At 57.3% G+C, this 49,013-nt stretch carries 45 protein-coding genes; 26 read left to right on the top strand and 19 right to left on the bottom strand.

Annotated features, from left to right (window positions below; all coding sequences use genetic code 11):
- Positions 1-396: 396 nt before the first annotated feature.
- Both KJ970_19625 and KJ970_19620 read right to left on the bottom strand, forming a co-directional pair.
- Complete coding sequence (locus KJ970_19625) at positions 397-1,053, bottom strand: hypothetical protein (protein MBU2693133.1); 657 nt, start codon at positions 1,051-1,053, stop codon at positions 397-399.
- A 292-nt stretch (positions 1,054-1,345) separates the two neighbouring features.
- A complete protein-coding gene (locus tag KJ970_19620; GenBank protein ID MBU2693132.1) occupies positions 1,346-2,035 on the bottom strand; it encodes a hypothetical protein in 690 nt (229 codons plus the stop codon).
- A 123-nt stretch (positions 2,036-2,158) separates the two neighbouring features.
- Between KJ970_19620 and KJ970_19615 the strand changes: the two genes are divergently transcribed.
- From KJ970_19615 to KJ970_19600, 4 genes are all read left to right on the top strand, one after another.
- Positions 2,159-2,737 carry a transposase zinc-binding domain-containing protein gene (locus KJ970_19615; GenBank protein MBU2693131.1) on the top strand — a complete coding sequence of 193 codons (579 nt, stop codon included), beginning with the start codon at positions 2,159-2,161 and terminating at the stop codon, positions 2,735-2,737.
- 344 nt (positions 2,738-3,081) lie between these two features.
- A complete protein-coding gene (locus tag KJ970_19610; GenBank protein ID MBU2693130.1) occupies positions 3,082-4,245 on the top strand; it encodes an ATP-binding protein in 1,164 nt (387 codons plus the stop codon).
- Positions 4,246-4,366: 121 nt separating this feature from the next.
- Positions 4,367-4,663 (top strand): hypothetical protein, encoded by a 297-nt coding sequence (locus tag KJ970_19605; GenBank protein MBU2693129.1) that lies wholly within the window; start codon positions 4,367-4,369, stop codon positions 4,661-4,663.
- Positions 4,664-4,935: 272 nt separating this feature from the next.
- Positions 4,936-6,711, top strand: a complete 1,776-nt coding sequence (locus KJ970_19600; protein MBU2693128.1) for a T9SS type A sorting domain-containing protein — start codon at positions 4,936-4,938, stop codon at positions 6,709-6,711.
- A gap of 191 nt (positions 6,712-6,902) precedes the next feature.
- On the opposite strand, the gene KJ970_19595 is transcribed toward KJ970_19600, so the two are convergent.
- Complete coding sequence (locus KJ970_19595; GenBank protein ID MBU2693127.1) at positions 6,903-7,097, bottom strand: IS110 family transposase; 195 nt, start codon at positions 7,095-7,097, stop codon at positions 6,903-6,905.
- Positions 7,098-7,256: 159 nt separating this feature from the next.
- Positions 7,257-7,616, bottom strand: coding sequence for a hypothetical protein (locus KJ970_19590; protein MBU2693126.1), 360 nt, complete (start codon positions 7,614-7,616; stop codon positions 7,257-7,259).
- Positions 7,617-7,860: 244 nt separating this feature from the next.
- On the opposite strand from KJ970_19590, the gene KJ970_19585 reads away from it, so the two are divergent.
- The 8 genes from KJ970_19585 to KJ970_19550 all read left to right on the top strand — a co-directional run bounded on the left by KJ970_19585 (position 7,861) and on the right by KJ970_19550 (position 18,785).
- A complete protein-coding gene (locus KJ970_19585) occupies positions 7,861-9,294 on the top strand; it encodes a TldD/PmbA family protein (GenBank protein MBU2693125.1) in 1,434 nt (477 codons plus the stop codon).
- Between the two features lie 14 nt (positions 9,295-9,308).
- Positions 9,309-10,631, top strand: a complete 1,323-nt coding sequence (locus tag KJ970_19580; GenBank protein ID MBU2693124.1) for a TldE/PmbA family protein — start codon at positions 9,309-9,311, stop codon at positions 10,629-10,631.
- 230 nt (positions 10,632-10,861) lie between these two features.
- The gene (locus KJ970_19575) at positions 10,862-11,917 is read left to right on the top strand and encodes an NAD-dependent epimerase/dehydratase family protein (GenBank protein ID MBU2693123.1); all 1,056 of its coding nucleotides are present in this window, start codon (positions 10,862-10,864) and stop codon (positions 11,915-11,917) included.
- Positions 11,918-12,201: 284 nt separating this feature from the next.
- The gene (locus tag KJ970_19570; GenBank protein MBU2693122.1) at positions 12,202-13,254 is read left to right on the top strand and encodes a rhomboid family intramembrane serine protease; all 1,053 of its coding nucleotides are present in this window, start codon (positions 12,202-12,204) and stop codon (positions 13,252-13,254) included.
- Positions 13,255-13,386: 132 nt separating this feature from the next.
- Complete coding sequence (locus KJ970_19565) at positions 13,387-15,975, top strand: M6 family metalloprotease domain-containing protein (GenBank protein ID MBU2693121.1); 2,589 nt, start codon at positions 13,387-13,389, stop codon at positions 15,973-15,975.
- Positions 15,976-16,158: 183 nt separating this feature from the next.
- Positions 16,159-17,109 carry an acetyl-CoA synthase subunit gamma gene (locus KJ970_19560; GenBank protein MBU2693120.1) on the top strand — a complete coding sequence of 317 codons (951 nt, stop codon included), beginning with the start codon at positions 16,159-16,161 and terminating at the stop codon, positions 17,107-17,109.
- A gap of 41 nt (positions 17,110-17,150) precedes the next feature.
- Positions 17,151-17,420: a 4Fe-4S binding protein gene (locus tag KJ970_19555; protein ID MBU2693119.1), complete on the top strand. Its 270-nt coding sequence runs from the start codon at positions 17,151-17,153 to the stop codon at positions 17,418-17,420.
- Positions 17,421-17,639: 219 nt separating this feature from the next.
- Complete coding sequence (locus KJ970_19550; GenBank protein MBU2693118.1) at positions 17,640-18,785, top strand: AAA family ATPase; 1,146 nt, start codon at positions 17,640-17,642, stop codon at positions 18,783-18,785.
- Between the two features lie 17 nt (positions 18,786-18,802).
- Here KJ970_19550 and KJ970_19545 read toward each other — a convergent pair whose 3' ends face one another.
- Genes KJ970_19545 through KJ970_19530 form a run of 4 tightly spaced genes read right to left on the bottom strand, consistent with a single transcriptional unit; the run spans position 18,803 to position 22,744 of the window.
- Entirely contained in the window at positions 18,803-19,384 is a 582-nt protein-coding gene (locus KJ970_19545) for an HD domain-containing protein (GenBank protein ID MBU2693117.1), read from the bottom strand.
- Positions 19,381-20,547, bottom strand: coding sequence for an ABC transporter permease (locus tag KJ970_19540; GenBank protein ID MBU2693116.1), 1,167 nt, complete (start codon positions 20,545-20,547; stop codon positions 19,381-19,383). The genes KJ970_19545 and KJ970_19540 overlap by 4 nt, the downstream gene beginning before the upstream one ends.
- Entirely contained in the window at positions 20,547-21,806 is a 1,260-nt protein-coding gene (locus tag KJ970_19535) for an ABC transporter permease (protein MBU2693115.1), read from the bottom strand. The genes KJ970_19540 and KJ970_19535 overlap by 1 nt, the downstream gene beginning before the upstream one ends.
- Positions 21,807-21,814: 8 nt before the next feature.
- Entirely contained in the window at positions 21,815-22,744 is a 930-nt protein-coding gene (locus tag KJ970_19530) for an ABC transporter ATP-binding protein (GenBank protein ID MBU2693114.1), read from the bottom strand.
- Positions 22,745-22,842: 98 nt separating this feature from the next.
- Here KJ970_19530 and KJ970_19525 point away from each other — a divergent pair, with 98 nt between their 5' ends.
- Entirely contained in the window at positions 22,843-23,358 is a 516-nt protein-coding gene (locus KJ970_19525) for a GNAT family N-acetyltransferase (protein ID MBU2693113.1), read from the top strand.
- Here the strand turns inward: KJ970_19525 and KJ970_19520 are convergent.
- The gene (locus KJ970_19520; protein ID MBU2693112.1) at positions 23,355-24,770 is read right to left on the bottom strand and encodes an HAD-IG family 5'-nucleotidase; all 1,416 of its coding nucleotides are present in this window, start codon (positions 24,768-24,770) and stop codon (positions 23,355-23,357) included. The genes KJ970_19525 and KJ970_19520 overlap by 4 nt on opposite strands.
- A 28-nt stretch (positions 24,771-24,798) precedes the next feature.
- Positions 24,799-26,400 (bottom strand): aldehyde dehydrogenase family protein, encoded by a 1,602-nt coding sequence (locus tag KJ970_19515; protein ID MBU2693111.1) that lies wholly within the window; start codon positions 26,398-26,400, stop codon positions 24,799-24,801.
- Between the two features lie 280 nt (positions 26,401-26,680).
- On the opposite strand from KJ970_19515, the gene KJ970_19510 reads away from it, so the two are divergent.
- The 10 genes from KJ970_19510 to ispF all read left to right on the top strand — a co-directional run bounded on the left by KJ970_19510 (position 26,681) and on the right by ispF (position 36,159).
- Entirely contained in the window at positions 26,681-27,559 is an 879-nt protein-coding gene (locus KJ970_19510; GenBank protein ID MBU2693110.1) for a YicC family protein, read from the top strand.
- Positions 27,560-27,568: 9 nt separating this feature from the next.
- On the top strand, positions 27,569-28,270 hold the full coding sequence (gmk, locus tag KJ970_19505) for a guanylate kinase (protein MBU2693109.1): 702 nt from the start codon (positions 27,569-27,571) through the stop codon (positions 28,268-28,270).
- 4 nt (positions 28,271-28,274) lie between these two features.
- Positions 28,275-29,477, top strand: coding sequence for a hypothetical protein (locus KJ970_19500; GenBank protein MBU2693108.1), 1,203 nt, complete (start codon positions 28,275-28,277; stop codon positions 29,475-29,477).
- Between the two features lie 219 nt (positions 29,478-29,696).
- Complete coding sequence (locus KJ970_19495) at positions 29,697-30,455, top strand: uracil-DNA glycosylase (protein MBU2693107.1); 759 nt, start codon at positions 29,697-29,699, stop codon at positions 30,453-30,455.
- 93 nt (positions 30,456-30,548) lie between these two features.
- Entirely contained in the window at positions 30,549-31,910 is a 1,362-nt protein-coding gene (dnaB, locus tag KJ970_19490) for a replicative DNA helicase (protein MBU2693106.1), read from the top strand.
- Between the two features lie 27 nt (positions 31,911-31,937).
- The gene (locus tag KJ970_19485) at positions 31,938-32,984 is read left to right on the top strand and encodes a hypothetical protein (GenBank protein MBU2693105.1); all 1,047 of its coding nucleotides are present in this window, start codon (positions 31,938-31,940) and stop codon (positions 32,982-32,984) included.
- Between the two features lie 71 nt (positions 32,985-33,055).
- Positions 33,056-33,277, top strand: a complete 222-nt coding sequence (locus tag KJ970_19480) for an RNA-binding S4 domain-containing protein (GenBank protein ID MBU2693104.1) — start codon at positions 33,056-33,058, stop codon at positions 33,275-33,277.
- A 23-nt stretch (positions 33,278-33,300) separates the two neighbouring features.
- The gene (radA, locus tag KJ970_19475; protein MBU2693103.1) at positions 33,301-34,779 is read left to right on the top strand and encodes a DNA repair protein RadA; all 1,479 of its coding nucleotides are present in this window, start codon (positions 33,301-33,303) and stop codon (positions 34,777-34,779) included.
- 103 nt (positions 34,780-34,882) lie between these two features.
- Positions 34,883-35,608 carry a 2-C-methyl-D-erythritol 4-phosphate cytidylyltransferase gene (ispD, locus tag KJ970_19470; protein ID MBU2693102.1) on the top strand — a complete coding sequence of 242 codons (726 nt, stop codon included), beginning with the start codon at positions 34,883-34,885 and terminating at the stop codon, positions 35,606-35,608.
- 56 nt (positions 35,609-35,664) lie between these two features.
- Positions 35,665-36,159 (top strand): 2-C-methyl-D-erythritol 2,4-cyclodiphosphate synthase, encoded by a 495-nt coding sequence (gene ispF, locus KJ970_19465; GenBank protein ID MBU2693101.1) that lies wholly within the window; start codon positions 35,665-35,667, stop codon positions 36,157-36,159.
- Positions 36,160-36,205: 46 nt separating this feature from the next.
- On the opposite strand, the gene KJ970_19460 is transcribed toward ispF, so the two are convergent.
- A complete protein-coding gene (locus tag KJ970_19460; protein MBU2693100.1) occupies positions 36,206-36,916 on the bottom strand; it encodes a hypothetical protein in 711 nt (236 codons plus the stop codon).
- A gap of 196 nt (positions 36,917-37,112) precedes the next feature.
- Between KJ970_19460 and KJ970_19455 the strand changes: the two genes are divergently transcribed.
- Together KJ970_19455 and KJ970_19450 are read left to right on the top strand one after the other, a co-directional pair.
- Positions 37,113-37,787, top strand: a complete 675-nt coding sequence (locus KJ970_19455) for a TIGR00153 family protein (GenBank protein ID MBU2693099.1) — start codon at positions 37,113-37,115, stop codon at positions 37,785-37,787.
- A gap of 67 nt (positions 37,788-37,854) precedes the next feature.
- Complete coding sequence (locus KJ970_19450; protein ID MBU2693098.1) at positions 37,855-39,045, top strand: inorganic phosphate transporter; 1,191 nt, start codon at positions 37,855-37,857, stop codon at positions 39,043-39,045.
- Between the two features lie 26 nt (positions 39,046-39,071).
- On the opposite strand, the gene KJ970_19445 is transcribed toward KJ970_19450, so the two are convergent.
- A complete protein-coding gene (locus KJ970_19445; GenBank protein ID MBU2693097.1) occupies positions 39,072-39,611 on the bottom strand; it encodes a TerB family tellurite resistance protein in 540 nt (179 codons plus the stop codon).
- A 122-nt stretch (positions 39,612-39,733) separates the two neighbouring features.
- Between KJ970_19445 and zupT the strand changes: the two genes are divergently transcribed.
- On the top strand, positions 39,734-40,531 hold the full coding sequence (gene zupT, locus KJ970_19440; GenBank protein ID MBU2693096.1) for a zinc transporter ZupT: 798 nt from the start codon (positions 39,734-39,736) through the stop codon (positions 40,529-40,531).
- 49 nt (positions 40,532-40,580) lie between these two features.
- Here zupT and KJ970_19435 read toward each other — a convergent pair whose 3' ends face one another.
- From KJ970_19435 to KJ970_19405, 7 genes are all read right to left on the bottom strand, one after another.
- A complete protein-coding gene (locus tag KJ970_19435; GenBank protein ID MBU2693095.1) occupies positions 40,581-42,641 on the bottom strand; it encodes a DEAD/DEAH box helicase in 2,061 nt (686 codons plus the stop codon).
- A gap of 3 nt (positions 42,642-42,644) precedes the next feature.
- Positions 42,645-44,171, bottom strand: coding sequence for an ATP-binding protein (locus tag KJ970_19430; protein ID MBU2693094.1), 1,527 nt, complete (start codon positions 44,169-44,171; stop codon positions 42,645-42,647).
- 18 nt (positions 44,172-44,189) lie between these two features.
- Entirely contained in the window at positions 44,190-45,497 is a 1,308-nt protein-coding gene (locus KJ970_19425) for an ATP-binding protein (GenBank protein ID MBU2693093.1), read from the bottom strand.
- 3 nt (positions 45,498-45,500) lie between these two features.
- Positions 45,501-46,436 (bottom strand): hypothetical protein, encoded by a 936-nt coding sequence (locus KJ970_19420; protein ID MBU2693092.1) that lies wholly within the window; start codon positions 46,434-46,436, stop codon positions 45,501-45,503.
- A gap of 95 nt (positions 46,437-46,531) precedes the next feature.
- Complete coding sequence (locus KJ970_19415) at positions 46,532-47,965, bottom strand: hypothetical protein (GenBank protein ID MBU2693091.1); 1,434 nt, start codon at positions 47,963-47,965, stop codon at positions 46,532-46,534.
- A gap of 250 nt (positions 47,966-48,215) precedes the next feature.
- Positions 48,216-48,476: a hypothetical protein gene (locus KJ970_19410; GenBank protein MBU2693090.1), complete on the bottom strand. Its 261-nt coding sequence runs from the start codon at positions 48,474-48,476 to the stop codon at positions 48,216-48,218.
- A 12-nt stretch (positions 48,477-48,488) separates the two neighbouring features.
- A partial coding sequence (locus tag KJ970_19405; GenBank protein MBU2693089.1) for an insulinase family protein occupies positions 48,489-49,013 on the bottom strand: 525 nt, incomplete at its 5' end.

Here is a 49,013-nt window from a genome sequence, read left to right as displayed (position 1 = left end):
TTCTGGGATCGAAACAGTTTGCTCGGAGCCGATGGTCGGCGGACTTCATCACCGGTATTTCCGACGCGCTGCCTAAGCCAGGGGAAGAAGGCTACCGGAAATCACCACCTATCCAGGAATTCGTTTGCCAAGGCCCAGGCCAGATGGCCGATGTCGTTTCTCCCATCATCTGAACCGCACAATCTGTCTATCATATAACCGGTTTCAATGTATGGTCCGATTGGGGCAGAACTAATTTCTAGGCCGGATGAGGTTTATGGAAGGGACAGGCGACGAATTGATGAGCACGTCACCTTCAGAAAACGACAAGTTATTGCTTCCCCGCAAATATAGCTCTGAGATTCTGCGCGTTAGTCGCGTCTCCGCGAAGCGCTGAGGGACCGGGAGACTAGCATGTCAGCGATAAATAGAGCGGATATTTCCCCATGTCGTTCTCTTGATTGGTGTTGGTTCAATATCGGGACATGGCGGATTATAGCCAGGTTCTCCCCCACAACCCATGGCTCCGAATCCTTCAAATGGATCAAAAACGGAGTCCTCCGAGCAATCAGTGACACCTGATGGCTCCGAAGGATGAGGAGTCAAGGGAATTGTCGCCGGCGCATAGACATAGACGCCGAAGTAGAATGCGGGAAACAGATAGTCGGAGCTTGTACAACCTGGATCCCATGTGATTTCAATGCCACTGCCTGGTAGGGGCCAAGCCCCGGTAAATGACCACCCAGCACCGGGGATACAGGTGCCATTATACGAGATATAGGCGTCGCCTGTATTGTAGTCCCCGATGCCAAATGTGATTGAGTCAAAATTCGGTGCATTTGCCGCCGGCGAAACGACCACGACCAGAAACCACTCCACATCATGATCGTCAGGCAACGCACTCGGGTCGAGATTTTCACATGACTCCGGCAGAGTTATCGTTAGACAGGGCTCGGTTATGGGCCCACCAGTTGTGTTACCCTGAATGGACAGAACGACGCCTTCATTTGGCCCGGCTGACGCTCCTGATAATCCAGCAGCGAGGATGAGCATCCCCAGCATTAGTTTCCTCATGGTTGGATTCCCCCCCGGACACAACATCAAGATATGCGAATTCACATCACCGGAACAACGCTATTATACGACAGAAGCTCACACTTTTCGAATTCAATTTGGGCACCTATCTACAGGATAGCGCATCTGCGAACATATTATCACCATTTTCTAATATATAACACCATTTCAGACTTTATCTTGCGTGAAATGGGTCGCAGCTTGGCTCGCTTGAGGCGTGTCTGAAGACGCCGATTCTCCCTCTCCGTCATCTCCCGGTCGACCATGTGCGTATTCCGGTGAAGTCGGCCGCCTAGACCGGCCGAACCAGCCAATGCTCGCCCTCCCAGCTCCCACCGGCCTGCCCCCTTTCAGCGCGGGCTTTACGGCGCACACGCGGTCCTGGCGATTCGGAAGCCGAGTGGGTTGCCAGCGCCGGTCGGACCGACGGTTCGGGAGAGCGGTTGCGCTTCGAGCCACTCCCTCCGCCGCCGACGGTTCCGATATCGGCTCTGAACTCCACCGAAGTCCCACCCAGCACGAAGTTATTGTTAATGTCCAGGACCTCGACCATGAGATCGATCTCCGCCTCGCCATCGGCCATGATATTCACCGGCGGAACCGGGTAAATGAAGGTCACGGATGTCGGCGGACCGATTGTAATAAAGGAGACATTCCCCTCGACCGTCCCGCCGGCGGTGGTGGCCGTGACCGTTACAATCCCGTCATTTCTCGGCTCGCCGCTGAGGAAGGTGGCGCCGCAGACGCCGTCATATGTTTCACCACTTCCCAATTCCCCGCTGACCGCGCCTCGCACAATACCCTCGTCACTGGTGAACCAGACACGCGTGTGATCGGGAACGGGGTTATGATAAAGATCCGACAGGACGACGGTGATATCCGCGGTCTCGGCGACACGGTCCCACGCGCGCATATTGCAGGGGTCGACGGCGATCGCCACCAGGGTCATCTCGCTGGCGCCGCCTTTATCCGCCCCCATCATGCCACGATCCGGGTTAGCCGCACATCCAGAACTGCTGCGGGACTCCCCAGCGGGGCTCCTCGCCGATCGGGGATCGCAGGCGGTCTCTTCGTTGCGGCACCAAACCTGCATTTTCACCAGCCCATGCATGTCGGCACGACGACAGCCGCTGGCGGGCGGACCTTGGGCGAAGCAGCACGATCGTCAGGCGTCTATCGCCGCCGCCAACCGGAGACGACGGTCCTGTACGAGATCGTGCGGGAACACTTGGAGACCTTCCTCGCCCAGGGACGGGGTTCAGACGGAGAGGGTTATCCGCATTTCGTGGAGCGCGAGTTCCGCCGCTATCTGGACTGCGGCCTTCTCTGCCACGGATTCGCCCGCCCCCACTGCCCGCGTTGCGGCTTCGAGCGGCTGGTGGCCTTTTCGTGCAAGGGGAAGCTCTGCCCCAGCTGCCTCGCCCGCCGGACGGCGGATATGTCGGCCTGGCTGGTGGATCACCTTCTCCCGGAAGCGGGCTACCGACAGTGGGTTTTAACATTTCCCTGGACCCTGCGCTTCCGCTTGGCGGCGGATCGGGCGCTCCTGACCGCGTTGTTGCGGATTTTCCTGAAAGTTCTCTTCGCCTGGCAACGCCGCCGCGGCCGCGCCCTCGGCATCCGCGACGGACAGACCGGGGCGATCACATTTGTACAACGGTTCGGGGGAGCGTTAAATCTATAACCGCAAGCCCCCCAATGCGGACGGAATTTGTGGAAGGCACACCTGCTTTTGAATCAGCTCCTGGTCCTTCCCCGAAGTTCCTATGGGACGGATCCACGGGCGAGAAACCAACCGGCCGGGCAGCCCTTCGGAGACCGATCATCCCCGCCGGCGACCGGTGTTCTAGTGCCGATGGAGTTTTTGCGGATCACGGGTTGAAAATGGGTCCAAAGGCTCTCTTTTGAAGGCCCATTTAGATAGCAGCTGGTTTATGAAGTCTGTAACACATTGGAATTCAAATAGATAGGATCATAATCGAAATATTTGTTGCATGTCGCCATTATCCGGCGTATTATGGCGACGTTATGAACAATGCTCCTTTTCCACGAATAGCCAGACCTCCAGAGGGATCATACTTTCTCCTTGGTCCGCGGGGTACGGGCAAGAGCACATGGCTCCGCGCAAGTCACCCGGGTGCACATTATATTGATCTTCTCAATGAGTCGCTTTATCAATCCTATCTCACTGACATCGGTAGATTCGCGGATGAAATTCGAATGGTCGAAAGTGGCGGAAGGGTCGTCATTGATGAAGTTCAACGCCTTCCGATGCTTCTCAACGAAGTCCATCGTTTCATCGAGGAAAAAAATATCCGCTTCGCGCTGTGCGGCTCGAGTGCCCGCAAACTTCGCCGTGGAGGTGTTAACCTCCTTGCCGGTCGTGCGGTCCGACGTTTTATGCATCCATTACTCCCCGAAGAGATGGGGGATGTGTTCAGTCTCGATGAAACCCTTCACTGGGGAGGCTTGCCCATCGTCTGGAATTCTCAGGACCGCAAGGAAACATTGACGTCATATGTGGAACTCTACCTGAAGGAAGAGATACAATCGGAAGCTCTTGTGCGAAACCTGCCCGGATTCGCCCGTTTTCTTCCTGTCGCTGCCCTCTTTCACGGACAGGTCATCAATGTATCCGGAATCGCGCGGGACGCGGGAGTCGCCCGCAAGACTGCTGAAAGTTATTTGGAAATCTTGGTCGACACACTCATTGCATTTCAGCTGCCAGCATTTCAGGGGAAGCTGCGAGTGCGGGAGCGAAAGCACCCTAAATTGTTCTGGGCCGATCCCGGTTTGCCACGAGCTGCAAAACGACAACTGGGCCCACCAACACCGGAGGAAAAGGGACACCTTTTTGAGGGGTGGATCGCCGGCCTTCTACGCGCCTATCGAGATTATCGCGGGATTTTTGATGAATTTTATTACTGGGCTCCGGCGGAAGCCACCCAGACAGAAGTCGATTTTCTACTGCGCAGAGATACCGACTATCTTGCTATTGAAGTGAAATCTGGCAAACACTACGACTCCTCATCGCTCAATGGGCTGCGCGCGATGCGTGATCTGCCGAATCTCCGTCGAAGGTTCCTGGTCTTTCTTGGTGATCGACGAATGGAGACTGAGGATGGAATCGAAGTTCTGCCGGTTGATCATTTTCTTGCATGGTTGGCCCAAGGTGCCCCATTTGACCGTTGAGTGACCTGCGTTCTCCGCGAAAAGGCCGCAACTCCTTGCCATCAGAGAAGTCGTAGTCCACGTAACCCCGTAACTCCCTGGAATTCAACAAGTCCGCCATTGTGATATACTCATGCCTACTATGCGCACATTCATATCAGCCCTATTCGCCTGCCTCCGGACATCCCTCATGGCGCGGACAATCCTGGCGCTGGAAAAGGCTGCCCTGCGCCAGCAACTGGCCATCTTCGCCTCCTTGTTTCCTTGGTTTTACCCCAATTCGGTGTCCAAGAAAACCGGGGACGCCTCACCCGGTCAGTCCGGTTTGGGTATCATGCACGGTCAACATTTCGCCGTTGAGAATATTACCTGGCTGATGCCCTTCATACTGGGCGTCCTGGCCAAGATACGATTGCCCCCCGAGGGGCAGGCGCCCTGATAGAGATCGCCGAAACGCCGTTCCTGTCCGGTACTAACAACCGCATAATCTCCTGCGGAGGAAGGAGTTAGCCAATTCGCACCAATGGCGACGGCGAGCATGACACCGATCACTCCCTTGTTTGCGCTCATACAAGACGTCCCGGTTACGCCTCCATTGCTCCTGCCGTTCGGATACCTAACGGGCGAGAGTCCAACGCCTTTCAGTTTTTCTCATAATGCGGTAGCCTATCTGGGCTTGGGTCCAATTAACTCATTCACCGGAGGTACAACATGCTACGCTACAACATCTCTCTGCTCTTGGTGTTTGCGCTACCCGCAACCGCTTTGGGAACGACCTGGATCGTCCAGCCCAACGGGATGGGAAATTTCCCAACTATTCAAGCGGCGGTCGATGGTTCGATTAACGGTGATATTATCGAACTAACCGACGGATATTTTACCGGACCCGGCAACCGGGACGTTTACATCTATCAAAAGACATTAACAATTCGGTCGCAGACCGGCGATCCCAATACCACGGAAATCCATCCTGAAGGAGACGAATCCAATTATCACAGAGCCTTTTATTTTGAAAATCTTTCCTCCGATTTTTGCCTTGAAGGAATCGGAATAACCAGCGGGTTTCATGACGACGGCGGCGCCATCTATTGCCTCAATGCTAATCCGACAATCACAAATTGCGTCTTTGGCGCCAATTTCGCCTGGGATGATGGAGGAGGAGCATATCTTGCGAATTCAAATCCGAATTTCATAAATTGCAGATTTATTTTCAACGAAGCCGATTATGGCGCCGGGATTTGCTGCTGGGACAGCCACGCAACCTTCACCGATTGCGAATTTTGGCGCAATTCGGCCTTGCTGAGCGGCGGCGGCCTCTGTGGCCGATCTTATTCGAATATCACTCTGGAAAACTGCATCTTTGATGAAAATAAAGTAGTCCAATCCGGCGGCGGCATATATTGTCGTGAAGCCTCCTCAATTAGCGCAACGGCAACGACTTTTGAATACAATGAAGCCGCGGCCGGGGGCGGCGTTTACGGCCACACGGCGCGCTTTAATCTGGGGGAATGCGAGATTCGGCACAATTCCGCAGCGAGCGGCGCGGGCTTGTTTATATCGGATCCTGATTCGTTCGCCGTTTTGGCCTGTACATTCCATGCCAACAGCGGGAATTGGGGCGGAGGCATTTTTCTGACAAATTCCGGCACATCAAACTCCATAGAAGACTGCGAGTTTACTGAAAATCACGCGATCACCGGCGGCGGTCTTTATTTCACCGACTACTCGTCTCCATCGATAACCGGCTGCACTTTTATGCGCAACTGGGCGGGCGATCACGGGGGAGGCGGGTACTTCCAATATGAATCAAATTGCATTATGGGATCTTGTACATTTTTCGAAAACACGGCGTCGGACGGAGCCTGCCTCGCGCTCGCAATGGAATCTTATCCAGTGGTCGTTTCATCCATATTTTCTTTTGGCATTATCGGCGAGGCTGTTTATTGCTTTGCGCAACCCGGCAATCCGGCCTTCTATTGCTGTGATGTCTACGGCAATGAAGGCGGCGACTATGTCGGATGCATTGCCGGCTATAACAATGAACTGGGCAATTTCTCCGCCGATCCGCAATTCTGCGATGCTCCCATTGACGATTTGACATTAAGTATCGATTCCCCGTGCCTGCCGGGCAATCATCCGAATGGAAGCAACTGTGGTCGCATTGGCGCTCATGACCTGGGCTGCGATCCGGCGGCAATCAATTCGGGATTTGTCGCCGGCAAGGGATTCATCCTCTCCGCCCAGCCGAACCCGTTTTCATCGACGACGCATTTGACATGGGCAACTCCTGAAAGTGGAGCGGCGCGCCTCTCGATCTTTGATATCGCCGGACGGCGCATCAATCAATTCGAGTTCCTCGGATCGATAGGGACGATGATTTGGGATGGGACTGATTCGCGCGGCGCGCCGGCCGCCCCAGGAACTTATCTGTTACAATTGGAAGCGGGAACCACTAGGGGCACAAAGAGAATCACAGTTCTGCGTTAGCAGGCTGCGGCCGGGGGGGGGGATGCGATTTGTTGGCGGCATTGTAAGTACACTTCGCTGTAGTATACTCGCCGCCGCCGCCATTCTGCTCACCCTCGGCCGAACCGATCCCGTCGCCGCCCGCGACTACCCATCCGTTCAAAATATACAAGTAAGAAGCCGATGCCGATAGCCGATAAGCCTCGGGTCTGCTATACCGGCAGGCGTACCCAAGATCCGTCTTTCGCTCGCGCCCAGTCCGAGGAACTCCGCATGATGATGCCCAGACCGGCATAGCTCCAGAACGCACGCTTGTTCGAGAATCGATACGGCGTCACCACGACCGGCAGGAGCTGTGCGATGCGAATCGGCCCCAGGCCCGGACACGTCTCCAGGATGCGGGAGATCCCATGCCGGTGCGACTCCTCTCCAGCATCTCCTTCTCTCGGTCCGCCGCTGCAGCTCGCGGACCGCGTCCAGCTCCTCGTAGAGGATCTCGACCAGAGAGTGCATGGCCGCCGGAAGCTTCTTTCTCCATTCCTCGCGCACGGATGTCCGGTAGACCTTCACTCCTCCAGCCGCAATCCCGCGCGAACGAAACAGGCTCTTGATCCGGCATTGCACCCGTACCGGATCGCTTCGGCCAAGCCGAAGGCATCGACCGCATCGCTCTTCGATCCCCGACGCTTGCCCACCCCGACCACCACAATCTTGTCCACATGCGGCGCCAACTCCTCGTAAAGCCAGGCCGAATGCGTCCCCTCTTCGAGACACAGATGCCGGGGTCGGGGAAGGCTCTTCAAGAAGTCGATCAACTCCCGGGCGTTTGTCTCCAGCACCTTCGATTGCAGCCGCCGGCCACTGGGACCGACTACGGCCATGGTACAGCTTGACGAATGGGCATCCAGCCCGATATAACGGTCCATAGGCGTTCTCCTTCTTGCATGCGACTTGGGACTCGAATGGTTTCATCGAGATCCTGCCCTCATCCAATGGAGAACGCCAACTCCACCGTGACCGAGTGGCCGCGGGGCGGGCTGCGCACAGAACCGCGGACGCCACCCCCACTATGCTTATCCGCATCGGTTGCTTGATACGCTACCCTAGGCGATTGACCCTGGATGAACATCCTAGGATCGCGCAGCCGTCTCCGCGACAGAGGAGGATAAAATGTTCGAAGAGCTCAAGGAGAAATTCCGGCAGGTGATGCCGGGGTCCGGCTTCTGCTCTCTGCGGGCAGTTCGGGAAAGCAACGAAATCGTGCAGGTGCGTCAGAGCGTCCTCCAGCCTATCACGCGATACGAGGATCAGGGCGTCATGATCACAGTGGTGGCCGGCGGTGGTTATGGGTATGCGGCCACGTCCGACCTCTCCGTAAACGGTCTACGGGCCGCCGTGGAGCGGGCACAATCATGGGCGGCGCTCTCCGCCGGGAAAAGCGTGGTCGACTATGGCAAGATTGCCTATCCGCACCCCACGGGAGAATACGCTTCGCCGGTGAAGAGCCCGTGGGAATCCGTGCCGCTCAAGGACAAGATCGACATGGTGAGCAAGGAGTGCGCACGCCTGAAGATCGATGACCGGATCGCCGACTCCGCCGCATCCCTCTGGTACATCAAGACGGATATTCTCTACCTCACGAATGGGGGGGGCGAGGTCAGGCAAGCCCTTGAACGCCTGCTTCCCACTCTCCGCGTGACGGCGAGCGAGGGGGCGGAATCGCAGACACGCAATCTCGGCGCGGGGAGCTACGCGCTCCAGGGCGGGATGGAGATCATCGACAAGGTCGGCTTCCTGACCGAGGGGCCCAGGCTGGCGCAGGAGGCGATCGCGCTTCTATCAGCGCCGAATTGCCCGAGCGGGACGATGGACCTCTTGCTCGCGCCCGACCAGATGCACCTTCAGATTCACGAATCGATCGGCCACCCGCTGGAAATCGACCGCATCCTGGGTGACGAGCGCAACTACGCGGGAACAACCTTCGTCAAGCCGGAGTATGTGGGCAGCTTCCGGTACGGCTCCGACCTACTGAACATCACATACGATCCCACGATCCCCGATCAGTGGGCTTCCTTCGGGTTCGATGACGACGGCCTCAAGGCGGAGAAGCTCTTCATCATCGAGAAGGGGATACTGAAGCGGGCGTTGGGCGGTCTCGTCTCCCAGACTCGAAGCGGCCTGCCGGGCGTGGCCACGACCCGTGCCGACGGCTGGCGACGCCCGCCGATCGACCGCATGTCAAACTTGAACCTCGAGCCGGGCACTTCCACCTTCGACGAGATGGTCGCGTCGGTGGAGAAGGGGATCTACATGCAGACCAATACCTCGTGGTCGATCGACGATTCCCGCAACAAGTTCCAGTTCGGCTGTGAGTGGGGCAGGCTCATCGAGAATGGGAAACTCACTGATCTAGTCCGCAAGCCGAACTACCGCGGGATCTCGGGGACGTTCTGGAACAACCTGAAGATGGTCGGCGATCAGTCGACCTTCCGCGTGCTGGGCGTGCCCAATTGCGGAAAAGGTGAACCGAATCAAATCATGAAAGTCGGACACGCTTCGCCGGCCGCGCTGTTTGCCGACGTCGAAGTTTTTGGTGGCGAGTAAGAAGGGGGCGAGAGATGCAGAATCTGTTCATCAGTATAGCTGACCACGCCGTCTCGCTCTTGAAGGGCGATGAGGTCATCAACCTCAGTTTCGAGGGAGAAGACTCGGACTTCGTTCGATTCAACCACAACGGCATTCGCCAGCCGGGATCGGTGCGATCGTGCGACGTGGGGATTGATCTGATCCGCGGGCAAACCCACGCGCAGATACAGGTCGCGCTAACCGGGATCGCGGAAGCAGACCAGGCGCGCGTCAAGGCCTCGATCGAGGAGTTGCGCGCCAGGCTCGACCACATCCCCGAGGATCCCCACCTGCTCTATGCCACAAACGTCAACTCCACCGAGCGGAAGGGGGAGGATCAACTCCCCGATCGCGACCAGGCCATCGGCGCGATCCTGAGGGGCGGCGCGGGCAAGGATCTGGTGGGAATCTATGCGCAGGGCCCCATCTACCGCGGGTTCGCCAACAACCTCGGGCAGCGCAATTGGTTCGAGTCGAGAAGCTTCAACTTCGACTACTCGCTCTACCTGCGCGATGACAAGGCGGTTAAGTCGGCCTACGCGGGCTTTAAGTGGGATGATGCCGAGTTCAACCGCAAGCTGGCCGAGGCGGGCGACCAGCTCGAGCTGCTCAACCAGGAGGCCAAGACCATCCCCCGGGGCAAATACCGGGCCTACTTCTCGCCGGCTGCGATCAATGAGATTGCCGGGACATTGTCCTGGATGGGCTTTGGGCTCAAGAATCACCGGTCAAAGATCTCCAGCCTGATCAAGATGACGGAGGGGGACGAAACAGTGAACCCGGCGGTGACCATGAGCGAGAACACAGCCGAGGGGATCGCCCCCAACTTTGATGGAAAGGGATTCATCAAGCCGGACAAGGTGGTCATGATCGACGGTGGGAAATTCAGGGATGCCCTCGTCTCGCCGCGCACCGCCAAGGAATATGGCGAGGAGACCAATGCGGCCGAAGGGGAAGAGTGGCCGCTGTCGTTTGACATGGCCGGCGGCGACCTCAGGCAGGACGAGATTCTGCAGAAGCTCGGCACCGGTGCGTACATCAACAACCTTCACTACCTCAACTACTCGGACCGCGCGGCGTGCCGGATTACCGGCATGACCCGTTTCGCGACCTTCTGGGTGGAGAACGGGAGGATCGTTGCGCCGCTCAATGTGATGCGCTTCGATGAATCGTTCTACCGCATGTTCGGTGAGAACCTGATCGCTCTCACCAAGGATCGTGAGATGATTCTCAGCAACATGACCTACGGCGGGCGACAGGTGAGCAGCGCCCGACTGCCGGGGGCACTGGTGGAGGCCTTCGCCTTTACGCTTTAACAGCCGGCGGCCGTCGATTTTGGATGAAATCCAGAACACGCCGGAGCTTTTGAATTATATCAGAGCGAATTGTATAAGGGAGCCCGCCTTGGTGGAGCGGTTGAGAGCGGGGACAGACCAGATCTACGCGAATTTTCTCATCCACAACGTCCGGCCGACGATTGACTATCATTTGACTTGAGCCGTAAGCAGATTAAAACAAACGGGCAATTATACAGAGGAGCGAGAGTATGAGCGGAACGATTTCGGGCCGGGTGCTGGTGACGGGCGGCAGCGGATTTTTGGGGATCAACTTGATCCGCCATTTACTGGCGAAGGGAATGACCGACATCCGCTCCCTGGACTTGGTGGAGTTCGATTATCCCGAGAAGGACCGGGTGGAAGCGCTGAAGGGGGACATCCGCGATACAGCGATGGTGGCCAAGGCGACGGAAGGGGTCCAGTGGGTGGTGCATACGGCGGCGGCCTTGCCGCTCTATTCGGAGCAGGACATCTTCACTACGGACGTGGACGGCACCCGCAACCTGCTGGCAGCGGCCGAGAAGAACGGGGTGACGCGGTTTGTCATGATTTCCAGCACGGCCGTCTATGGAATTCCAGACCACCATCCGCTGGTGGAAAACGACCAAATGATCGGGGTGGGCCCCTATGGACGCGCGAAGATCGCGGCGGAAGGGGAATGCATGAAGGCCCGGACCCGCGGTTTGTGCGTGCCTATCATCCGGCCCAAGTCTTTCATCGGCCCGGAACGGCTGGGCGTGTTTGCGCTGTTCTACGACTGGGCCTTCACGGGCCATGGATTCCCGATGATCGGCAACGGCAAGAACCGGTACCAGTTGCTGGATGTGGAAGACTTGTGCGATGCAATCTGGCTGACGATGAAGCTGGATGCAACCGCCGTGAACGACACATTTAATATCGGTGCGAAGATCTTCACGACGATGCGCGAGGATTACCAGGCGGTGCTGGACGCCGCCGGCCATGGGAAGAAGATCCGAGGGTTCCCGGCGGGACCGATGATCTGGACGTTGCGCTTCTTGGAACTGCTGAGGCTGTCGCCGCTGTACAAGTGGGTCTATGAAACGGCCAGCAAGGATTCATTTGTCAGTATCGAAAAGGCGGAGAAGATCCTGGGATACCAGCCCCGGTACTCGAACAAGGACGCGCTGGTGCGCAACTACCGCTGGTACGTGGAGCATGTGGACCAGTTCCGGAACGCCAGCGGCGTGTCGCATCGCGTGCCGTGGAGCCAGGGCATCCTGAGGCTCGCAAAGGGCTTCTTCTGAGGCGCCTCTCGGTTAGCCGCCCATCCCGAACTGCTGTGCGGAATAGATCCCGGAGGTCGCTGCTCGACCGGATGACGGTCTCCGGTCTGACGAGTACGAGCGGTTTTTCCAATCGGTCCAGACGCGGAGCAAAAGAGCCCAGAGGAGCCGATCACGGGCCTTCAGATAGGGAAAGCATGTCGCCGACGCTACGATAGCGCTCTGATTAACCGCAAGGGGGGCAGGGCGGACGGAAAAACAGAAGGCACAGGTTCTCGAGCCCCTCGATCATGCCATGATCCGGCTTGGCCGCGCATCCAGAACTGCACTACGATGGAGAGATGATTGGGGTTCGCACACCGAAAGGGGACATTTGGATCCAGGAAGCCGAGTGGCCCCAGTGGGTCCGTTCCGGCCGGATCTCGCCTGAAACGTGGGTTCATGCCGGCGAGGCCTCGGGCCATCGCTGGCGCCGCGCTGCCGACCTGGAGCTTTTCTGGAGTGAGATGGATTCGAAGCGGGATTCAACCGGCGACGAGATTATTTATCCGAGTGATATTTTGGATGAGGGCGAGGAAACACGCTTTGCGAACGACGATGCGGAGAATCGTAAAGCGGCGTCCGGCTCACGGAAACGCAAAGACGGATTGGATTCACAGAGCGGCGGCGCGGTCATCGAACCGCTTCCCCTTCCCGCGCCCCCCTTGCCCGAATTCCTCCGCACCATCTTTCCCAAATCGGGTTTTTCCGCGACGGAAGGATTGGTTCTGCTCAATCTCCTTGTCGCCGGTCTGCTGATATTCCTCTGGAAGGGGGATTATATCGCCGAGCTGATGAACCTCTCCCAGCGGTGGCGGATCGGGGTAGCTGAAGGGAAGTATTATTATCTCGTCGCGACGATCTTCATGCACGCCGGAGCGAATCATCTCTTATACAATATGGCCTCGCTGCTGGCGGCTTCGGCGGCGGTGGAATATACCTTCGGACGCTTGAATACAGTGCCCGCGTATCTGGTGACGGGACTGGGCGGGGCGGTCTTTTCACTTGTACAAAAACAAAGCGTTTTCCTCTCGGTCGGGGCGTCGGGCGCGATTTTCGGATTGGCCGGGATGATGATTATCTTTCTGGTCCGTTTCTATCGCCGCCTCAGCGCGCGGCAGAAATGGAAGACACGGCGGATCTATATCCCGCTGATGGTGCTCTTTATTCTGCCCTCATTGTTCAACGGCGATGCCTGGGGGCATCTTGGGGGTCTCGGCGCGGGACTCATTCTCGGGTGGTTTCTACCGGGGGCGGGTTATATCCGCCGCCATCTGCAGTGGGTGGCCCTCGAACGGGAGAAGCATCCCGAATTATAGCGCGGCCGCTGTTTACGGCTGCTCCGACCGGACCTGTTCAAAACGCCCATCATGTGTCAAAATAGAAGCAGTTTTTGAGCTGTTTGACATGATGGCTGCCGTCGCAAAGATTTCTTTGAGGAGGAACCCGGTATGCGTCCCCGTATCACAGCTGAAGCACGCCATGGAATAGCCGCCGCCCTTGCCTTCGCCGCCCTGCTCCTGTTGGGGTTCTTGACGCAAAGCGCACAGGCGGTGTCCCTGCATCCCGATATTGTACAACAGCTGCGGGAAGAGGGGCGTTTGGCGGAACACGTCGAGAGCATGATCCTGGCCCGGGCGCGTGGCGTGAATCAACCTCTCGGTTCGGCGGCCGGATGGCTGCGGAGCGGCGACGCGATGGCGGCGACGGAACGCCAAGCCCTCGTCATCCTCGTCGATTTTGATGACAATGTCGCCGACCAGGGCGATTACCCGCAGCAGCATTACTGGGATCTGCTCTTCTCCGAGGAGACCTATCCGGCCGGATCGATGCGGGACTATTACATTGAAAACTCCTACGGCGCGTTCGGTGTGACCGGCGTCGTCACCGTCTGGATCCGGATGCCGGAATCATATGACTACTATGTCGACGGGCAGGCGGGCTTCGGCAGTTATCCGCACAACGCTCAAAAGCTCGCCGAGGATGCGGTCGTCGCGGCCGATCCCGATGTCGATTTCTCGCAGTTTGACAATGATGGACCCGATGGGATTCCCAATTCGGGCGATGATGACGGGATCGTCGACGCTCTCTTTGTCGTGCACGCCGGTCCGGGACGCGAGACAACGGGCAGCGACAATGATATTCACTCCCATGCCTGGTCGATGCCGCCCCAGAGCGTTGACGGCGTGACCACATCGAGTTATTCAATGGAACCTGAAGATGGGGAGCGCGGCGTCTTCGGCCACGAATTCGGCCATGTCCTCGGGCTGCCCGATCTCTATGACACCGATTACTCTTCGAGCGGCATCGGTTCGTGGGGGATGATGTCCGGCGGCAGCTGGGGGAACGGCGGCCGGACCCCGGTGCACTTCTGCGCCTGGTCGAAGATGAAACTCGGCTTCCTGGATCCGGTCATACCCGAAACAAATCTGACGGATGTCGAATTTCCGCGCGTCGAAGACCATGCCGTCGCTTATATTGTTTGGACCAACGGGCTGCCTGATAATGAGTATTTTATGATCGAGAATCGGCAGCAGGTTCTGGATGATGCGTATATCGACGGCGCAGGTCTTGTGATCTATCACGTCGACGAAAACGTCAGCGGCAACCAGAACGAATGGCATCCGCTGGTGATGGTTGAACAGGCCGACGGCTTATACAATTTGCAGGCGGGCGAGGGGGCGGATGACGGCGACCCCTATCCCGGCAGCAGCGGCAACTATGAATTCAGCGCGACGAGCGATCCCAGCTCAAATGATTACAATAATGCGCCCACGCAAATCACGGTTTTGATCAACACCCCTTCCGGCGACCTGATGGAAGCCGATATCACCGTTGAGACACTGCCGAATCTCCTCCTCACCGCGTGGCAGCTGGATGACGCCGCCGGCGGCAACGGCAACGGCTGTCTCGATCCAGGCGAAAGCATTTTGATCCCGACGGCGATTTCAAATGTGGGGACGGATATCCTAGGCGTTACCGGGACCCTAACCGAACCCGGCGGCCAAGGCGTAACGATCGATCAGGCCTTGTCAGCATACGGCGATCTGCCCGCCGATGCTTCCGCTGAAGGGACTCCCGATTACGCTTTAACATTAAATGCGGGCGCTGTAATTGAGGCGGTGACCCTCAATCTCAATCTCACCGGCAGCGAACGGCATGATCAGGACCTCGGATTTCTCATCGGCGTATCGGACACCCTGGGATTTTTCAGTTGGGGTCACGAAATCGTTTCGGCCAATTATTCGGATCAATGGCACATCTCTACACAGAGAAATCACACGCCCGGCGGTCAGTACTGCTGGAAATTCGGCGGGGCGGGATCCGGCAATTATAATGATCTCGCCGACGGCGCCCTTGAGACGCAGTTGATCAATGTCGGCGAGAACACGACGTTGCGTTTTTGGCACTGGATCGAAGCGGAGGATCAAGGCGCCACCGAAGCCTGGGACGGCGGTGTTCTCGAGGTATCGATCGAGGGCGGCGCTTATACGGAGATAACGCCGGTCGGCGGTTATACACACACCATCATTTCCAATCCGGCGAGCCCCTTCGCGCCGGGCCGGCCCTGTTTCTCGGGCCACAGTGCCGAGTGGGTTGAAATCGAGGTCGATCTTTCCAATCTCGGCGCCTGGGTGCAGCTGCGCTGGCGCTTCGGCTCCGACGGGGCCGCGACCGACGGCGGATGGTTTATCGATGACGTGGCGGTGGAAGGTGCGACAACCGCTGTTCCCGGCATCATGGCCGGCGCCAGGCTTTGGCTGTCAAAACCAATGCCCAATCCCGCATCGGGAGCCGCTTCTTTCGCATTTAACATTCCAGCAGCGGGGGTATCATATCGGTTGGATCTCTATGATCTTTCCGGCCGTCTTGTCAGGAGTCTCGCGCGGGGAACAACGCCGGCCGATGGCGCACAACGCTCGGTTTTATGGAACGGCCTCACCGACGGCGGCCATCCGGCTTCGGCCGGACTCTATTTCGCGCGGCTTTCGGTTGAGGGCGCGGGCGTCTGGACACGGAAGCTGATGGTTGTGCATTAGGGTATCCATTTGAAAGAACCGGATAAGAAAAGCGCAGGCTGCTGCGGGATAACGCCGGCCGCCTTAAAGGAAGAGGGTGCTCTGCCGGCCGATACAGCGTGGACCGCAGGGACGATTGAGACGCCGGCTGGGCACATACCCATTGTTAAAACGATACTTTCGCGGGCCGACCGAATCGGCGGCATGAAGGTGCGCTGGAATATCGGCCGGATGAATTACGCCGTTCCCCCGGGCCTCTACGCCGCCGGTCATCCCACAACCGAGTCCCCGGTTCTCGTCACCGCCAATTATAAATTGACTTTTGACTCGCTCCGAAAGGACCTGGGCCGGTTGGATGCCTGGATCTTGGTCCTCGACACAAAAGGCATCAATGTCTGGTGCGCCGCCGGCAAAGGGACTTTCGGCACCGGTGAGTTGATCCATCGCGTGCAGCAGACCCGTCTAGCTGAGATCGTCTCCCATCGCGAACTGATCCTCCCGCAGCTGGGGGCGCCCGGCGTCGCCGCCCATGAGATCAAGAAAGGGTCCGGGTTTCGCGTCATCTATGGCCCGGTATTGGCGGGCGACATCCGCCGTTTTCTTGAGAATGGCAAGAAAGCCACACCCGGGATGCGCCGTGTCCGCTTCGACCTTCCCGCCCGCCTGGCCGTCGTGCCGGTAGAGCTTGTCCAATGGTGTGGTTATACAATGATGGCCATGGTTCTCTTTCTGCTGTTGGCGGGAATTCACCGGAGTGGATACGATCCGGCCCTCTTGCCGGGGCGCGGATTGAGAGCGGCGCTTCTAATCTTTATTGCCTATCTTGCCGGGGGCGTGGTGACGCCAATGCTGTTGCCGTGGATTCCCGGCCGCGCGTTCTTCATCAAGGGCGCCCTTATCGGCCTGGCCCTCGTTGCCATCTTCTGGGGCACGGGTCTGCTTTCCCTGAGGAGTCCCGGCGACCGGCTTGAGGCGGTTGCCTGGCTGATGTTGACGCCGGCGATCACGGCCTTCATGGCGATGAACTATACCGGGGCGTCAACCTATACATCACTGTCCGGGGTGAAGAGGGAGATGCATTTCGCGGTTCCCGCCCAAATCGCCGGTGCTGTTATAGGGCTGGTGTTTTGGATCGCGCGCCTGTTTTTTGTTTAGGCGCCGGCAGTATCGAAACCCATTAGTATGGAGCCGATACCATGATGAAATATCTTGCGGATGTCGTGACCTTGAACCTTATCGAAGAGAAATGTAATGGCTGCGGGATGTGCGTCATCGTCTGCCCGCATGGGGTCCTCGAAATCGTTGGCCGCAAAGTGAGAACGACCGACCGGGATCTTTGTATGGAATGCGGCGCCTGCGCCCGGAATTGCCCCACGGAAGCGATCCAGGTCAGGGCCGGTGTCGGTTGCGCCACCGGGGCGATCATGGCGGCCTTCGGCAAGAAGGGGGATTGCTGCTGCGCTTAACGGATCCCTCGGTTTCGCATCCCTCTGATAAATAATAAGCTGTGCTGATTTTTGCCCCCGGGGCAAAAGATCCCCTCTCTTCGGAAGCCCCGACTATTATTAGGGCCATCGTAAAATGGTCTTGACTATTCTACGATGCTACCGATAATAGTCAGTATGAAAACCAGGGAACGCCTCTACGACGCGATCATCGCGGAGCATTTGGAACACCACCGACAGATGATCTTTGTCAGTGGCCCGCGGCAGGTGGGCAAGACGACCACATGCCGGAATCACGCCGGCGCCTATGCCAACTGGGACAATGTCGATGACCGGGAACAAATTCTTGCCGGGCCGGACGGGCTCATCAAATCTCTCAAACTCGATCGGCTCTCAGAAACGAAGCCGACGACTCTTTTTGACGAGTTGCACAAATATCCTCAGTGGAAATCGTTTCTTAAGGGTTTCTTTGACACCTGTGCCGACCAAGTTCACATCATCGTTACGGGCAGCAGCCGCATGGATATTTATCGCCGCGGCGGAGACAGCTTGATGGGCCGTTACTTCCTCTACCACATGCACCCCTTCTCGCTTGCCGAAACGATCGCCAGAGATCTTCCCGACCCGAAGCGGATCGTGCGATCACCACAGCGGGTCAAGGCGGCCGAATTCGACGCCCTCTGGGAGCACGGAGGTTATCCGGAGCCTTTTTTAAAGCGCGATCGCCGCTTCAGCCGCCGATGGCAGTCATTGCGGCTGGAGCAACTCATTCGAGAGGACATCCGGGATTTGACACAGATACAGCAGGTGGCTCAGTTGGAATTGTTGGTCAGGCACCTTGCCGGTCGATCGGCCCATCAGCTTGTTTATGGGAATTTGGCGAAGGAGGTGCGAGTTTCCGTCGACACCATCCGCCGATGGATCGATACCCTGCGCCACTTCCACCTTGGTTTTTACATCAGGCCATGGTCCAAGAATGTTTCCCGGTCGTTGCGGAAGGAGCCCAAGTGGTTCTTGCGGGATTGGGCTTCCATCGATGATGCGGGCGACAAATCCGAAACATTTGTAGCATGCCATCTTCTAAAGGCCGTGGACGGTTGGAATGATATGGGATTGGGAAAGTTCGAGCTCGGCTACCTGCGGGATAAAGAAAAGCGCGAAGTCGATTTTGTAGTGGTTCGTGATGGGACGCCCTGGTTCCTGGTCGAAGTCAAATATCGGGATGAATCGCTGAGCCGGAACCTTAGGTATTTCCAGGACCAAGTCAAAGCGCCCTTCGCATTTCAGGTGATCATTGATGCTGAATATGTGGATGCGGATTGTTTCGCTTCGCCCCGGGATCCGCTGGTGGTTCCCGCAAAGACTTTCTTGTCTCAGCTTCTTTGAAACCGGGCGCAGAACGCCTACTTCTGAGGCCCGAAAACACGCTCTACCTCAACGCGGAATTCCTCGACGAGCTCATCCAGCGGACTGTTTTTCATCCGGTCTTCAAAGACCTGGAGCAAGGATCGAAACAGCCACTCCTGGCTTTCCCGCGGCCGGCGAAAACGTTTCCAGATTGATTCATGACACCGTGCCATGTCGTCTCGGATAGAACGAATATTATCCAATTTATCGGCCCAGGAAACAATCAAAACATCATCCGGCGCCGTCTTCAGCATTTCGAGGGTATGCCGCTTCCGATTCTCCCAGGTATCCGACTTATCGGGCTCCGAGCACCCTTCAACAATCCGCATAACTTCGGGACCGAATTCCCTCTTGATCATTTCTGACGTGAGATCGGTGTCTTCGACGGTATCGTGAAGAATGCCGGCAATGATCATGTCTTCGGCGCTGCCGAGAGCGACAAGTTTCGCGGCCACGGCCAGAGGGTGAAGCACATAGGGGACCTCGGACGCTTTGCGGTTTTGCCCCGAGTGCGCCTCGACAGCGACCTGCACGGCCCGCAGAATTCTGGATGTCATTCCGTAGGACTCGCTGTTCATAAAACTCTCCTGAAGAGGGCGGTGCCCGCCAGCAGGAACAGAAGGCCGTAGCCGCAAAGGACCAGCGCCGGCATGAGAATGGCGGAGACGCCATTGCCGAAAGAGATGATCTGATGCATTCCGTCCATCGCCCAGGCCGTTGGAAAAAGATGACCGAAGATCTGCCCCGCCTTTGGGACGATCTCCATCGGCCACCAGCACCCTCCCAGCGACGAGAGGATCATGGTAAAGAGAAGTCCCAAGCCGCGGGCCTGCTCCGGCGTTTTGGCGAAGGCGCCCAGAGTGATGCCGAGCGAGGCGACGCTAAAAATGTAAGCGAGAATCAATATGGACAGAGCGATGGGAGATCCCCAATGAAGATGAAAGAGGAAGCGTGAGACAACGACCAATACAAAGGTCTGCATGAGAGCGAGGATCGAGAGGCCGAGGATTTTACCGAGAAAAATTTGCAGCGGTCCCGCCGGCGTGGTGGCCAGGCGGCGCAGACGTCCGGTCTGCCGGTCCAGCACCATAAAGATCCCGCCGTAAATCAACGACATCTGCAGCACGAACATGACAATCATGCCGGGCATCGATTGTTTGAAACCGCCCGGTGTGTCCCGATCCGCACGCGCCGTGGTAGTCTTTATCGTTACCAGATCCGGCCGCTGAAAGAGGGCGTTCAACTCCTTCTCCGTGACCTCATGTTTCTCCCCCGTCTCTGCCGGTGTCTCCGCCAAAGTCTCCGTCAATGCCGACAGGGTCCGGACGATAACTTTGTGAATCCTGACCTGGGCGGCCATCGTTCCCGTCGTGCCGGCTTCCTTGGTCTGGATGAACTGCAGGGAATCCCGCTGTCCCGAGAGGATGTTTCGCGTCAGGCCCTTTGGAATGATCAAAGCTCGATAGAGCTTGTCCCGGGCGGGCATCGTGTCGTGAACCGTGGTGGTGAAACCTTCGCCCTGCAGTGATGAGACAAGTTGCCTTGAGAGAATGTCTAGGTCCAGATCGACAATATTCAGCGCAACGGAACTCCCGCTCGATGAGCCGGATGGAATCACGCTTCCGAAGAAAAAACCGAATACGAGGGGCATCAGAAAGATCCAAAGCAGGGCTCCCCGGTCCCGAAGAGTGAGCCGGATCTCCGTCGCGGCCAAGGCGATGATATGATTCAGCCTTTGCATTACGCCCGCCTCTCAATCAGCCGCCGCAAGATGAACACGCCCAGAATCCAGCCGGCACAAGCCACCGGGAGCAGAACCGGCAGGCTGGCGCCGAGGGCGGCGCCGATCGAGTCCCCGCGCAGCAACGCCCGGAATCCCTCGAGGGCCCAATGATTTAATGTAAAAGGAGACAGAAGCTGGAAGGAGGGAGGCATCATCTCTCTCGGCCAAAAACTCCCCCCGACGAATGACATCGCCAGGATAACAAAAGTGCTGATGAGACCCGCCTGTCGCTCCGAGCGCAGAATGCCGTAGAGCGGCGCGATAATCCCGGTTGCGGCAAGGGCGGTGGCAAAACCGACCGTCAGGATAGCGAGCGGCGAGCCCCACGTGACATTGAGAACGAGCGATGCGGAGATCATCAGGATAATGAAGCCGAGAAAGGCGATGATGACGCTGAGGATGAGTTTTGAAAGAATGATCCATCCAGAAGCAAAGGGCGCCGTTCGGAGACGGCGCAGGGTTCCCGTTTGACTTTCCCGCAGGAGGTCGGCCAGCCCTAGCTCACTCAGGAAAAGGAGGCCCATGATGGCAAAACCTGGAAGCATCATGGCGAAGGGGCTGTATCCGCCGCCGCTCCCTTCCGATGCCGCCGCCAGCGTGTCTTTTGAAACACTCAGGATGGGAGGGAAGATAACATTAGACGCGCCGCGGATCCGTTGATTGATCTGCTGTGAGATATCGCTGACGAGAAGATCAGAGGGAAGCGAATCGGTTGTGGAGGCCTCGCGGATCCTCATGATTGGTTCGGCCAGGAGACGCGATCCGGCGGTGAGGTAGACGGCCAGTACTCCGGCGCCTTCTTCAATGACCTGCGGCATGATGCTCTGTGACGGATTCTTAACGACGTCAAGGTGTGTCGGCTGTTGCTGCATCAGCGAATCAGTGAATCCCGGCGGGATTCTTAAGAGCCCGGAAACCTTGTCCCGCCGAACCAATTTAAGACCCTCATCATAGGATTCCGCCATATGAACGGAGAGTCTCGCGTCGCCGCGATCTTGAGAGATCGCTCCCATGAGAAGACGGCTTAGAAATCCCGTGTCTTCATTCACAAGGGCCACCTCAACGGCGGGCAGGGACGAGCGGCCCGCGTGGGGGCGGAAGACGAGCCCCATAATGATGATGATACCGAGCGGGAAGGAGAGGGCGATCAGCGTCCCCGCCGGTGAGCGGAAGCGCCGCAGGAGATCTTTACGCAGAAGCCAGAGAAGCTTTCCCATGACGCCGCCTAATTCCTGAACTCGCGGCCGGTCAATTTGATAAAGACATCTTGAAGCGTCGGCGGTTTGATCGAGAGATCCTGGATCTTGAGAGATGAGCCATAGAGCTCTTCCAGAAATTGGCTCATTTTCGCGGCCGCCCGGTCAAGCGAGAGTAAAGCAAATCCCTTTTCGGCCCGGATAATTTTAAGTCCTGGACCCTGTTTTAAGTAGGTATTGAGATCATCCGGTGTGAATTCACCCCGCAATGTCACCAGATCCCCCTCGCCGACCAGCCGGGTCAGCTCCTCCAGTGTTCCCGTTGCCAGGATCTTTCCCCCATCCATGATGCCGATCCGGTCACAGATATCCTGCGCCTCCTCCATGTAGTGTGTGGTGTAAAGAACGGCGACGCCATCGGCGGCGAGTGATTTAACAAGCTCCAAAATGCGCAGGCGGGCTTGCGGATCGATACCCACCGTCGGTTCATCAAGAAGCAGGACCTTTGGATTCGGTATCAGCGCCATACCGAGATTCAGCCGGCGTTTCATGCCGCCCGAATAGGTGGAGACCCGCGTGCAGGCCCGGTCTTTGAGTCCGATAGTCTCGAGAACCTCATCGACACGGCGGGAAAGCGGAGCGCCGCTTAGATCGTATAACTTGCCCCAAAACTCCAAATTCTCTTTTGCCGTAAGATCCTCGTAAACCGCCAAATCCTGCGGCACGACCGACATGGTGCGCCGGACCTCATCGGGAGATCCCCATGGATCGTTGCCGTTAATGAGAATCTCGCCGCCGTCGGGATGCAGCAGGCCGCAAAGCATGGAAATGGTCGTCGTCTTGCCGGCGCCGTTGGGTCCCAGCAACCCGTAGACCTCGCCGGCGTCGACCCGGAATTTGACGCCGTCGACCGCTGCCATCGAACCGAAACTCTTGCGAAGACCGTTGACTTGAATCATCGACTTGAGGCCCCTGTCTAAATCAGTTTGGAAACGTATTGTTTCGATTGAGAATGAGATCATTCTAGCGAATAATTCAACTGAGGTGGGAGTTGAAAATGCATAATGATGATTCGTATAGAGTTCCTGATTTTGAGATCAGGCCATTGTGCGGAGACGACCGCAGCTGGGTCAGCCATCTTCTGCGGGAACACTGGGGGTCGGAGCGGTCCGTCTCACGGGGCCGGATGCATGCCGCCGATGAACTACCCGGCTTTCTCGCGGTCCGGAACGGTGAACGGATCGGCCTGCTGACCTATTGCATTGAAAAAACCGGGTGCGAAATTGTCACTCTGAACAGCCTTATTAAGAATGCGGGTATCGGCACGGAGCTCATCAACAGCGTCCGCCTCGTCGCTGCGATGGCCGGGTGTCATAAGCTCTGGCTGATCACGACCAATGATAATGTAGATACGCTTCGATTCTATCAGAAGCGTGATTTCACCCTTGTCGCCGTCCATCGAAACGCCATTGAGGAATCGCGCCGGCTGAAGCCGGAGATACCGGAAATAGGTTTCCATGGGATCCCGATCCGGGATGAGATAGAGCTGGAGTCTGTTCTAAAGAGCCCTTAAACCTCATGCGGCAAATGCCCCGGATTCGATCGCAAGAAAGCGAAGGGCGTCTGAAAGAGAAAGTTCGAGACGCGTGAGGTGTAGATATCCGCATGCATCTCCATCTGATGCGCGAGAAGAGACTTGTCGTTGCCGGCCCTCATGAGAAGACCCCAGTTCTCATTGTTCAACTGCGCCGCGGCCTTCGCCAGCGGGGCGATCTTGTCATCGAGATGCGATAACTTGTTGCGGATCTCATCGGCCGACCGGTCCGGATTCTTCGCGCCCCTCTTGGAATCCGTCTGCGGCTCCTCCGCCGCCGAGCGCTGCTGCTGCAGCCGGGCCTGATACCATTGAAATTCAAGCTGCTCTTTCTCTTTCATCAAATCCGTCAGCGCGGTCTGCTGGGCTCTGAACGCCTCCACCGCTTCGATGTCCGATTCAAGATCCCGTAGAATCAAGGCGGTCCGCCATCTCTGAATATCCTTTGAAATGTGTATGTCAGAGTAGATGTGGTCGCCGATGAAAAGGATCTCATCGCCGGAGAGACTGAGATACTCCTCGACCAGGTCGGCGTGGCCACCGAGATAAATACCGGGACGGGTCGGCGGGCCGATACAGGGAGAGAGGAGACCCTCTTCGCTCACCACTTCAAAGAGGGGATGGTGCCTCGAGAAGAAGGCCGGTTTCTGCGCGCTGACAATGGTCAGCTCAAAGAGATCTCTCCATGTGGTTCCCTTGGGGAGCAGGCGATTGAAGGTATAATTCATGATATCGCGTGTATAAGGCCAATCAGAATTGGTGATGAGCAGAAGTCTTTTCCCGGCGCGTTTCTGGTCGAGCAGCGTTTGTATGGTATCGGCATCCAGATCGACAAAGCGTTCCGGGTGCTGCAGCACTTCCTCTTTGAGGAGTCCTTCCAGGTGTGTTGAATCAAGATCGGACCGGACAATACTGTAAAGATCGAGATAATCGATTCTCTCCGACAAATTCTCAGCATCGAGCAGATCGACCATTTGAAGATACATACAGCACTCGGATAACGAGAACATCGTCGTCATCATCGCATACCGCTTCTCCGTCAGATCGACGATGATGCGTGAGTAGGCCCGGCGCTGCTCGTGAAAGTCGAGGGGCCGAGTGCCGTGGAAGGCCTTTTTAACATAACCAAAGCGGTTGACCTTGAGGGCGTTCCCCAGTTCCTTGTCGATCACCAATCCCCGGATGACCAGAGACGGATTGAACTCCAGCGACTCGACCGGCCAGCCGCGGGCGAGGAGCTTCGCCTTGAGGTATTTGTAGGCCTTTCGCTCCCAGCGGGCGGCGTTGTAGTCGACCAGCGTGTAATCCATGTCGTAGCCGAGCGCTTTGATCGCGCCGATATTCAATGTTCGGTTGCAGTGGACGCCCCGCGTGAGCGGCGGCGTTTCAATTCTAAGGGTCACGATAGGTCCTTATATCTTATTTCCAGCCCCAGATTCCCGGGTCGTTCAGAACCCGCGCATGGCGCCTGGAGACCGTTCCCTGCGAGATGAATTGGAGCAGATACCAGATACCGCCCGCCTTGCAGTTGGTGCCGCTGCCGCCGTCACCGCCGAAAGGCTGCTGGTCGACATTGGCCCCGGTCGTCTTGCGGTTGATATAGAAGTTGCCCGCGTACTCCCGCAGGATCGGTACGGTCTTTTCGAGGAAGTATTCATCATTCGACCAGACCGACCCGGTAAGGCGGTAGGTGTTGCTCTTAATGATGTCGAGGGCGTCGTCAAAGTTCTTGTAGGGATGGACCGCGGTGACGGGTCCGAAGATCTCGACATTGAGCAGCTCATGGCGATTCGGCGCCACCTCGAAGATCGTCGGTTGAATATACAACCCCTTGGCGTCGCTGAACTCGCCGCCCCAAACGGTCGAGACCTTGGAGTCTTCAAGACCGCGTTTGATGAATCCGGTGATGGTTTCATAGGCGGACCGGTTGATCACCGGGCCCATATCGGCGTCGCGTTCGAGCGGATTGCCCACTTTGAACTTCTTCATTTGGGCCTGAAGGGCTTCCTTCAAATCCGGCCAGATCGATTCATGCGGAAGGACGAGGCTGTTGGCTGAACATTTCTGGCCGCTCCGGCCGAAGGCGCCGGCGATGATACAGGCCGCCACATCCCAGACATCGCAATCCTTATCGATCACGAGGAAGTCCTTGCCGCCGGTTTCGGCGACGAAACGCGGGAAGTGGAAACGCTCGATCTCTTTTGTATAAAGCTTGTCGGAGATAAACCGCGCCGTGTCATATCCGCCGGTAAAGTTCAGAGCCGTCAGTTCGGGATGCTCGATCACCGGGGGCATCGTTTCCCGGCCGGGGCCGGTAATCATATTGATCACGCCCGGGGGGAAAGCCGCCTCTTCGATCGCCTTCATCAGCATCCAGGAGACCATCGGCGTATCGCTTGATGTCTTCCAGACGACCGTGTTGCCGCAGAGGGCCATCACCGTGGGGAGGTTGTAACCGATGGCGATCGGAAAGTTGAAAGGTGTCACGGCGCTGGTGAATCCTTTCAACGGGCGAAGGGCGAGGCTGTTTGTCTCGATGGGGTTTGGTCCGAGCTGTGTTTTGTGCAATTCGTAGTAGTAATAGGCATTGAAGCGGATGAAATCGATCATCTCGCCCCAACCACCGGAGACTTCCACGGCGTTGTATCCGCACTCGTGCGCGGCGACGGCGCAGATCTCATGCCGGCGGTTGTACAAGACCTGTGCGAGATCCAAAAACTTGAGAATACGATTCTCGGGCGGCAGGGACGCCCAGGCGGCCTTGGCGCCGAGCGCCGCCTCAATCGCCATATCGGTTTCCCTGCGGGTGGCTTTCTGCGCCGTGCAGAATAATTTGTTTGTCGAGGGATCGAACGACTCGATCTTCTCCGCCGTCCTGATTTCCTGGCCGCCGATGATCATCGGGACATCAAAATCCTTCGGAATGCCCTTAAGCGCTTCCTGATATTTCTTCCATGCTGCATCATCACCGCGATAATCGATCAGTGGCTGATTCTCCGGTCTGCGAAGCGATAGGTTCATCACACTCTCCTTATTCTTTTCACACCCTCGCGGGCCTTCTTCATGGGCGGGCCCGCCGAGCCGGTCAGATCCATGCCGGCCCCGTCCTATCCGTCCGGCAACAACTCTCCAGGATAGGGGGCGGGACATCCCTTGTCCACAGGAGGGCGGGATGGAGGCCGAAGTCGCATCCTCCCTGCGGTATTGATCCGGTTGGAGGCGCCCCATTCCTTGACCCCGTCCCCGAGAAGACCTAGCGTAAAGCTCACTCAATGAAGGAGAACAGGTCCAGGGAGGCTCCATGATTCGAAGCATGACAGGATATGGCCGCGTAGACAAAGATGAAGCGGGACAACGAACAAGCGTCGAAATACGCTCCCTCAACCATCGGTATTGCGAGGTTTCCGCCCGCGTCCCCAAATCCATCGCTCATATGGAGAACAGAATTCGGGAAATTATAACCGAGCAGCTGGAGCGCGGTAAGATACACGTATCCATTACAATGAACGGACAGGAGGAAGGTCTCTCCGACATTCAGATCAATGAGGCCAACGCGAGGCGTTACCTCGAGCTGGCCGAGTCCCTTCGCGCCCATCTTGGGGTGAAGGGATCTTTGGACATGACGGCGCTCTTCACGATGCCGGATGTTCTGATCCGCGAGCCCGTGGAAATCGACGAGGAAGGGCTCTGGTCCCAAATCAAGCCGATGATTCAAAAGGCCATGGATGATGTGAATAGCATGCGCATCAAAGAGGGGGAGGCGCTCGCCCGCGATCTGACGGCGCGTACGCTGGCGCTGGAGGAAAAGTTGGAAAAGGTCGAGGTCCGGTTGCCGAAGTGGCTGGCCGAGGGGAAGCAGCGTCTGGCCGAGAAGATCGATAGTATGAGTCAGGAGAGGGACTTCAACCGCTTCCGTCTCGAGGCGGAGATCGTTCTCTTCGTCGACCGCTTTGATTGTACAGAGGAGTGCGTGCGGCTGAGATCGCATATCCGGCAGATCCGCCACTGGATCGCCGATCCGGCCCCCGCCGGCCGCAAACTGAATTTCCTGCTGCAAGAGGTCAATCGGGAGATCAATACGATCGGCTCCAAAGCCCAGGATGTCGAAATCGCCCGTGAGGTTGTTTTCCTCAAGGAGGAAGTGGAGAAGATCCGGGAGCAGGTCCAAAATATCGAGTGATCCTCTAACATGGGATCAGCCGTGGTGTCGGCCACTGGATCAGCCATTGCATATGCCGCAAGATCAACCCAAGCCTCTGAGGTCTTTACCATGCTGGAGTTTCTACCGCAGCCCTTTGTCTGTGTGATCTCGGGACCCTCAGGTGTCGGGAAGACGGTCGTCTGCCGGCGGCTCCTCAAGCGCAACCGGGGGCTCGGACGGGTTATCACCGTGACGACACGAGAACCACGGGGGCGCGAACGGCCCGAGATCGACTACCACTTTGTCGACACGGCGGCTTTTGAGCAGAAGCGCACATCCGGAGCGCTGCTCGAATGGGCCACCGTTTATGATGCCTCCTATGGGACGCCCAAAGACGAGGTCGAAGAGTATCTCGCCCAAGGACGGATTCCCCTGCTCAATATCGATGTGCAGGGCGCCCTATCGATACGAAAGGCCCTGCCCGAGCTGGCGGTCCTGATCTTCCTTTACCCCCCCGATGAGGAGACATTAAGAGAGCGCCTCGAAGGCCGGGGGACCGACAGCCGGGAGACGATCGAGAAACGGCAGAAGGTGGCTCTCAATGAAATCGCCCTGGCGCCGAAGTACGATTATGTCGTTATCAACGGGCACCTGATGACCTGTGTGCGCGAGGTGGAAGCCATCCTTCGCGCCGAGATGCTCCGCGCCCGGCCGTCTTCCTTTAGAGACCATCCGCCTCTAGACAGGTAGAGCCATGACCGCCCCAAAAAAGACAAAAACGGAAGCGCAGCGCCCGCTCCGGGGGCGAAGAATTTTATTGGGGATTGGCGATGGTCCCTCGGTCCCGGCTGTCTGGCCTGTGATTCAAGATCTGCTGGGGATGGGGATCACCGTTCAAGCGATCCTAACCCCCGAAGCCCTGCGCTGGACGACACCCGAGCCCTTCCGTGTTTTGACCGGGCTGGCGCCCTGGGTCGCTCCTGAAGCCCTTCTCGCCGGGATCAAAAAGGGTGTCCCGCTCCAGGCTGACCTGATGGCCGTCGTGGGGGGGACAGCGGAACTCTGCCTCTCGGTTGTTGAAAAAGCCCCGCAGAATGCCCTTTCGATCGCCATGCTCTCCTATCAGGGACCCGGGCTGGTCATTCCCGCCGCCGGCAGCACGGCCTCGGTTGGTTTACAACAAATGGGATGGGAAAGCCCCGAACCCCTCACGGCTGATGCGCCGGCCCATGAAATTGTCGCCGCGGTGGTGCGCCTTCTGCTTAAAGGATCCCCGGCGTGCCCGATTCTCGTCACCGCCGGTCCGACGCGGGAGCCCATTGATCCCGTGCGCTATCTCTCCAACCGGTCGAGCGGACGGATGGGTTATGCCATCGCTGAGGCGGCGCGCAACCTCGGGCATCCGGTGACCCTGGTCAGCGGACCCGATGAAGGGGTAGCCCTGCCGCCGGGAGTGGAGAGAATCCGTATTGAGACGGCGGAAGAGATGCTGAAGGCCGTCATAAGCTGTCATCGTGACTTTCCCATCCTGATCATGGCGGCCGCCGTGGCCGATTACCGGCCGCGCGCCGTTTCAGCGACAAAAATCCGCCGGGATCGTGAGGCGCGGGAGTTGGAATTGGTCGCCAATCCAGATATTCTCTTAACCTTACGTGGAGAGCGCGAGGATCTCGTCACCGTCGGTTTCGCTATCGAGGGCGGGCTGGACGAGACCGCTCTTCAGGGCGCCCAAAGGAAGTTGGAGACCAAGGGGCTTGCCTTTGTGGTCCTCAATGACCCGCAGAGACCCGATTCCGCCTTTGGCGGCGGCACAAGCCGCGTTCGGATTGTATGGAATCCGGCGGATGCCGAATCCGGCCCGATCCTGGAAGAGATGCCGGTTTTACCGAAGGTGGATCTCGGCCGCCTCATCCTGGAGCGGGCGATCGCCGTCTGGAAGCGGCGTTCGGGGATGTAGCCCATCCGTCTAAGTGGAGGAATGATGCTGGCCTCACGCGATAGAACGTTGCTGACACAGCTGCTGACCCAAGTCATCCGCCGTGAAATGAGGGCCGGCGTGCCGCATTGGGGGCATGCTGAGTGGAATGAAGCGGCGAGGGATTTTGTGGCCGGAGGCAGCCGGGGCGGTGCCGTCAGCCGGCCTGCTGCTGTTCTGCCGGTTCGCGCCGCGGTTGCCATGCCGGCCGGGGCCAAACCCGCGGCGGTCAAACCGGCGGCGCAGGCGAAGGCCTCACCGGCGGCCAAGCCGCAATTCGGCCTCCCCCCGCAGGCGACCGGGCGGGCCAAGGAGTGGAAAAAGCAGCTGGCCGCGGTCGATGCCGATGCCATGGCGTGCCGGAAATGCGCGTTGTGTGAGACACGGACCAAGGTGGTTTTTGGAACCGGCGAAGCGACTGTCCCCCTTGTCTTTGTGGGGGAGGCGCCGGGCCGCGACGAGGATCTGCAGGGGGTCGCCTTTGTCGGCCGGGCCGGGCAGCTCCTCACCAAAATTATTGAAGCGATGGGCCTTCGGCGCGAAGACGTCTATATTTGTAATGTGCTGAAGTGCCGGCCGCCCAACAACCGAGATCCACAACCTGAGGAAGTCGTTGCCTGTATCCCCTATCTGGAGCGGCAGTTGGAAATCCTGAAGCCACGGATTATCTGCTCATTGGGCCGGCACAGCACCTACGCCCTGCTCAACCGGAAGGATCCGATCGGCAAGCTTCGTGGCCGTGTGTTTTTGTATAATGGGATAAAAATGGTGCCGACCTATCACCCGGCGGCCTTGTTAAGGAACCCGGATTTAAAGCGGACGGTATGGGAGGATGTCCAGAAGGTACGGCGGATTCTCGACGATCCGGATTCGATTCCGGCCGAGGCTTTTGAAGAGGTTGAGCCGTTTCGGATGAAGGCTGAGTTGAAAAGGCGATTGGACCAGGATTTGGGGATTTAGGGGGCCGGCCCCGTGGGTGAAGCCGGAAATTTTGAAGCCGACCGGAGCAAGACCTGAAATTTAAAGACAAGAAAGGGATGAGGGAAAAGGGCCATGCCAAAACCGGCGACGGATCTGATCGGCAAAGTGCCGCCCCAAAATATCGACGCTGAGGTGGCGGTGCTCGGCGCGATGCTGCTCGCGCCGGAAGCGGTCCACCGGGCCGAAGAGATCCTCACCGAGGATGTTTTCTACCGCGAATCAAACCGCAGAGTATTCAACGCGATCGTCGCGCTTTCTGAACGATCCGAGGCGGCCGACATCATCACGGTGACGGAAGAGTTAAGACGGCAGGGGTGTCTGGAAGAAGTGGGCGGCGCTTCATATGTCGCGACTCTTGTCGATGCGGTCTCCACGGCGGCCAATATTGAATACCACTCGAAGCTTGTCGTCGACAAAGCGGTTCTGCGACGTTTGATCACGGCGGCCACGCAGATCGTCGAAAAGGCTTATACAGCGGGCGAACCCCCGGCGGAAATCGTCGACTGGGCCGAGCAACTGATGTTCGGTATCACCAGTATGGGCCAGCGCCGCGAGTTTGTGCCGATCAAAGAGCTGCTGACGCATACATTTGAGATTATACAAGAGTTGTATGAACAGAAACGGGTTGTAACGGGTGTGCCGACCGGTTACCAGGATCTGGACCGGATGACAGCGGGATTTCAGCCGTCGGATCTGATCATCATCGCCGGCCGTCCCTCAATGGGAAAAACCAGTCTCGCCTTGAATATGGCCGAGAACGCGGCGATCAAACATAAATTGCCTGTCGCGATCTTCAGCCTCGAGATGAGCCGGGATCAACTTGTACAAAGGCTTCTTTGCTCCCAAGCCCATGTGGAAGCCCATCGCTTGCGCACCGGGTTCCTCAAGGAGTCGGAGTGGCCGCTTCTGACCGATGCGGCGGGCCGTCTGGCGGAAGCGCCGATCTATATCGACGACACACCGGGAATCAGCCTGATGGAGATGCGGGCGAAAGCGCGCCGTCTGAAGGCCAAGTTCGATCTCAAGATGCTGATCGTCGATTATCTCCAGCTGGCCCGCGGTTATCAAAATCCGGAAAGCCGCCAGCAGGAAATTTCACAAATCTCCCGCGGCTTGAAGTCGCTGGCGAAAGAGCTGGAGGTGCCGGTTGTCGCCCTGTCGCAGCTCTCCCGCGCCGTTGAGGCGCGCGAAAACCGGCGTCCGGTCCTGTCCGACCTAAGGGAATCAGGGGCTATCGAGCAGGACGCCGACGTCGTCATGTTTATCTATCGTGAAGAGGTCTACAAACCGGACAAAGAAGAAGTGAAGGGGATCGCGGAGATCATTATTGGGAAGCACAGAAATGGTCCTACGGGAACGATTCCTCTGGCTTTCCTCAATCAGTTTACCAGATTCGAATCATTGGCCAGGATCGATGATGAGTACTCTTCATAGGGGGGGGATCCTTTACGGAGATACTATATGGTTCAACTCCTGCCCACACCGGAAGAGTGGCGCCGGCTCTATGATGCGGCGATACGGATAAAAAACGAAATCCCCTGGGAATCGATAAAGCAGACCGATATCTTCGGCGTCCAATTTCCCGAAACAAACGAAATCGGGTTTGTCAGCGTGACCGGCGCCTTGGGTGAACATTTTTCGATAACGGTCTATCTCGGCACCGCCGGACTTTACGGCTTCTATGATCTTCTTCAGGATTATATGCCGGGTAACCCCGAACGTTTACTCGAAATTCCCCAGTTGCAGGTTTCCTTTGAAAACCGGCTGCAGCTCGATGAACGGGACCGGGAAATAATTAAGCTGCTCGGTTTGAAGTTTCGCGGCCGTCATGCCTGGCCGATGTTCCGCAGCTTCAGCCCCGGCTATTTCCCTTGGTTTCTGGATATGAAAGAAGTCGCATTTCTTGCCACCGTCCTTGAGCAGACATTAAATGTTATCCCGCGCTACATGAAGGACCCGTCGATTTTCCCCTCCGAAAACGACAACCGGCACTTTATCCGGACTCATACCGGCTCGCAGGGCGGTCCCCGATGGAGGGACACGCTCATGGAACTTCCTCCGCCGGAAGCGGTGACCATGAGTATCCCGGTGGACGGGGATCTGCTGGAGGAGGTGGCGCGCATTCCGCCGATCGATGGAATCCTCGAACTCGATCTCTTTCTCTTTCCAGCGACGATTCAAGAAGAAAGCGAGCGGCCATACTACCCCTATATGTTCCTTGTTGTGGATAACCCCAGCGGGCTGGTGGTTGGCAGCGAATTGTTAAAGGTGGAAACGACGCTGCAGGATATGTGGTGTGAGATTCCCGAAACCTTCATCCAAATGATATCCGATTGGGGCGCGTTTCCCCGTCATCTCTCGGTAAAAAACAGTTTCCTTCTGGACCTGTTCATGCCGTTGATGAAGGATCTCGGTTTAGCCATTAAACAATCGGATGAGATGCCGCTGTTGGAGAGGGCCAAGGAAACACTGATTGAAAGTCTAAGGATCGGCAGGGAGCCGGTTTGAAGTAAAGGCGGTGTTGGCCGACGGCCGGGGCCAAGCCCGAGGCGGCTTCTCCCATAATGAGGATGACCCGCATGAATCAGCAGATACCGCAGGAAGAGCACCGGATCCGTCTCGACCAGTTTCTGAAACTTCAGGGGATTACATCAACGGGCGGGATGGCGAAGCAAAGGATCCAGTCCGGTGAGGTTCTCGTCAACGGCGAGGTCGAAATCCGCCGGGGCCGCCGCCTGCGGCCGGGTGACCGCGTCACGGTTGAAGGGGAAATCTATTTGGTCGAGGAAGATCTCTGGTAGGCAGCCGTGGAAAGGATGCATTGATGGCAAAATCCAAGTCAAACCGTGAGGTCTATCTCTGCGGGGATTGCGGCGACACTTTTGTACAATGGTACGGCCGCTGTCCCTCCTGCGGAACATGGAACACCCTGAAGTCCTATCGCCCCCCTGAAGCGGTCGAGGAGAGCGGCGGCGGAGCCGGATTGGCGCTGGCGCGGGCGCATGGCGCCGACACCGGCACATCGCGCCCGCTCAACCAGATCGGCACATCCGACTGGACCCGGCTCGCCACCGGTGTCCATGAGTTTGACCGTGTCGTGGGCGGGGGATTGGTTCCCGGGTCCACCGTTCTCCTCGGTGGTGAGCCGGGGGTGGGCAAGTCGACCTTGTTGCTGCAGGTCGCCGGTGCGCTGGTTCAAAGGAAAATCGCCGTTCTTTATGTCTCCGCGGAGGAGTCGCCCGAGCAGATCCGCCTGCGCGCCGATCGGATGCGGGGCGACATGGGGCCGATCCTCCTCATGGCGGAGAACGCCGTCGACCGGATTCTGCGGGAGGCCGAACGAACAAAGCCCGGCGTTCTCATTATCGATTCGATCCAGACCGTCTTTCTTTCACAAATCGCCTCGGCGCCCGGGTCGCTGGTGCAGGTGCGGGAATCAGCGATGGCTTTAACGCGCTGGGCGAAGCAGCATGATGTCCCGGTCCTGCTCGTCGGCCATGTCACCAAGGAAGGAACGCTGGCCGGGCCGAAAACACTCGAGCACATGGTCGACACCGTATTGGACATGACGGGGGATCCCAACCGCGGCTATCGGCTCCTCCAAGCGGCCAAGAATCGGTTTGGATCGGTTCAGGAACTGGGTGTCTTCGACATGCGCGACGACGGATTGATCGAAGTGGATCAGCCTTCAAAACTCCTTCTGCGTCCCGGCGCTTCGATGAGCAGCGGCAGCGTCGTCGTTCCGACGATGGAGGGCAGCCGGGCTCTTCTTGTAGAAGTTCAAGCTCTCACCCATGCCGTCGCCTACTCCAATCCCCAAAGGGTCGCGACCGGGTTTGATACGCGGCGGTTGGCGATTCTGCTTGGTGTCCTGGAGAAATGGGCCCGGCTCCGGTTCAGCCAGAACGATGTTTTCCTCAATGTGGCGGGTGGGCTCAAGATTACCGAACCGGCGTCGGATTTGGGGGTGGTGATGGCCCTTGCCGGCAGCCGCACCGCAGCATGTGTTGGAGAAGGCCGGATTGTCTTCGGCGAGGTCGGTCTCGGGGGAGAGGTCCGACGGGTCCGGCATGCCCGCCGGCGGTTGGAGGAGGCGTTGGCCTCGGGCTACACAGAGGCGATTCTCCCCAGGGTCTGCCTGGAAGAGGTGACCGAGGGCAAGAATCCCCCCAAGATGAAACTGCTCCCGGTCGGCCGGGTGGATGAGGCCGTCCGTCTGCTGAAAAGGGTGCCCGCAGAGATGGAAATCATAGAAACGCTGGACTACCCGGCGAACCCGGTCCAGGCGAAGAGAGAGCGTTGAGAGAGCAGGGCCGAACAAGGCAGTGATCCCCGCTGAGCTGGGGTGTGCGTGTGGCGTGTTCTATTGATTATTTTGTAGATACAGATGCAGGAGGTGCGCGGTGATGGGACGACGGATGGTCTGGGCGATCATTGTGGCTGCGGGCCGCGGCCGCCGATTGGGAGTGGCCCGGCCGAAGGCCTTGGTGCCGTTGAAGCGCCGCCCCCTTTTCTTCTGGTCGCTGAAAACCCTGCTCGCGTCGGAGGCGGTCGACGGCGTCGTGATGACCGTTCCGGCGGCTGAAAAGAAACGCTTTGAAACAAGCCTCGCCGCCATGCGGCGGACCGGCAAGAAGCCGGTTTATCTCATTGCCGGTGGGCGCCGCCGTCAGGATTCGGTTCGCAAGGGGATGGAATGGGGTCAGAAATTTCAACTGTCGCATGATACGATCCTTCTCATTCATGATGCGGCCCGCCCGCTTTTGGATCGGGATCTCATCACGCGCTGTCTGTCCCCTTTCAAAAACAGGAGCTTCCGCGGATGCGTGGTTCCCGTGCTGCCGGTAGAAGATACACTGAAAGCGATCGATGGCCGGCGGATCGTCAAGACCCTCGACCGCGCCAAAATCGTGCGGGCGCAAACGCCGCAGGCACTTGAGCTTGGAATCGGCCTGGCGATGCATCAGGCGGCCCGCGTGGAGGGTCTGGTCGCGACCGATGAGGCGATGCTGGCCGAGATCAACGGCCTCGCGGTGAGGATGATTCCCGGAGATTCAAGAAACATGAAAATCACCACTGCTTGGGATTTGAAAATGGCCGAAAGAATAGGAAGGACCGGGGAGACGGCCTAGGAGCCCGATTCTAAATCGGATCGGGTAAGCCCTTGTTCAACAGCGGGGGAAACATTATGCCACTACGCGTCGGAATCGGTACGGATAGCCATCGATTTTCACGGGATCCCAGTCGCAAACTCATGCTCGGAGGGGTGGAAATTCCATCGACACCGGGGATGGTTGCAAACAGCGACGGCGATGTGATCCTGCATGCACTCTGCAACGCCCTGGCCACTATCACCGGTTTCACCGTTCTGGGTCCCTACGCTGATCGCCTTTGTTTGGAAAAGGGCGTGACCGACAGTTCCCTTTATCTTGTGGAAGCCCTGAATCGCCTCGAAGGATACCTTATAACGTCTGTTTCCATCGCTGTTGAATGTAAAAGACCGAAACTGATTGAGTTTATACCAAAGATCCGCGGGAGGATCGCCGCGCTACTGGGAATCGACGCCGAGAGGGTCGGCCTCACCGCCACCACCGGCGAGGAATTGACAGCGTTCGGCGAGGGACGCGGCATCCACGCTACGGTGATCGTCGCTGCGGTGAAAGAAGAGATACTTGGGTCCTAGGGGGAACTTCAGCGGGGTATTTGCTGGAATTGTGCGCATCGCGCGGTCAGCCTGAATGATACGCGACAGCGATCTGCCCATCCCATTGCCGGCCCGCCGCCAGCGCCGCCCTTCTGAATTTAAGGCGATGTCGTTTCTGCGGGATCAGGAAGAAGACGATGCGTGATGTGGCGAACGAGATAACCTCCACTGCCTTTGTTTCTTGTATGAACCACCGGGCGGTGGATTTGATGAATTCCTCTCTCGGCCTTCGTGGAAAGTGCTGATAGACAAGCAGCGAAACATTATTGTTAAAGACCTTTCGCACCTCATGCCAATAGAGATATTTTGGAGATCCCGCGCGGCCATCGGGAACGGAGGCGACCTCCATTCCATTGTCGGGGTCGAAGAAGATCCACTCGGTATCCTGCGCCATCGCGCCAAGCTCGTCGAAGTACGCTTTTCTGGAGGGGGCGTCCTGGGGGACGATTTCATTGAAAAATTCGAATCCGGGAAGGATTCCGGATCGCTCCACATGCCGTGTCGAGCGATCCCGCCGCCGTACGACCGCCTCATGCAGGGCATCAAAGAGGGGAGGGTCGTATCGGCGCCAGGTTTCTTTGTCACAGAGATATGTTGTGAAACGCCCGTCGGTTCCGCCGTCATCGGGTGTAAGCATCCAGCAAATGACCGCCGATAGGCCGGTTGCGCGCGCGAGTACCCTCAGAAGCCCGTATTTACGGTAGTCATTGATATCGCCGAAATATTGGTTTTTCACACATCGCCTTCCAAAGATACCGCGGCGGAGCGGGCCGGTTGACGCCGAATCTCCAGCTGCTAAGTTTACTCGGGTTTGATGGTTTGTTCACCCAGGATGCGGGGATCCCATCCCGATCCGTCCTGAGTTTACGGCAATAATCTCCAGGAAATCTGAAGAATTCTCCATTCCTGTTGTCCCTCCGGAGGGAATGAGCATGCGTATCATGCGAAATCTGTTTGGATCATCTCCATTTGGAATGTTAGTGGAGCATACACGGAAGGTGCACGACTGTGTTCTCTTGATGAAGCCCCTCGCCGAGGCGCTATTGGCCGAGGATTGGGACCGGATCAAGGAGCTGCATCACAAAATGTCCAGGACGGAACACGAGGCCGATCTGATCAAAGGGCAAATTCGCGATCAGATCTCGCATGTCTTCCTCATGTCGGTCGGCAAGTACGAGCTGATGCAGTTTCTTGCCGTTCAGGATGACGTCGCCGACTCGGCCGAAGATTTTTCGGTTGTCCTCATGCTGCGTAAAACAAAAGTCCCCGAGGAGCTGCGGGGGGATTTCCTGGCCCTTGTCGATCAGGTCATCAAAGTGAGCGAGGATCTCCTCGGATTGGCGGAAGAATTGTCCCAGCTTTCCGAAAGCGCCTTTACGGGAGAAGAAGCGAAACGCGTGCTCGACTCCATTGATAATGTTGTGGAGGAAGAGTGGAAGGCCGACAAACTTCAGCGCGTTTTTGCGAAGCATTATTATGATCTCGAGGACCAGCTTGATCCTACGACGCTGTTCTTTTATGACAAATATTGTAAAACACTGAGCTCTGTTGCGAATAACGCCGAGAGAACGGCGAAGTTTCTGCGGCTGATCATCGGCAAGAGGTAGGCTTGCGGCATCGGGGGAGGACGGGTACTTGCTGATACTGATCCTGGCGTCAGTGATCGGTCTGTACATGGCCTGGAACATCGGGGCCAATGATGTCGCCAACGCCATGGGCACATCGGTGGGCTCACGGGCGCTGACATTTCGCCAGGCGGTCATCCTCGCGGGAATCTTCGAGTTTGCCGGGGCCGTCCTGGTCGGAAGCCATGTCACCGACACGGTCCGCAAGGGGATCGTGAATCCCATGGCCTTTGTCGACGAACCGCAGCTCCTGATTTACGGAATGTTGGCCGCCCTTATCGCTTCGGCATTATGGCTGCATTTGGCTTCTCATCTCGGCCAGCCGGTCTCAACCACGCATTCGATCGTCGGATCGATCTTCGGTTTTGGGCTCATAACCGGCGGCGCGGTGAAGTGGGCGACCATGGGGAGCATCGTCGCCAGCTGGATCATCTCGCCCTTGGTCAGCGGGCTCATCGGATTCTTTCTGTTTATGTTTGTTCGAAAAATGATCTTCTCCTCGAGACGGCCCAATGCCGCGGCCGCCCGTATCGCTCCCTACTTCATCACACTTGTCGTGGCGATTTTATGCCTTTCTCTGATTTACAAGGGTCTAAAGAACCTGCATTTGAATCTTCCCCTCCCGACAGCCTTGCTTGTGTCGATCTCGATCGGCGCCGTGGTGGGCGTTGCGGCCTATTTCCACTTCACTCATCGCCGTGGTGAAGCCAGCACGCTGAAAGATCACATGGATGCGGAGCACATTTTTAAATATCTTCAGGTAACGACGGCCTGCTATATCGCCTTCGCCCACGGCGCCAATGATGTGGCTAATGCCGTGGGGCCCCTGGCCGCCATTCACTCCGTTTACACGACCGGCGAAGTGTCCATGAAAGTGCAGATGCCCATGTGGATCCTGCTCATCGGCGGCGGTGGGATTGTTCTTGGGTTGGCCATGTTCGGCCGGAGGGTTATGGAAACGATCGGCAAGAAAATAACGGATATGACGCCATCCCGAGGATTTTCCGCCGAATTTTCCGCGGCGACGACTGTCCTTGTCTGCTCAAAAATCGGACTGCCCGTCTCAACGACACATGCCTTGGTCGGGGCGGTGATTGGGGTTGGGTTGGCGCGAGGGCTGGCGGCGTTGCAGATGCAAACAGTCAAAAAGATTTACGGCTCTTGGCTCGCCACCATTCCCGCAACGGCCGGTTTGACGATCCTTTTCTTTCTTCTCGCGAAATGGTTTTTAATCCCTTAATCAAAATTCTATCGGCGCTGGCCGGCTCAAGAAGATCCCGGAAGATTTTTCATGACATCGCGGAGATGATTGTAGCCGGATCGGATGTTAATGTATTCATCATGGTCGAATCCCAATTCATCAGAAATGCGCCTGATCATTTCCTCTTCCGCGCTTGAAATCGAATCATCCGCAGCCGAGACGGCAAAGAGGCAATGCAGAAGCTCCTTCCGCTGCTCGTGGGTCGCCATTTCCTTAAACTCCCGGGTGACGACAAAATCTTCCGTCGCTCCGAAGAGGAGTGTTTGGCTCTTGGCGATCTGTACAACCAGGACGGCGTGTTCCTCGGTCAGGCGGCCGAAACGGGTGACCAGCTCCTCCATTTTCTTAATTTCCATATCACTGATGTCGAGATCGGCGTTGGCGACACGGCTCAGGACATAGGCGAATGCAGCCAGATACCGCGCCTTATCTCGATCCATCGCTTCAAGTTCTTTTACGATCCTGCGCACCGTTTCGGAATCGCTTGAATGCGTATTGGATGATGCCTCATCCCCTCCAAACCCAAGAAATCTTAAAATTGACATAGCCGCCTCCCTGGCAGATTGTAATATAAATGGATCGTATCACGATCGGATTATCGGTGATATGGGAGAAAACCCAGGCCGGGAAACGGATCCTTCGGAGCCTATGATTTATGGATTCCCTGATGAACAACCGGATCCTGCTCGCATTCCTGCTGACGGCTTTTGCCGGTCTCTCCACCGGGATCGGCGGTCTTTCCGCTTTTATACGGGGCGGTGAACGGCGAGGGTTTCTGGCCGGTTCTTTGGGGTTTTCTGCCGGCGTGATGATCTATATCTCCTTCGTTGAATTGTTTCCACAAGCGGGACGACTGCTTGCCGAGGGATGCGGGGAATCGGCCGGAGCCTGGATCACTATCGGCGGGTTTTTCGGAGGGATGCTGCTGATAGGCCTCATCGATTTTTTTGTTCCGTCCGAAATGAATCCCCATGTTGTCTCCACCGGCCCTGAAGAAGCCAAGCTCAGAGACAAGTTGCACCTGACGCGGATCGGCCTTCTCACCTCGCTGGCCATCGCCATTCACAATTTCCCCGAGGGCGCCGCCACGTTCTTCGCGACATTGACCGACCCTCGCATCGGGTTCTCGATTGCCGTGGCCGTGGCGATCCACAATATTCCCGAGGGGATTTCCGTGGCCGTGCCGGTTTATCACGCAACGGGAAGCCGCAAAAAAGCTCTTGCGTATGCTTTTCTTTCCGGCTTGGCGGAGCCGATCGGAGCCCTGGCGGCTTATTGGCTTCTGCGGCCCTATTTGTCACCGGCTGTGATGGGTGTCACCTTCGCGGCGATCGCCGGGATTATGGTCTTCGTTTCCCTCGATCAGCTCATCCCCAATGCGAAACGGTACGACGAGGGTCATGAATCAGTGTATGGGCTTGTGGGGGGCATGCTGGTGATGGCGATATCATTGGAATTACTTTAGCAATGATCTCATTGCGCGCAAGGCCGTTTTAACATTCAATATTCACGATTCAGTTATCCCTGCTAAATAGTACAATTTGTCTTGCAATCTCCTCGGTCGGCGGCGTCACAACTTCCATTTGCTGAATGAGCTCGAGGAATTCCGCTATGCGGAAGGCCCGCAGGATCGCCTGATCCTGCTCCTCCTCCGGGAGCTTGTCAAAATAGGGGCCGAAAGGAAGCCGTCGCACAAGGGTGCGCCGCCGTCTCAGGAGGGAGTCCTCCAGCCGTTTCGGCTGCAAATTGAGGACCGGTTTCATCACCGATCCCTCAAGGGAGAGTCCCCAAGCCGGATGCAGGACATGGTATCCCGTCGCCTTGGGAAGCACAACGGCATGACGCAGCAATTCCCCCCAAAGGCTTCCGAAGGCGTGAAAGAAATGTGTTATATTATCCTGCTCGCAACGAATCAGGACATGGGGTTCGATGCCGAGATCCTGCTTCAGGCGCAGGGCATAACGGGCGCCCGTTAGAGGGAATCCCCGTCCGCGAAAGCGAGGATCGCTCGCATTTTCACTCGAGGAGACACGCAATCCCTCGGATGACCGGTGCGTCACCTCCCAGGTCACCGCGCCCAAGGTCAGATGATCCGCCGATGCGGCCGACGGATCGACCGATCCCACAACACGCCCCGAGGCATCATCCCAAACGGTGATTTCGCCGTCACTCGCAATGTTCGCATGCATCGTACCGCGGCGGAACTGCTCTTCGAGATCCGGCGAAGGACCGAAAACCCCCCGCGCCACCTCCTCGAGCAATTCGGCGCGGTAAAGGCTTCTCAAGGCCGACGTCAATCTTTCTTCCGTCCAGTAGTCTTGCTGCCACTCGGGGATCCGTTCCAAAAGACCCGCCGCATCGACTTCCCGTCTGCGATTCTGAAGACAGACCGACAAGGCCTGTTGAAGAACCACCGATGGATCATAGACCGGCGGATCCTGGAGGAGCTGATTCGACTCCGCCGACCGAAAGAGGTGCTGGAAGAGAAGCTCGTCTCTCTCGGATGCCGCCACGGCCAGCACACCCGCCTTCTGGCCGCGCCGGCCGCCCCGGCCCATCCGTTGCAACAGCGCGGAAACGCTCGGCGGCGGACCGAGCAGCAGGATGAGATCAACATCACCGATATCGATCCCAAGCTCTAATGTTAAAGTCGCGACGCAGAGGGCCCTCCGGGCTCGCAGGAAATGCTGCTCCGTCTTTTCCCGCTCTCCACGGGATAGGCTTCCATGGTGGGCATAAACATACTCTCTAAACGGAGGGTTGCCTCTCAATCTGGATGCGGTTGCCTCTACTTCGGCCCGCGAGTTGGCAAAGGCCAGTACTTTGTTGCGCCCATCTCGGATCGACTCGGCGAGGAACTCCTGCAATTCCCCCGGTTCCTCACAGCGAACAATCTTGCGCTCGAGATTTCTATGCCCCGGCGCGATCAGCACGCCGCCGGTTTGAAAGAAACACCCGGCGGTCACGGCGGGATTTTCGACCGTCGCCGAGGCCGCGACGATTTGACATTGCCCCGATGGCTGATCCGCGTCGCATCGCGTCGCAACGATCTGTGATAATCGTGTCACCAGGCAGGCCAGCTGATCTCCGCGCGGCGTTCCCATGAGCGCGTGCAACTCATCCAGCACGAGGGCGCGGATCGAGACAAGATATCGCGGCGCCCTGACAAGGAGGGAGTCGAGCGATTCCGGTGTGGTGATGAGGACGGCGGGAGGGGTTTTCGGCAGGCCCGGATGATCCGACGTCTTCCGGCTCAATCCGGCCCCGAGCCACTGCATCCGCGATTCGAGGCGGCGGTAAGCATCATTAACCAGGGCGCGGGTCGGCGCGATATAGAGAATCACAGGATGATCAAAACCGGGTTTCAGATAGCGTTCCAGCAGAGGGGCCATCACCGCTTCGGTCTTGCCCGTGGCGGTGGGGGCGATCATCAGCAAATTGCGCCCTTCAAGCAGACGGGGGATGGCGTCTCTTTGAATGGGGGTCAGGCGTTTAAAGCGGCCGAAGAAAACGGATCCCGTTCGCGGCAGAAGGGAACGAACGAAATGATCGCCCTCGCTCCAATCTTCCGTCATGACTCAATCCCCCAATATGGACGCCGACGGATCCTCTAAAAAGGCGGCGAGCTCACGCCCGTTTTTGGGGGCCCGGATGCGGCCGTGACGCAACAGGTCGAGGATGTGAATGGTTGTTCGAATGACCGGCCGAACGACATCCTCCGCGCCGTACTTCATCCAATCTTCGGCCCATTGTTCAAGTGAGCAGACCGCGCCGCGAAATGTCTCTTTTGAGACGGTTGGCGGCCAATCGCCGTTGCCCGATCCCGGCCCGTAACCGCTCCAATAGAGATTGGCGAGTTTGAGGATGAGCTGGTGGACATCGGCGCTCCCCAGTGAAGGAATATGTATTACTTGATCTTCAATGAGAAACGATTCCAGCAAACGGGCCACACGTGTTTCCGGAGTTCCCGCAATCACGGGAACCAAACCCGATGGGAATTGGAAGATTGTCGGCTCGTCCTTTGTCTGGCGGTGTCCTCCGCGGTAGGAGTTATGTTCCCAGGCGGCAAGCTGGCCTGCCGCCGGACGGAGCGCCGCGTAGAGCAGGCGGGCGAAGAAATCGTCTCCAAAGCTGCGGTCCTCTCCGCCGAGTCTTTCATGGTACTCCGCCTCATCCAACAGAACGACGAGCCCGCTATAGCCCACACGCCGCGCCAGTTCGGAGATCCCGGTCAGAAGATATGTATAAGTATGGCTCCGGGTGCGATGGTCGGGAAGCGCGGGGAACCACTGGCGGGGCAGGCCTTGACGTCCGACCCATTGTGTCAGAAATTCGCTGCTGGCCTCATCCTGGCCCTCGATCCAAGCCTGGGCTCCGCCGGCCCACTCCACAAATTCGTCCCGGTATGATTTGCGCTGATTGAACCAGAAAAGCAGCAAGGCATGGAGGTATCGATGACCGACCCTGGATCCGGAAGATAAAAAGGAACTGGCGACGGATTTCCAGTGTTCCTCATCGGTGGCGCGATCCAGCAACGGCGCCAAACCTTCGCCCGGGTAGGCGCGATCGGGGTAGCGTAGTTGAGTCACGATCGATCGGTAGAGCCGCTTGGGGTTGGAGGGGCGGATCTCCAAAGGATCGATCGTAATGAGAGCGGTGAGAAAGTTTTTGCGCCGCGCCCGCTCCGCAAGGAGCGTCAGCAGATGGGTTTTCCCGGACCCGTAATCGCCGATGATGCCCAATGCCGCGCCGCCGGTGCCGGCGAGATCCAACTTTTTACTGAGATGTCTAAGTTCATCTTCGCGTCCCACGGTCAATTCCGACGCGTATTCAGAATCAAGAATCCCGTAGCGGTAAGCTTCGATGACACGGCGCTCCCAGGCATCGGCCGAAGCGGGTTTGTCTTCTATGAATCCGATGGTGGGTGTTTTGGATGCGATACGATGACGCGGCTCGGCGGCGTCCCCCGGCAGAAGCTCTTTGGCCCGCAGCAGAACATCAAACACCAATGTGCGGAAGCGCACCTTGAAACGGTTGCCTTCCTTGCCGACCACGATGCCGGATCCGATGTCGGTGTGTTTTACAATGTCACCAGGTCGGAACACTGTTGCTCCCGTTTGAGATTAGAGATCTTGATACGTTGCCGATTCCGATGGTTCCGCGAATGTTTCCTCCAGGTAACCCGACGCGAGACCCGCCAACTCCTCTTCTGAGAGCGCGCGCTCGCCCTGTGCCACCTGATCGTTGAGAAGGGCGATCCATGATTTGACATAGGCGCGCCGCGTTCCCGATGCGGCGGAATCTCTTGATACAATTTCCGCCAGAACCTTTGCATGTTCTTGTTGGATTTTTTTATCGAGTGTTATCTGGCGGGCCACAAGATAGATATCGAGGATCCGAGATCCGATTTCCGCCAGGAGCTTCCCCGCCTCCGGGAGAAGGTCTTCCAGATCAATAACGGGCGCCGAGGGGTTATTGGGACCGAATGGGGTAATACTGTGCAGCCGCTGCTTCAACGCCGGATAATCGGCGACGGTCGTCCGCATAAACTCCGGCGGAACGGCATAAATCATCATGACGCCGGGGAGGCCTCCGCCGACCGCGCTGTCAACCAACCGGCGCAGATTATCGAGCAGCGTTTGGCTCCGTTTTGCGGAGATAGACATCGTGCGATCCATTTCATCGAAGGCCAGAACAACACCCGGCACCCGGTAATCGCCCAAAGACAAACCCCTGACGACTTGAATCATCGATGTGATCATTCCCATCGCATTGCTTTCTTCCAGCCGCGCGAAGACACCGCGGCTCCTGTATTCCGTCCGGGGGACTTCCATTCCCAAGAGCCATTGCTCCATTGTCTGTTCGGTCGCATCATCGCCTTTCAGGTAAGCCTCAAGAAAGGAGATGCAGGCGACACGGAAGGGGACGATCTCAACAGGGACGCGTCGCAAAAACTTCCTGAGCCATGTCGTGACGGCTTCCTCGCCTCCCGCTTCCTGAATGGCATCGGCGAAACGTCGCAGAACCTCAGGGAAACCGCATCCCTCCGGATCGGCTGTTTCGCGTTCTTCAAGCTCGATAGGAATGGAGATCCGGCGGGCGATGGCCTGATAGACCTTCGCGGCTTTGTCAAAGGGGCACTCCCGGAGGGAGAGTTGAACGAGGGCCGTCGCATAACCGCGCTGGCGCGCTTCCCGGAGGATGCAGTAGAGAAAATGAGTTTTGCCGCATCCGAAATCCCCTTGGATCAATTTAAAAGTGCCGCCGTTGGAAGGAGGCGGAAGCAATCCGTCGAGGTATTCTTTTATCAATATCTGAATTTGCTGATCCAAACCGACCGTGAAATATTGAAATCCGCGATTCGGTGGCGTCCCAAGGCTGCCGAGGGATTCGATGATGCGTTGAGCCAATGTTCGGTCGAGCTGTTCCATTTGTTATCCTTCCGCCTTAGCTCCGGGATCCTTTTCGAACCAAAATGTTAAATAGTATTGGCCACCGGCCTGCCCTTTCTCGAGATAAAGAACATCGGCCTTCTTCTTGGTCGTATCCATTGTCGCCGATCCCAATCTCAAGCGAAAACCGTCCTGTCCGAGGGCGCGGTTGAGGATCAATTGATCAAGACCGTAGGCCAGCATCGCCCTCGTGATGGGGTGAAAGGCGCCGGGGCGCGGGTTTTTCCAGAAGGAGCGGCTGAGCCGGCGCGCGGTGAGGCGGCCGGGGAGGTCGGCCAGCTCCACCCGTTCGCCGAATTTCCTGCCCTTTTCCCCAAGCATGCCTTTATAGACGGCCAGGAGTTCCTTGAAGAAGAATTCGGAGTCGCGAAAACCCTTCTTCAGTTCCTGGATACAGCGGTGCAGCTCATTCCAAATAATGCCTGTCTCCATGGGCGTCTCTACCATGAGTTCCCTTGCATATCCAATCCGGACGCGGCCGGATGCGGGATCCATCACTAAAGTGAAAGTGCCGGTCCTGTATTCGTGGGAAGGCCGTGAGATGCATTGAAAGGACACCCCGGCCGTCCGGCACGCTTCCTCAAGGCCGTCGATCGTTCTTTTTAGCAAAGCATGTTCCACCTGCCGGGAAGCATCGCGGGCTCTTTGAAGCAGGCCGTCGGGTAAAATCGGTAAGTTCTGGATCTGCGGCGTTATTTCGGCCAATTGATCGACCGCCTCCCTGCATCGCGAGGGTTGCGCCCAGATCTCAGGCGAGCCCAGTTTGTGGCAGAGTTTCTCCAGATTAGCGATGACCTTGCGCATCGATGTCAGATTTTCGACAGCTTGATTGAAATCGCCGGCAAGATTTTGGTTGTCGCCCGTGGGATGGGGCGGATTCACCTCTTCATTGGGATCGAAAATCTCCCCCTGTCCCATGCCATTCTCCTTTAGAGTTAGACACCAGAGTCAAACGCCAGAGTCAGACACCAGATTCAACCGATCGAGTTGACCGGTGGAGTCAACGGTTGAAATTAACGGATGACTGTTTCTATGAGTTGTATGGTGTTGTCCTTGACGGCCGCGTAATACAATTTGTCGCCAATAAATCTCATTTCAAAAATATAGGCATACGGATCGCTCATCTCTCCGTCCAAAACGACAAAATACCCACCATGGTATTGAACCTGATAAGCCAAATGGTTGCCGCCGGAGCTGAAAATGGGATCATGGACCTCCTTGTAGGCTCTCTGAGATTCCCCATCGAGCACAATAAACTGCCGGTCGCTAAAATCAGCCCGATAGGCGAGATGTCCGCCTCTATCGCTGAGAACCGGATTACCGACACCCTCATGGTCGGCCAGCTCATTCCCATCCGAAACAATAAACCATCGCTTTTGCGGAGTTTCACTAAAGGTTTTGTAAGCGTAGTGTTCACCGTCGGAGCTAAGCACGAACTTTCCAATATTCAGGTAAGGGGTCCCTTCCTGTCCATCAATAACGGTAAACCACTGTTCTCCCATCGCCGCAACGATGGCCGGCCGCTGGGTGGCGGGATTGAAGATGGGTGTATGATCCCAAATCTGATCGTATAGTTTTCCTTCCTCGCCGTCGAAGACGAGAGTCCATTGGTCGCCGATTTGCGCGCGATAGGCAAGGTGCTGTCCATCGGGGCTGAAGACGAGGGTTTGAACCCTGTCATATTCCTTCCCTTTCTTGCCATTGACGACGACATACTGCTTGTTGAGGTGCACCGCCGTGTAGGCAAGCGTCTTTCCGTCGGGGCTGAAGGCAAGATCGGCGGGGATATATTCGACGAGGGGGATTTCATCGCAGGGTGAACGTTGCGTGCGCCGCAGAATGGCGGAGCCGCCCATAATTTCAAAATCACGCTGAATCTCACCATTGAGAACCGCGTACCAATCATGTCCTTCTTTAATGATATAGGCGAGGTTCCTTCCGTCGGGGCTGAATTTGATGGTCGGGGCCAGGACGAATTCATACTCGGCGCGCTCTATCCCGTTGCGGACAAGGTTCCATTTATCCCCGCGCCGGCCGACATAAATCAATTCGGTGGCGTCGGGGCTGAAGATGACGCTCTGCGATAAAATGGCGTCATATAGCGGCCCGGCCTGCCCATCCAGTACAACAAATTGTTTGTCGCCGGTGGCGGCGTAGTAGGCGAGACGCCGGCTGTCTGAGCTGTAGACGGCCCGGCGCACGGAATCGTACATGGGTTGCTGAACCCCATCTATAATCATGCGTCCTTTGTCACCGACCTCCATGCCGTAACAGAAATGTTTCATGTCCGGGCTGATTTTGAAGGTCTCATCTATAAAGGTCGTCGTCTCGAGTGTTGCGGAAGAAAGGACAACCGCCGTTTTTGATGATTTAAAGAGATCGCAAGAGGAGAAGGAGAGCACGAGCAAAGGGAGCAAAAAGGTGAGGGCGCGGAGCTTCAAGGACATCGTCAGTCGCCTCCTGTCATGGCCGTTTTTATCGTGATCCAAAATTGAAAGGATTGCGGTTGGCATCGGATCTTGACTCTACACTATCCCCGGCCCGGTATCGAGCCGGGGTGTGCGACCGATCTGAAAGTGATTCTACCACAAGTTCTAACTGCATAAAACGCAGCTGGTTCCAGCTATCCGGCCGGGAATGGGGCCGGATCCGGCAAGGCGGCCTAAGGCGCGCCGGGGGATGCCTGCGGCAGGTCCCCTATTTCATCGCCCGGGTCCGAAAGATTTCGTCCGCTGGAATGATCTCCACATCCGTCACCCTGAGCGGGTAATCCTGTATGATGAGATCTTTTTCCAGGACGCCCTCCGGGGCCGATCCGCTGGCATAAACGATGGGGGATTGAGCGTTGACAAAAATCGCCTCGGCCAAATTGCGGGCGTTGCTGCAAACCATGGCTACCTTTACATTGTCCGCCTGAAGATGCCGTTTGATCGCTGCATTGACATCATCCAGAGTCATCCGTGCAAGCTCTTATTCGATTCGGGAGATATAGACATCGGTTCCCGTAAGGGCGTCATCCATGGCCATCCCCAGCCGCTGCTGCAAACCCTGGTTCCACAGTTTGGAGTAATTCAACAGATGTCTTTTCGCGGTCGCAAAGTCTTTCTCGGGGATTCCCTGCAGGGCAAGACGCGTCAACTCCCTTAGAGCCTGCCGCAATGCGAAATGGCTGTTGGCCGCCTCAACCGGCCTGATCCAAATCGAAAAGAACTGCCCCCGGCGGAGAATGTTCGGGAGCGCATAACGGGTTCGATGGCCCTGGCGGTACGATTCAATATAGGAATAATCCCCATAATTGAGGCCGCGGTCCACCCGCATGGCGTTCATCAGCCGGCCGTAGAATGTCCGGTGTTCGCCAAACCAATGATTGGCCAAGAGCATCGGCCAATAGTCGGGATGGCGGCGCTGCAGATCATAAGGATAGCCGATCGATATGGCTGTCGCCGGGGCGTCCTTTTCGACAAAGAGAACCTGGATGCCGTCGATTTGTGGAGG

The organism is Candidatus Eisenbacteria bacterium, from assembly GCA_018831195.1.
In the GTDB taxonomy this organism is placed as follows: domain Bacteria; phylum Eisenbacteria; class RBG-16-71-46; order CAIMUX01; family JAHJDP01; genus JAHJDP01.
This window is presented reverse-complemented; position numbering and strand designations above follow the sequence as displayed.

Excerpts from the sequence above, each read along its gene's own strand:
- KJ970_19625 (MBU2693133.1), bottom strand. The coding sequence starts at position 1,053 with ATGAGGAAACTAATGCTGGGGATGCTCATCCTCGCTGCTGGATTATCA.
- KJ970_19620 (MBU2693132.1), bottom strand. The coding sequence starts at position 2,035 with ATGATGGGGGCGGATAAAGGCGGCGCCAGCGAGATGACCCTGGTGGCG.
- KJ970_19615 (MBU2693131.1), top strand. The coding sequence starts at position 2,159 with ATGCATGTCGGCACGACGACAGCCGCTGGCGGGCGGACCTTGGGCGAA.
- KJ970_19610 (MBU2693130.1), top strand. The coding sequence starts at position 3,082 with ATGAACAATGCTCCTTTTCCACGAATAGCCAGACCTCCAGAGGGATCA.
- KJ970_19605 (MBU2693129.1), top strand. The coding sequence starts at position 4,367 with ATGCGCACATTCATATCAGCCCTATTCGCCTGCCTCCGGACATCCCTC.
- KJ970_19600 (MBU2693128.1), top strand. The coding sequence starts at position 4,936 with ATGCTACGCTACAACATCTCTCTGCTCTTGGTGTTTGCGCTACCCGCA.
- KJ970_19590 (MBU2693126.1), bottom strand. The coding sequence starts at position 7,616 with ATGGACCGTTATATCGGGCTGGATGCCCATTCGTCAAGCTGTACCATG.
- KJ970_19585 (MBU2693125.1), top strand. The coding sequence starts at position 7,861 with ATGTTCGAAGAGCTCAAGGAGAAATTCCGGCAGGTGATGCCGGGGTCC.
- KJ970_19580 (MBU2693124.1), top strand. The coding sequence starts at position 9,309 with ATGCAGAATCTGTTCATCAGTATAGCTGACCACGCCGTCTCGCTCTTG.
- KJ970_19575 (MBU2693123.1), top strand. The coding sequence starts at position 10,862 with ATGAGCGGAACGATTTCGGGCCGGGTGCTGGTGACGGGCGGCAGCGGA.
- KJ970_19565 (MBU2693121.1), top strand. The coding sequence starts at position 13,387 with ATGCGTCCCCGTATCACAGCTGAAGCACGCCATGGAATAGCCGCCGCC.
- KJ970_19560 (MBU2693120.1), top strand. The coding sequence starts at position 16,159 with ATGAAGGTGCGCTGGAATATCGGCCGGATGAATTACGCCGTTCCCCCG.
- KJ970_19555 (MBU2693119.1), top strand. The coding sequence starts at position 17,151 with ATGATGAAATATCTTGCGGATGTCGTGACCTTGAACCTTATCGAAGAG.
- KJ970_19550 (MBU2693118.1), top strand. The coding sequence starts at position 17,640 with ATGATCTTTGTCAGTGGCCCGCGGCAGGTGGGCAAGACGACCACATGC.
- KJ970_19545 (MBU2693117.1), bottom strand. The coding sequence starts at position 19,384 with ATGAACAGCGAGTCCTACGGAATGACATCCAGAATTCTGCGGGCCGTG.
- KJ970_19540 (MBU2693116.1), bottom strand. The coding sequence starts at position 20,547 with ATGCAAAGGCTGAATCATATCATCGCCTTGGCCGCGACGGAGATCCGG.
- KJ970_19535 (MBU2693115.1), bottom strand. The coding sequence starts at position 21,806 with ATGGGAAAGCTTCTCTGGCTTCTGCGTAAAGATCTCCTGCGGCGCTTC.
- KJ970_19530 (MBU2693114.1), bottom strand. The coding sequence starts at position 22,744 with ATGATTCAAGTCAACGGTCTTCGCAAGAGTTTCGGTTCGATGGCAGCG.
- KJ970_19525 (MBU2693113.1), top strand. The coding sequence starts at position 22,843 with ATGCATAATGATGATTCGTATAGAGTTCCTGATTTTGAGATCAGGCCA.
- KJ970_19515 (MBU2693111.1), bottom strand. The coding sequence starts at position 26,400 with ATGAACCTATCGCTTCGCAGACCGGAGAATCAGCCACTGATCGATTAT.
- KJ970_19510 (MBU2693110.1), top strand. The coding sequence starts at position 26,681 with ATGATTCGAAGCATGACAGGATATGGCCGCGTAGACAAAGATGAAGCG.
- gmk (MBU2693109.1), top strand. The coding sequence starts at position 27,569 with ATGGGATCAGCCGTGGTGTCGGCCACTGGATCAGCCATTGCATATGCC.
- KJ970_19500 (MBU2693108.1), top strand. The coding sequence starts at position 28,275 with ATGACCGCCCCAAAAAAGACAAAAACGGAAGCGCAGCGCCCGCTCCGG.
- KJ970_19495 (MBU2693107.1), top strand. The coding sequence starts at position 29,697 with ATGCCGGCCGGGGCCAAACCCGCGGCGGTCAAACCGGCGGCGCAGGCG.
- dnaB (MBU2693106.1), top strand. The coding sequence starts at position 30,549 with ATGCCAAAACCGGCGACGGATCTGATCGGCAAAGTGCCGCCCCAAAAT.
- KJ970_19485 (MBU2693105.1), top strand. The coding sequence starts at position 31,938 with ATGGTTCAACTCCTGCCCACACCGGAAGAGTGGCGCCGGCTCTATGAT.
- KJ970_19480 (MBU2693104.1), top strand. The coding sequence starts at position 33,056 with ATGAATCAGCAGATACCGCAGGAAGAGCACCGGATCCGTCTCGACCAG.
- radA (MBU2693103.1), top strand. The coding sequence starts at position 33,301 with ATGGCAAAATCCAAGTCAAACCGTGAGGTCTATCTCTGCGGGGATTGC.
- ispD (MBU2693102.1), top strand. The coding sequence starts at position 34,883 with ATGGGACGACGGATGGTCTGGGCGATCATTGTGGCTGCGGGCCGCGGC.
- ispF (MBU2693101.1), top strand. The coding sequence starts at position 35,665 with ATGCCACTACGCGTCGGAATCGGTACGGATAGCCATCGATTTTCACGG.
- KJ970_19455 (MBU2693099.1), top strand. The coding sequence starts at position 37,113 with ATGCGTATCATGCGAAATCTGTTTGGATCATCTCCATTTGGAATGTTA.
- KJ970_19450 (MBU2693098.1), top strand. The coding sequence starts at position 37,855 with ATGGCCTGGAACATCGGGGCCAATGATGTCGCCAACGCCATGGGCACA.
- KJ970_19445 (MBU2693097.1), bottom strand. The coding sequence starts at position 39,611 with ATGTCAATTTTAAGATTTCTTGGGTTTGGAGGGGATGAGGCATCATCC.
- zupT (MBU2693096.1), top strand. The coding sequence starts at position 39,734 with ATGAACAACCGGATCCTGCTCGCATTCCTGCTGACGGCTTTTGCCGGT.
- KJ970_19435 (MBU2693095.1), bottom strand. The coding sequence starts at position 42,641 with ATGACGGAAGATTGGAGCGAGGGCGATCATTTCGTTCGTTCCCTTCTG.
- KJ970_19425 (MBU2693093.1), bottom strand. The coding sequence starts at position 45,497 with ATGGAACAGCTCGACCGAACATTGGCTCAACGCATCATCGAATCCCTC.
- KJ970_19420 (MBU2693092.1), bottom strand. The coding sequence starts at position 46,436 with ATGGGACAGGGGGAGATTTTCGATCCCAATGAAGAGGTGAATCCGCCC.
- KJ970_19415 (MBU2693091.1), bottom strand. The coding sequence starts at position 47,965 with ATGTCCTTGAAGCTCCGCGCCCTCACCTTTTTGCTCCCTTTGCTCGTG.
- KJ970_19410 (MBU2693090.1), bottom strand. The coding sequence starts at position 48,476 with ATGACTCTGGATGATGTCAATGCAGCGATCAAACGGCATCTTCAGGCG.